This window comes from Superficieibacter sp., assembly GCF_032071645.1.
Classification (GTDB): Bacteria; Pseudomonadota; Gammaproteobacteria; order Enterobacterales; family Enterobacteriaceae; genus Superficieibacter.
This window is the reverse complement of the sequence record NZ_DAMAPU010000005.1, coordinates 205,357-263,027: the sequence shown is the minus strand read 5'-3', so window position 1 is coordinate 263,027 and position 57,671 is coordinate 205,357. Positions and strand designations below refer to the sequence as shown.

52 protein-coding genes (2 of these 52 only partly in view) are annotated in these 57,671 nt (G+C 55.9%); 39 read left to right on the top strand and 13 right to left on the bottom strand.

Annotation, left to right across the window (positions count from 1 at the left end):
• Positions 1-238, bottom strand: partial view of a LacI family DNA-binding transcriptional regulator gene (locus tag RT197_RS12390; protein WP_312951032.1) — the start only. Its footprint begins 782 nt before the window's first position; the window shows 238 of its 1,020 coding nt (coding positions 1-238); the start codon lies at positions 236-238; its stop codon lies off the left edge, out of view.
• A gap of 249 nt (positions 239-487) precedes the next feature.
• On the opposite strand from RT197_RS12390, the gene RT197_RS12385 reads away from it, so the two are divergent.
• The 5 genes from RT197_RS12385 to RT197_RS12365 all read left to right on the top strand — a co-directional run bounded on the left by RT197_RS12385 (position 488) and on the right by RT197_RS12365 (position 4,473).
• Complete coding sequence (locus tag RT197_RS12385; protein WP_312951030.1) at positions 488-931, top strand: PTS sugar transporter subunit IIA; 444 nt, start codon at positions 488-490, stop codon at positions 929-931.
• A gap of 79 nt (positions 932-1,010) precedes the next feature.
• Positions 1,011-1,283, top strand: a complete 273-nt coding sequence (locus RT197_RS12380; protein ID WP_312951027.1) for a PTS sugar transporter subunit IIB — start codon at positions 1,011-1,013, stop codon at positions 1,281-1,283.
• A 22-nt stretch (positions 1,284-1,305) separates the two neighbouring features.
• Positions 1,306-2,697 (top strand): PTS ascorbate transporter subunit IIC, encoded by a 1,392-nt coding sequence (locus tag RT197_RS12375; RefSeq protein ID WP_312951025.1) that lies wholly within the window; start codon positions 1,306-1,308, stop codon positions 2,695-2,697.
• A complete protein-coding gene (locus RT197_RS12370; RefSeq protein WP_312951022.1) occupies positions 2,694-3,527 on the top strand; it encodes a transketolase in 834 nt (277 codons plus the stop codon). The genes RT197_RS12375 and RT197_RS12370 overlap by 4 nt, the downstream gene beginning before the upstream one ends.
• Positions 3,520-4,473 (top strand): transketolase family protein, encoded by a 954-nt coding sequence (locus RT197_RS12365; RefSeq protein WP_312951020.1) that lies wholly within the window; start codon positions 3,520-3,522, stop codon positions 4,471-4,473. The genes RT197_RS12370 and RT197_RS12365 overlap by 8 nt, the downstream gene beginning before the upstream one ends.
• A 36-nt stretch (positions 4,474-4,509) precedes the next feature.
• Here the strand turns inward: RT197_RS12365 and yfcC are convergent, their stop codons facing one another.
• The 3 genes from yfcC to ackA all read right to left on the bottom strand — a co-directional run bounded on the left by yfcC (position 4,510) and on the right by ackA (position 9,702).
• Positions 4,510-5,988, bottom strand: a complete 1,479-nt coding sequence (gene yfcC, locus RT197_RS12360) for a putative basic amino acid antiporter YfcC (RefSeq protein ID WP_409529694.1) — start codon at positions 5,986-5,988, stop codon at positions 4,510-4,512.
• A 289-nt stretch (positions 5,989-6,277) separates the two neighbouring features.
• Positions 6,278-8,419 (bottom strand): phosphate acetyltransferase, encoded by a 2,142-nt coding sequence (gene pta, locus RT197_RS12355; RefSeq protein WP_312951015.1) that lies wholly within the window; start codon positions 8,417-8,419, stop codon positions 6,278-6,280.
• 80 nt (positions 8,420-8,499) lie between these two features.
• Positions 8,500-9,702, bottom strand: coding sequence for an acetate kinase (ackA, locus tag RT197_RS12350; protein WP_312951012.1), 1,203 nt, complete (start codon positions 9,700-9,702; stop codon positions 8,500-8,502).
• A gap of 337 nt (positions 9,703-10,039) precedes the next feature.
• Between ackA and yfbV the strand changes: the two genes are divergently transcribed.
• From yfbV to RT197_RS12330, 4 genes are all read left to right on the top strand, one after another.
• Positions 10,040-10,495, top strand: a complete 456-nt coding sequence (gene yfbV, locus RT197_RS12345) for a terminus macrodomain insulation protein YfbV (protein ID WP_312951009.1) — start codon at positions 10,040-10,042, stop codon at positions 10,493-10,495.
• Between the two features lie 85 nt (positions 10,496-10,580).
• Entirely contained in the window at positions 10,581-11,075 is a 495-nt protein-coding gene (locus RT197_RS12340; protein WP_312951007.1) for a YfbU family protein, read from the top strand.
• Positions 11,072-11,746: a sugar phosphatase gene (locus tag RT197_RS12335; RefSeq protein WP_312951235.1), complete on the top strand. Its 675-nt coding sequence runs from the start codon at positions 11,072-11,074 to the stop codon at positions 11,744-11,746. Before RT197_RS12340 ends, RT197_RS12335 begins: the two co-directional genes overlap by 4 nt.
• A 77-nt stretch (positions 11,747-11,823) precedes the next feature.
• Positions 11,824-13,656, top strand: coding sequence for an SLC13 family permease (locus tag RT197_RS12330; protein WP_312951005.1), 1,833 nt, complete (start codon positions 11,824-11,826; stop codon positions 13,654-13,656).
• A gap of 34 nt (positions 13,657-13,690) precedes the next feature.
• On the opposite strand, the gene yfbR is transcribed toward RT197_RS12330, so the two are convergent.
• Together yfbR and alaA are read right to left on the bottom strand one after the other, a co-directional pair.
• A complete protein-coding gene (gene yfbR / locus RT197_RS12325; protein ID WP_312951002.1) occupies positions 13,691-14,290 on the bottom strand; it encodes a 5'-deoxynucleotidase in 600 nt (199 codons plus the stop codon).
• A gap of 84 nt (positions 14,291-14,374) precedes the next feature.
• Positions 14,375-15,592: an alanine transaminase AlaA gene (gene alaA / locus RT197_RS12320; RefSeq protein ID WP_312951000.1), complete on the bottom strand. Its 1,218-nt coding sequence runs from the start codon at positions 15,590-15,592 to the stop codon at positions 14,375-14,377.
• A 947-nt stretch (positions 15,593-16,539) separates the two neighbouring features.
• Here alaA and RT197_RS12315 point away from each other — a divergent pair.
• From RT197_RS12315 to nuoN, 14 genes are all read left to right on the top strand, one after another.
• Entirely contained in the window at positions 16,540-17,475 is a 936-nt protein-coding gene (locus tag RT197_RS12315; RefSeq protein ID WP_312950997.1) for a LysR family transcriptional regulator, read from the top strand.
• A 629-nt stretch (positions 17,476-18,104) separates the two neighbouring features.
• A complete protein-coding gene (gene nuoA / locus RT197_RS12310) occupies positions 18,105-18,539 on the top strand; it encodes an NADH-quinone oxidoreductase subunit NuoA (RefSeq protein WP_312950995.1) in 435 nt (144 codons plus the stop codon).
• Positions 18,540-18,560: 21 nt separating this feature from the next.
• Positions 18,561-19,235, top strand: a complete 675-nt coding sequence (gene nuoB, locus RT197_RS12305; protein WP_297196061.1) for an NADH-quinone oxidoreductase subunit NuoB — start codon at positions 18,561-18,563, stop codon at positions 19,233-19,235.
• 83 nt (positions 19,236-19,318) lie between these two features.
• Positions 19,319-21,121: an NADH-quinone oxidoreductase subunit C/D gene (gene nuoC / locus RT197_RS12300; protein WP_312950988.1), complete on the top strand. Its 1,803-nt coding sequence runs from the start codon at positions 19,319-19,321 to the stop codon at positions 21,119-21,121.
• 2 nt (positions 21,122-21,123) lie between these two features.
• On the top strand, positions 21,124-21,624 hold the full coding sequence (gene nuoE, locus RT197_RS12295; RefSeq protein ID WP_312950986.1) for an NADH-quinone oxidoreductase subunit NuoE: 501 nt from the start codon (positions 21,124-21,126) through the stop codon (positions 21,622-21,624).
• The gene (gene nuoF / locus RT197_RS12290; RefSeq protein WP_312950984.1) at positions 21,621-22,958 is read left to right on the top strand and encodes an NADH-quinone oxidoreductase subunit NuoF; all 1,338 of its coding nucleotides are present in this window, start codon (positions 21,621-21,623) and stop codon (positions 22,956-22,958) included. Before nuoE ends, nuoF begins: the two co-directional genes overlap by 4 nt.
• Positions 22,959-23,098: 140 nt before the next feature.
• Complete coding sequence (gene nuoG / locus RT197_RS12285; protein WP_312950983.1) at positions 23,099-25,825, top strand: NADH-quinone oxidoreductase subunit NuoG; 2,727 nt, start codon at positions 23,099-23,101, stop codon at positions 25,823-25,825.
• Positions 25,822-26,799, top strand: coding sequence for an NADH-quinone oxidoreductase subunit NuoH (gene nuoH, locus RT197_RS12280; protein WP_312950982.1), 978 nt, complete (start codon positions 25,822-25,824; stop codon positions 26,797-26,799). The genes nuoG and nuoH overlap by 4 nt, the downstream gene beginning before the upstream one ends.
• Before the next feature lie 14 nt (positions 26,800-26,813).
• The gene (gene nuoI / locus RT197_RS12275) at positions 26,814-27,356 is read left to right on the top strand and encodes an NADH-quinone oxidoreductase subunit NuoI (protein WP_312950979.1); all 543 of its coding nucleotides are present in this window, start codon (positions 26,814-26,816) and stop codon (positions 27,354-27,356) included.
• Between the two features lie 11 nt (positions 27,357-27,367).
• Entirely contained in the window at positions 27,368-27,922 is a 555-nt protein-coding gene (nuoJ, locus tag RT197_RS12270) for an NADH-quinone oxidoreductase subunit J (protein WP_312950976.1), read from the top strand.
• The gene (nuoK, locus tag RT197_RS12265) at positions 27,919-28,221 is read left to right on the top strand and encodes an NADH-quinone oxidoreductase subunit NuoK (protein WP_312950973.1); all 303 of its coding nucleotides are present in this window, start codon (positions 27,919-27,921) and stop codon (positions 28,219-28,221) included. The genes nuoJ and nuoK overlap by 4 nt, the downstream gene beginning before the upstream one ends.
• Positions 28,218-30,059 (top strand): NADH-quinone oxidoreductase subunit L, encoded by a 1,842-nt coding sequence (nuoL, locus tag RT197_RS12260; protein WP_312950971.1) that lies wholly within the window; start codon positions 28,218-28,220, stop codon positions 30,057-30,059. The genes nuoK and nuoL overlap by 4 nt, the downstream gene beginning before the upstream one ends.
• 146 nt (positions 30,060-30,205) lie before the next feature.
• Positions 30,206-31,735, top strand: coding sequence for an NADH-quinone oxidoreductase subunit M (gene nuoM / locus RT197_RS12255; protein WP_312950968.1), 1,530 nt, complete (start codon positions 30,206-30,208; stop codon positions 31,733-31,735).
• Positions 31,736-31,741: 6 nt separating this feature from the next.
• Positions 31,742-33,199 (top strand): NADH-quinone oxidoreductase subunit NuoN, encoded by a 1,458-nt coding sequence (gene nuoN / locus RT197_RS12250; RefSeq protein WP_312950966.1) that lies wholly within the window; start codon positions 31,742-31,744, stop codon positions 33,197-33,199.
• An 88-nt stretch (positions 33,200-33,287) separates the two neighbouring features.
• Here nuoN and RT197_RS12245 read toward each other — a convergent pair whose 3' ends face one another.
• Both RT197_RS12245 and rnz read right to left on the bottom strand, forming a co-directional pair.
• Positions 33,288-34,292 (bottom strand): chemotaxis protein, encoded by a 1,005-nt coding sequence (locus RT197_RS12245; protein WP_312950963.1) that lies wholly within the window; start codon positions 34,290-34,292, stop codon positions 33,288-33,290.
• A gap of 81 nt (positions 34,293-34,373) precedes the next feature.
• Positions 34,374-35,291, bottom strand: coding sequence for a ribonuclease Z (rnz, locus tag RT197_RS12240; protein ID WP_312950961.1), 918 nt, complete (start codon positions 35,289-35,291; stop codon positions 34,374-34,376).
• 68 nt (positions 35,292-35,359) lie between these two features.
• On the opposite strand from rnz, the gene RT197_RS12235 reads away from it, so the two are divergent.
• From RT197_RS12235 to menE, 7 genes are all read left to right on the top strand, one after another.
• The gene (locus tag RT197_RS12235) at positions 35,360-35,821 is read left to right on the top strand and encodes a GNAT family N-acetyltransferase (RefSeq protein ID WP_312950959.1); all 462 of its coding nucleotides are present in this window, start codon (positions 35,360-35,362) and stop codon (positions 35,819-35,821) included.
• 57 nt (positions 35,822-35,878) lie between these two features.
• On the top strand, positions 35,879-36,181 hold the full coding sequence (elaB, locus tag RT197_RS12230) for a stress response protein ElaB (protein ID WP_312950957.1): 303 nt from the start codon (positions 35,879-35,881) through the stop codon (positions 36,179-36,181).
• Between the two features lie 246 nt (positions 36,182-36,427).
• Positions 36,428-38,098 carry a 2-succinyl-5-enolpyruvyl-6-hydroxy-3-cyclohexene-1-carboxylic-acid synthase gene (gene menD, locus RT197_RS12225; RefSeq protein WP_312950955.1) on the top strand — a complete coding sequence of 557 codons (1,671 nt, stop codon included), beginning with the start codon at positions 36,428-36,430 and terminating at the stop codon, positions 38,096-38,098.
• A complete protein-coding gene (gene menH, locus RT197_RS12220) occupies positions 38,095-38,856 on the top strand; it encodes a 2-succinyl-6-hydroxy-2,4-cyclohexadiene-1-carboxylate synthase (RefSeq protein WP_312950953.1) in 762 nt (253 codons plus the stop codon). Before menD ends, menH begins: the two co-directional genes overlap by 4 nt.
• Before the next feature lie 14 nt (positions 38,857-38,870).
• Positions 38,871-39,728, top strand: coding sequence for a 1,4-dihydroxy-2-naphthoyl-CoA synthase (gene menB, locus RT197_RS12215; protein ID WP_312951233.1), 858 nt, complete (start codon positions 38,871-38,873; stop codon positions 39,726-39,728).
• Complete coding sequence (menC, locus tag RT197_RS12210; protein WP_312950950.1) at positions 39,728-40,693, top strand: o-succinylbenzoate synthase; 966 nt, start codon at positions 39,728-39,730, stop codon at positions 40,691-40,693. The genes menB and menC overlap by 1 nt, the downstream gene beginning before the upstream one ends.
• Positions 40,690-42,054 carry an o-succinylbenzoate--CoA ligase gene (menE, locus tag RT197_RS12205; protein ID WP_312950948.1) on the top strand — a complete coding sequence of 455 codons (1,365 nt, stop codon included), beginning with the start codon at positions 40,690-40,692 and terminating at the stop codon, positions 42,052-42,054. Before menC ends, menE begins: the two co-directional genes overlap by 4 nt.
• Here menE and nudI read toward each other — a convergent pair.
• Positions 42,046-42,471, bottom strand: a complete 426-nt coding sequence (gene nudI, locus RT197_RS12200; protein WP_312950945.1) for a nucleoside triphosphatase NudI — start codon at positions 42,469-42,471, stop codon at positions 42,046-42,048. The two genes, menE and nudI, sit on opposite strands and share 9 nt — an antisense overlap.
• A gap of 157 nt (positions 42,472-42,628) precedes the next feature.
• Here nudI and RT197_RS12195 point away from each other — a divergent pair, with 157 nt between their 5' ends.
• Positions 42,629-43,585, top strand: a complete 957-nt coding sequence (locus RT197_RS12195; protein ID WP_312950943.1) for an Rpn family recombination-promoting nuclease/putative transposase — start codon at positions 42,629-42,631, stop codon at positions 43,583-43,585.
• Positions 43,586-43,624: 39 nt separating this feature from the next.
• On the opposite strand, the gene katA is transcribed toward RT197_RS12195, so the two are convergent.
• The gene (gene katA / locus RT197_RS12190) at positions 43,625-45,073 is read right to left on the bottom strand and encodes a catalase KatA (RefSeq protein ID WP_312950940.1); all 1,449 of its coding nucleotides are present in this window, start codon (positions 45,071-45,073) and stop codon (positions 43,625-43,627) included.
• Positions 45,074-45,337: 264 nt separating this feature from the next.
• Here katA and RT197_RS12185 point away from each other — a divergent pair, with 264 nt between their 5' ends.
• The 7 genes from RT197_RS12185 (at position 45,338) to RT197_RS12155 (ending at position 52,087) form a co-directional block, all read left to right on the top strand.
• Entirely contained in the window at positions 45,338-45,880 is a 543-nt protein-coding gene (locus RT197_RS12185; protein ID WP_312950937.1) for a YfaZ family outer membrane protein, read from the top strand.
• A gap of 83 nt (positions 45,881-45,963) precedes the next feature.
• Positions 45,964-47,172: a nicotinamide mononucleotide deamidase-related protein YfaY gene (locus RT197_RS12180; protein WP_312950935.1), complete on the top strand. Its 1,209-nt coding sequence runs from the start codon at positions 45,964-45,966 to the stop codon at positions 47,170-47,172.
• A gap of 113 nt (positions 47,173-47,285) precedes the next feature.
• Complete coding sequence (locus RT197_RS12175; RefSeq protein WP_312950932.1) at positions 47,286-48,158, top strand: AraC family transcriptional regulator; 873 nt, start codon at positions 47,286-47,288, stop codon at positions 48,156-48,158.
• Between the two features lie 56 nt (positions 48,159-48,214).
• Complete coding sequence (locus tag RT197_RS12170) at positions 48,215-49,321, top strand: Gfo/Idh/MocA family oxidoreductase (RefSeq protein ID WP_312950929.1); 1,107 nt, start codon at positions 48,215-48,217, stop codon at positions 49,319-49,321.
• A 1-nt stretch (position 49,322) separates the two neighbouring features.
• Positions 49,323-50,051: a ThuA domain-containing protein gene (locus RT197_RS12165; protein ID WP_312950926.1), complete on the top strand. Its 729-nt coding sequence runs from the start codon at positions 49,323-49,325 to the stop codon at positions 50,049-50,051.
• A complete protein-coding gene (locus RT197_RS12160; protein WP_312950923.1) occupies positions 50,048-51,016 on the top strand; it encodes a sugar phosphate isomerase/epimerase in 969 nt (322 codons plus the stop codon). Before RT197_RS12165 ends, RT197_RS12160 begins: the two co-directional genes overlap by 4 nt.
• 21 nt (positions 51,017-51,037) lie before the next feature.
• Complete coding sequence (locus RT197_RS12155) at positions 51,038-52,087, top strand: Gfo/Idh/MocA family oxidoreductase (protein ID WP_312950920.1); 1,050 nt, start codon at positions 51,038-51,040, stop codon at positions 52,085-52,087.
• Here RT197_RS12155 and glpC read toward each other — a convergent pair.
• Genes glpC through glpA form a run of 3 tightly spaced genes read right to left on the bottom strand, consistent with a single transcriptional unit; the run spans position 52,084 to position 56,148 of the window.
• Positions 52,084-53,274 (bottom strand): anaerobic glycerol-3-phosphate dehydrogenase subunit GlpC, encoded by a 1,191-nt coding sequence (gene glpC / locus RT197_RS12150; protein WP_312950919.1) that lies wholly within the window; start codon positions 53,272-53,274, stop codon positions 52,084-52,086. The two genes, RT197_RS12155 and glpC, sit on opposite strands and share 4 nt — an antisense overlap.
• Positions 53,271-54,530 (bottom strand): glycerol-3-phosphate dehydrogenase subunit GlpB, encoded by a 1,260-nt coding sequence (gene glpB, locus RT197_RS12145; protein WP_312950916.1) that lies wholly within the window; start codon positions 54,528-54,530, stop codon positions 53,271-53,273. The genes glpC and glpB overlap by 4 nt, the downstream gene beginning before the upstream one ends.
• Positions 54,520-56,148, bottom strand: coding sequence for an anaerobic glycerol-3-phosphate dehydrogenase subunit A (gene glpA, locus RT197_RS12140; RefSeq protein ID WP_312951230.1), 1,629 nt, complete (start codon positions 56,146-56,148; stop codon positions 54,520-54,522). The genes glpB and glpA overlap by 11 nt, the downstream gene beginning before the upstream one ends.
• A 255-nt stretch (positions 56,149-56,403) precedes the next feature.
• Between glpA and glpT the strand changes: the two genes are divergently transcribed.
• A protein-coding gene (glpT, locus tag RT197_RS12135; RefSeq protein ID WP_312950912.1) for a glycerol-3-phosphate transporter crosses the window boundary here: on the top strand, positions 56,404-57,671 show its 5' portion. It continues 85 nt past the right edge of the window; 1,268 of the gene's 1,353 nt are visible here — the first part of the coding sequence; it begins with the start codon at positions 56,404-56,406; its stop codon lies beyond the right edge, outside the window.

The window sequence follows — 57,671 nt, the reverse complement described above, 5'->3', positions numbered from 1 at the left end:
GATTCGGCACCACCATCGCGATGGTCCGTGACGACGCCGATGCCAGGGCGCTGGCCGCCAGATTCGGCAAATAGCCCAGCTCATGGACGGCGGCCTCAATTTTTTCACGTAATTTATCAGAAACCTGTTCTGGCGTGCGGAGCGCGCGCGATACGGTCATCGTACCCACTCCCGCGAGCTGCGCCACATCAGCCAGCGTGACCTTACCGGTATTGCGCCGTTTTCGGGTTATAGCCATTCTGTTTCCTGCGTAACCTCAATGATCTTATACGCTTTTTCGTTGTATTTGCGCGCGTTTACAGAACAACAGTATACGCCTGATACCCTTAACGTTGCTGGGATTTCCGTCAATGATCGTAATTTGATAGCGCTATCACACTTTTGGCACCTTCTTTTTGATAGCGCTATCTTTGTGACTATCATCACAGTTAACTCTATATTCCTCGCATAAAGTTTGTTCATCTTTTCCACAGGCGAGGAAAGCGAAATGCTCGAAAAATGGCTTACGGACCACACCATTCAACTGCATGACCGCGTCGATCGCTGGACGCAGGCGCTGGAGATCTGCGCGAAGCCCCTGCTGGAAGCGAAGATCATCACTCCTGATTACGTCACGGCGATTGTGCAGCAGCAGCAAAAGCTCGGACCTTACTACGTACTGGCTCCGGGGCTGGCCATGCCGCACGCCCGCCCGGAAGAGGGCGCGCGCGGGCTGGGATTATCATTACTGAAACTGCGGCACGGCGTCTCTTTCGCCGCCGAAGAATTCGATCCGGTGGATGTCATTATTATGCTGGCGGCACCTGACAAGCACAGCCACATTGAAATGATCGCCGCGCTGGCGGAATTATTCTCCAGCGAAGAAGAAATGGAAAAATTACACCAGGCGAATGACAAGGAGGAAATAAAAGCCATTATTCACGCATTCTGATTTTAACCCAGTGCCGATATGACGACATTACGCCAGGAAGCGTGATGCGTACGTACTCTACTCAAAAAAGGTGATAATAATGAAAATCATGGCGATTTGCGGCTCCGGTCTCGGCAGCAGCTTTATGGTCGAAATGAATATTAAAAAAGTGCTGAAAAAATTGAATATCGACGCAGAGGTCGAGCATTCAGATTTATCCTCCGCCACCCCAGGGGCCGCTGATTTATTTGTGATGGCGAAAGACATTGCCGCCAGCGCCAGCGTACCGGAAAACCAACTGGTGGTTATCAACAATATTATTGATATCAATGAACTGGAAGCGAAACTCAGCGCTTACTTTTCTCAACGGTAACTCCAGATAAGGCGAGGTGGATATGTTTATCCTTGAAACGCTAAATTTCGTTGTTGATATTCTTAAAGTTCCTTCCGTGCTGGTGGGGCTGATCGCGCTGATTGGTCTGGTCGCGCAGAAAAAATCTTTTTCCGATGTCGTGAAAGGCACGGTGAAAACGATCCTCGGTTTTATTGTGCTGGGCGGCGGGGCGACGGTATTAGTCGGCTCGTTAAATCCTTTGGGCGGTATGTTTGAACATGCTTTTAATATTCAGGGGATTATTCCAAACAATGAAGCGATTGTTTCCATTGCGCTGGAAAAATACGGTGCCTCAACCGCATTAATTATGGCGTTTGGGATGGTGGCGAATATTATTGTGGCGCGCTTTACTCGCCTCAAATACATATTCCTGACCGGGCACCATACGTTTTATATGGCCTGTATGATCGGCGTGATTCTTACCGTCGCCGGGTTTAACGGCGTGGCGCTGGTATTTACCGGTTCGCTGATCCTTGGGCTGGTGATGGCATTTTTCCCGGCGCTGGCGCAGCGTTATATGAAGCGCATCACCGGCAATGACGATATCGCCTTTGGTCATTTTGGTACGCTCGGATATGTCCTTTCCGGCTGGATCGGTAGCCTGTGTGGTAAAGGCTCACGTTCAACCGAAGAAATGAACCTGCCGAAAAACCTCAGCTTCCTGCGCGACAGCTCTATTTCTATCTCGCTGACCATGATGATCATTTATTTGATTATGGCAGTTTGTGCCGGGCGCGAATATGTGGAAAGCCAGTACAGCGGCGGTCAAAACTATCTGGTGTACGCCATTATCATGGCCATTACCTTCGCCGCCGGGGTCTTTATTATCCTCCAGGGCGTACGGCTAATCCTGGCAGAAATCGTCCCGGCGTTTACCGGCTTTTCTGAAAAGCTGGTGCCCAATGCCCGTCCGGCGCTGGATTGCCCGGTGGTCTACCCCTATGCGCCTAATGCGGTACTGATTGGCTTCCTGTTCAGCTTCCTCGGCGGACTGGTCGGGCTGTTTCTGCTGGGACAAATGAAACTGGTGCTGATCCTGCCGGGCGTGGTGCCGCACTTCTTTACCGGTGCGACGGCGGGCGTATTTGGTAACGCTACCGGAGGTCGCCGGGGCGCAATGTTCGGCGCATTTGCCAACGGTTTATTGATCACTTTCCTGCCGGTGCTGCTGCTGCCGGTTCTCGGCGCGCTGGGCTTTGCCAACACCACATTCTCTGATGCCGACTTTGGCGTGGTCGGGATTGTGCTGGGCAATCTGGCACGCTACCTGCCGCCGCTGGCGATCACCGGCATAGTGGTCGCACTGTTTGCAGCACTGGTGGCTTACAACCTTCTGGCGAAAAACCGGGCAGCGGTGGATCGTACCCATGAAAATAGCGGAGAGAAATTATGAGTCATATTCAGGAGGTATCGCAACTGGCGCGCGATATTCGTATCGCCACGCTGAAATCACTGACCACGCTGGGATTTGGTCACTACGGCGGCAGCATGTCGGTGGTGGAAACGCTGGCAGTTCTGTACGGCGAGGTGATGAAAATCGATCCTGCCGACCCGGACTGGCCGCAGCGCGATTACTTTGTGCTGTCGAAAGGCCATGCTGGTCCGGCGCTGTATAGCACGCTGGCAATCAAAGGCTATTTTCCGGTGGAAGAACTGCAAACGCTGAATCAGAACGGTACCCGGCTACCAAGCCACCCGGATCGTCTGAAAACGCGCGGCGTTGACGCCACCACCGGTTCGCTGGGGCAGGGCATTTCCATCGCGGGTGGTATGGCGCTGTCGCATAAACTGGCCGGGCGCGATAACCGCGTATTCTGCATCGTTGGCGACGGTGAACTGAACGAAGGCCAGTGCTGGGAGGCGTTTCAGTTTATCGCCCATCACCGGCTGAATAACCTGACCATTTTTATCGACTGGAACAAGCAGCAGCTTGACGGCGAACTGGATGAAATCATCTGCGCCTTTGATTTAGAAGCCAAGTTTACGGCGTTCGGCTATGACGTCTACAAGGTCAAAGGGGACGATATTGCCGGACTGCTGGAGGTGGTCAAACCGCTTCCGCAGGAGAATGCCCGTCCGCGCGTGGTGATCCTCGACAGCATTAAAGGGCAGGGCGTGCCGTATCTGGAGCAGCTCGGCAATTCCCACCACCTGCGCCTGACGGATGAAATGAAGCAGGAAATTACTCACACCATTGAACAACTGGAGGCCGCGCATGATTAAGGTTGCACCCACGGGCGAAAAAGACAGCATTGAGATGCGCAAGGTTTACGCCGGTTTCGTCAGCGAACAAATTGAGGCTGGTAGTGAAATCATCGCGCTTGAGGCGGATCTGATGAGTTCAATGGCGATGGACGGAGTGCATAAAAAGTATCCCCAGTCGGTGATTAACTGCGGGATCATGGAAGCCAACGTGATCGGTACCGCTGCCGGATTGTCGTTAACCGGACGCAAGCCTTTTGTTCACACCTTCACCGCTTTTGCCAGCCGCCGCTGCTTTGATCAGCTGTTTATGTCGCTGGATTATCAGCGCAACAATGTCAAGGTTATCGCCTCGGATTCCGGCGTGACCGCCTGTCACAACGGGGGCACGCACATGTCTTTTGAAGATATGGGGATCGTGCGCGGGCTGGCGAATTCCATTGTGCTGGAAGTGACCGACGCGGTGATGTTCGATGACATCCTGCATCAGCTTATGACGCTGGAGGGATTTTACTGGGTGCGGACCATCCGCAAGCAGGCAGCAAAAGTTTATGCTGAAGGCTCGGTGTTTACCATTGGCAAGGGCAACGTGCTGCGGGAGGGCAGCGACATTACGCTTATCGCTAACGGCATTATGGTGGCCGAAGCGCTGAAGGCGGCGCAAATCCTTGAGCAAGAAGGCGTCAGCGCGGCGGTGATCGACATGTTTACCCTCAAACCGATCGACCGGATGCTGGTGAAAAACTACGCCGAGAAAACCGGGAAAATTGTCACCTGCGAAAACCACAGTATTCACAACGGGCTGGGATCGGCGGTAGCTGAAGTGCTGGTTGAAAACTGCCCGGTGCCGATGCGCCGGGTCGGGGTTAAAGAGCGCTACGGTCAGGTCGGAACCCAGGAATTTTTGCAGCAGGAGTATGAACTGACGGCGGAAAATATTGTGAAAGCCGCGAAAGAGTTGCTGTAAGTCAAAAGGCCCGGCGCTGCCGGGCCAGTTTGCCACTTAATGATAGCCCATCAACTGCGCGCCAATCACCACCACGCTCGACATAATAAACAGCAACCCCAGCAGCGATGCGCCCACTTTCAGCCAGTTGCGGAAGTCCACCCGGCAGACGCCGAGGGTCGCCATCAGCGATGCGGAGGTCGGATAAATAATATGGCTGAAGCCGTCGCCAAACTGAAAGGCCAGCACCGTCACCTGACGGTTTACGCCGACCAGATCGCCGAGCGGTGCCAGCAGCGGCATGGTCAGCGCCGCTTGCCCGGAGCCGGAGGTGACAAAGAAATTGAATACCGACTGAAACAGCAGCATAAACCACGCCGCCACCGCATTATTCAACCCGCTGATCCCGTCTGCAATGGCGTGCAGCAGCGTATTGAGCACGCTGGCTTCCCCTGCTTCACCGCTGCCCATCAACAGCAGGATCCCTTTCGCAAAGCCCACCAGCAGCGCCGGGGCGATCATCATTCTTGCGCCGTCGGTAAATGAAGAGGCCATGATATTGACCGTCATACCGTTCAGACGGAAAACGACGGCGATAATGCCAATCACCAGGCCCATCGTGAAAAACTGGCTGGCGATTTCCGGGATAAACCAGGCGTTAACCACCACTCCCCAGATCACCCACACGATGACGGCGGTCAGCACCATCAGCACCAGCCAGTCGCCAAACGTGAAAGGCCGCTGGACGACATCATCTTGCTTGTCGCGGAAATAGCTGTCTGATGCATGCACCCGCGACAGTAGCGGATTTTTCTTCACCCGCGCGGCGTAGCCCAGCGTAAAGAGCAGGCCGATAAGCGTGGAGGCAAACCAGACAACGATGCGCAGCCCGGAGCCGGAGAGCACCGGCACGCCCGCAATCCCCTGCGCCACCACCACGCAAAACGGGTTCATCCACGAGCTGGCAAAGCCAATCTGGGTGGCAATATAAGTAACCAGCACGGTGGTAATACTGTCATAGCCCAGCCGTACCATCAGCGGGGCGATGATAATCGCAAACGCCACCGCCTCTTCCCCCATGCCAAACACCGCGCCGCCGAGCGAGAAAAGAATAAACAGCACAGGAATAAACAGCACCTCATTGCCGCGCGTGTGGCGGATAAGCGCCAGAATCCCGTTATCAATGGTCCCGGTGCGCATCACAATGCCAAACGCGCCGCCAATCACCAGCATAAACATAATAATGCCGACGGCGGTGCCGAATTTAGAGCCGGACGTTAAGCCCTCAAACGGGAAATTCATCAGCCCCGGACGCTCTTCGCCGGTGGCAAAAAGCTGAACGCGATGATATTGCTCCTCGCCAGCCTCGTTAGTCAGAATGCGAAACGAATGCGGATCGACCACTTTGCGGGTTTTGGTCTGCCCGTCGAGCTGATACTGCACTTCCTGACTGTCAAACAATCCTACCGGGACAATCCAGGTGGCGAGGCTGGTCAGAATGGCAACGAAAAAGATAATGACTAAAGTGTCGGGCATCGCCCATTTTCTGGCGGGCTGCGCATGGTGTGAAGCGGACATAGCTGACGATCCCTGTATAAAAGCAAGGGCATAAGTATGCGAATGACCGAATAATTATTCAATCGCGCGCTACGCGTCAGCAAAAAAATCGGAATTTATAAAGGTCGACGCCTTATTTAAGGAGGGCGCGAGGGGCATCGCCAGTGGCTACGCCGGGCGATCAATGACCGTTTGTACCGCGAGGCAAGCAGCGCTTCAGACAATAAAAAAGCAGCCTTGCGGCTGCTTTTATGCGCTTATCGCACTCTTACTTCTGCTGGGACGACTGGATCGCCGTCAGCGCGATGGTGTAGACGATATCGTCAACCAGTGCGCCACGGGACAGGTCGTTAACCGGCTTGCGCATACCCTGCAACATCGGCCCGATGGAGATCAGGTCGGCAGAACGCTGTACCGCTTTGTAAGTGGTGTTACCGGTGTTCAGATCCGGGAAGATGAACACGGTAGCGCGACCGGCAACCGGGGAGTTCGGCGCTTTGGATTTCGCTACGTCAGCCATGACGGCGGCGTCGTACTGCAACGGACCGTCGATCATCAGGTCAGGACGTTTTTCCTGCGCCAGACGAGTCGCTTCGCGGACTTTCTCTACGTCGCTGCCTGCACCAGAGGTGCCGGTGGAATAGGAGAGCATTGCTACACGCGGTTCAATGCCGAAAGCCGTTGCGGAATCCGCAGACTGAATCGCGATTTCTGCCAGCTGTTCTGCGGTCGGGTCCGGGTTGATCGCGCAGTCGCCGTAAACGTAAACCTGTTCCGGCAGCAGCATGAAGAAGACCGAAGACACCAGCGAGCTTCCCGGCGCGGTTTTGATCAGCTGTAGCGGCGGACGGATGGTGTTGGCAGTCGTGTGAACGGCACCGGACACCAGGCCGTCAACTTCGTCCTGCTCCAGCATCAGAGTGCCAAGCACGACGTTGTCTTCCAGCTGTTCGCGGGCAACCGCTTCGGTCATGCCCTTACTCTTACGCAGTTCAACCAGACGCGCAACATAGCTTTCGCGCACCACTTCCGGGTCCACGATTTCGATACCGGCACCCAGTTCTACGCCCTGAGCGGCAGCCACGCGGTTGATTTCATCCGGGTTACCCAGCAGCACGCAGGTCGCGATGCCGCGTTCGGCACAAATCGCCGCCGCTTTCACGGTACGCGGTTCGTCACCTTCCGGCAGCACGACACGTTTACCGGCTTTACGGGCCAGTTCGGTCAGCTGATAACGGAATGCAGGCGGAGACAGACGACGGCTGCGCTCGGAGGTCGCGGTCAGGGATTCGATCCAGTCTGCGTTGATGTAGCTGGCAACGTATTCCTGCACTTTCTCGATGCGCTCGTGGTCATCAACCGGCACTTCCAGGTTGAAGCTTTGCAGGCTCAGCGAGGTCTGCCAGGTGTTGGTTTTCACGATGAATACCGGCAGGCCGGTGGCAAATGCGCGTTCGCACAGTTTGCTGATGCGGGCGTCCATTTCATAGCCGCCGGTCAACAGGATGGCACCAATTTCAACGCCGTTCATTGCCGCGAGGCAGGCTGCAACCAGCACGTCAGGACGGTCTGCGGAAGTGACCAGCAGTGAACCCGGACGGAAGTGTTCCAGCATGTGCGGGATGCTGCGCGCGCAGAAAGTCACGGACTTCACGCGGCGGGTGTTGATGTCGCCTTCGTTAACGATGGTCGCGTTCAGGTGACGCGCCATGTCGATAGCGCGGGTCGCGATCAGGTCAAAGCTCCACGGCACCGCGCCCAGCACCGGCAGCGCGGTGGCGTTTTGCAGCTGGGCCGGATCGATTTTCACGATCTGCGCTTTGGTGGAATCATCAAAGATTTCTGACAGGTCAGGGCGAGTACGACCCTGATCGTCAACCGGTGCGTTCAGTTTGTTGACGATCACGCCGGTCACGTTCGCATTTTTCGCGCCGCCGAAGCTGCTGCGGGTCAGTTCGATACGTTCTTTCAGCTGTTCCGGGTTATCAGTACCCTGGGACATCACGAACACGATTTCCGCGTTCAGTGTTTTAGCGATTTCGTAGTTCAGAGATTGCGCAAACTGGTGTTTACGGGTCGGTACCAGGCCTTCAACCAGTACCACTTCCGCTTCTTTGCTGCTTTCGTGGTAGCGGGCGACGATCTCTTCCATCAGCACGTCTTTCTGATTGCTGGACAGCAGAGATTCAACGTAGCTCATTTTCAGCGGTTCAGCGGCAGGCAGACCAGAGTTAGTACGCACGATAGTCGTGGTCTGGTCAGGGGCGTCGCCACCGGCACGCGGCTGGGCAATCGGTTTGAAGACGCTCAGACGCACGCCTTTACGTTCCATTGCGCGGATCACGCCGAGGCTGACGCTGGTCAGGCCGACGCTGGTTCCGGTCGGGATCAGCATAATAATACGGGACACGATTTATCCTCTTTACGTTACCGCCCGGCCAGGGCGGAAGATAAAACAACACCGCCAGCATTGGCTGGCGGTGAGGTGAATCAGGCAGTCAGACGGCTGGCGTCTTGTGCAATAACCAGTTCTTCGTTAGTCGGGATCACCACAGCCGGGCGAGTGCCTTCCTTGTTGATGAAGCCGGATTTACCGAAGCGGGCAGCCAGGTTGCGTTCGTGATCAACTTCAAAGCCCAGTACGCCCAGACGACCCAGAGACAGTTCACGTACCATCGCGGCGTTTTCACCGATGCCGCCGGTGAAGACAACCGCGTCCAGACGACCGTCCATCAGCGCGGTGTAGGAGCCGATGTACTTCGCCAGACGGTGGCAGTAAACGTCCATTGCACGTTTTGCATCTTCTTTGCTGGCGTAGTTGTCTTCAACATAGCGGCAGTCGCTGGTGACTTCAGTCAGACCCAGCAGGCCAGACTCTTTGGTCAGCATTTTGTTGATCTGCTCAATGCTCATTCCGAGGGTGTCGTGCAGGTGGAAGATGATCGCCGGGTCGATATCACCGGAGCGAGTCCCCATCACCAGGCCTTCCAGCGGGGTCAGACCCATAGAGGTGTCAACGCATTTGCCGTTACGGATCGCCGATACGGAACCGCCGTTACCCAGGTGGCAGGTAATGATGTTCAGTTCGTCTACCGGTTTGTTCAGCAGTTTTGCGGCTTCCTGAGTCACGTAGAAGTGGCTGGTGCCGTGTGCGCCGTAACGACGTACGCCGTGTTCTTTGTACAGGCTGTACGGCAGGGCGTAGAGGTAAGACTCTTCCGGCATGGTCTGATGGAACGCGGTGTCGAACACGGCAACGTTCTTGTCTTTCAGCTGCGGGAAGGATTTCAGCGCTTCGGCGATACCGATCAGGTGAGCCGGGTTATGCAGCGGCGCAAAAGAGGCAGAATCTTTGATACCCTGGATCACGGACTCGTCGATGATCACAGAGCGGGTGTATTTTTCGCCGCCGTGTACGATACGGTGACCGATTGCGGTTAACTGCGCGGACAGTTCTGGTTTTTGTGCCAGAATAGTATTAACGATAAAGTTCAGCGCTTCGCTGTGAGCGGCACCTGCACCCAGAGCCGCTTCTTGTTTGCCGCCGTCTAATTTCCATTTAATACGTGCTTCAGGCAGGTGGAAACATTCGGCTAAACCAGAAATGTACTCGTCACCATTAGCTGCATCGATGATGGCAAATTTCAGTGAGGAGCTACCGCAGTTCAGAACCAGTACTAACTTACTCGACATGGAAGTACCTATTTATGATACGTGGCTAAAAAAACGTCAGTGAGTCCAGAGCGTAGCGCATCATGACGCTGACATTTATGATTAACATCATGCTCAACTCTTTTTTCAGGCATGATGGAAGGAATTCATTTGAGTCTAAGTCATTTTGCATAATTTTCAGCCAGTGGCAGATTATGCGATACTTTGACAAGCCAGAGATTTGCCGCTAAGGCCATCTTTGGCGGGCACAGGATACCCGATTGCGGGGGCCTGTGACAAAATGTTTTGAACGATGCCGCACGCAGTTGTTGTTTTGCACAAATTTTTTAATTTTTATATGTGAAGTTGAGGTAGAGCCATGTCGACACCTGAAAACAGCCAGCCTGGATTCTTCAGCCATTTTCGCCGGGGCCAGCATTATGCGAAGACGTGGCCGATGGAAAAACGCCTTGCACCGGTGTTTGTCGAAAATCGCGCCATCCGCGCGACGCGCTTCGGTATTCGCATTATGCCGCCGGTCGCTATCTTCACGCTCTGCTGGCAGATTGCGCTGGGCGGCCAGCTCGGCCCGGCGGTGGCGACCGCCGTTTTCGCCATCAGTCTGCCGATGCAGGGATTATGGTGGCTGGGTAAGCGTTCAGTGACGCCGCTGCCCCCCTCTATTTTAAACTGGTTTTATGAAGTGCGCGGTAAATTACAGGCGTCCGGCCTGGCTCTCGCGCCAGTAGAAGGAAAGCCTGATTACCAGGCACTGGCTGACACGCTTAAGCGCGCCTTCAAACAACTCGATAAAACTTTTCTTGATGATTTGTAATTGATCCCCCATTACGCATATAAAAGAAGGCACATAAAAAATGTGCCTCTTTTTTTAACGTCGTGAAGTGCTAAAGGAGTCCGAAATGGAAATGACCAACGCTCAACGTCTTATTTTGTCCAACCAGTACAAAATGATGACTATGCTCGACCCTGACAACGCCGAGCGCTATCGTCGTCTACAGACCATTATTGAGCGTGGCTACGGCCTGCAAATGCGTGAGCTGGATCGGGAATTCGGTCAGCTTAGCGAAGAAACCTGCCGCACCATCATTGACGTGATGGAGATGTACCATGCGCTGCGGGTGTCGTGGGAAAATCTGAAAGATCAAATTAATATCGATGAGCGCCGGGTGACTTTCCTCGGTTTTGACGCCGCCACCGAAGCGCGTTTTCTGGGTTATGTCCGCTTCATGGTGAACGTTGAAGGGCGCTACGCCCATTTCGATGCCGGTACTCACGGTTTCAATGCGCAAACGCCGATGTGGGAAAAATATCAGCGGATGTTAAACGTATGGCACTCCTGCCCGCGCCAGTACCATCTGAGCAGCAACGAAATTAATCAGATTATTAATTCCTGACGGAGGCTGGCGTGTTGTGTAAAGGATTTCTGTTTGATCTGGACGGGACGCTGGTGGACTCGCTGCCGGTGGTGGAGCGCTCGTGGTGCAGTTGGGCCGACCGTTTTGGCCTCAGCCATGATGAGGTGCTGAATTATATTCATGGTAAACAGGCTATCACCTCGCTGCGCCATTTTCTGGCCGGGAAGCCGGAAGAGGAAATTCTGGCAGAGTTTACGTTGCTGGAAAAAATTGAAGCCTCGGACACCGACGGCATCCGGGCGTTGCCCGGCGCGCTGGAACTGCTTCACAGCCTCAATGAGCAGCGCATCCCGTGGGCCATCGTCACCTCCGGGTCCATTCCGGTTGCCCATGCGCGTCACAACGCGGCGGGCCTGCCGATGCCGGAAGTGTTTGTCACTGCTGAACGCGTGAAGCGCGGTAAACCTGAGCCGGATGCTTATCTGCTGGGCGCTGAACTTCTGGGCCTTGCGCCGCAGGATTGCGTGGTGGTGGAGGATGCCGCCGCAGGCGTCCTTTCCGGGCTGGCGGCTGGCTGCCATGTTATCGCCGTCAACGTGCCGCAGGATACGCCGCGCCTCGGCGAGGTTGATTTCAATTTGACCACGCTTGCGGGTGTCACCGCGCAAAAACAGCCGGATGCCTCGGTCAGCGTCACCGTTAACGCCTGATCTCATGATTTAGCTCCACTTCCGTGGGGCTTTTTTATGGCACTATAAGAATTCCCCTGGGCTGACAAGGATATGTTGTGAACGGTGAATTAATCTGGGTTCTCTGTCTTCTGGCGGTGGCGGTGGTGTTATTCGCCACGGGTAAAGTGCGTATGGATGCGGTGGCGCTGCTGGTCATCGTTGCGTTCATTCTTAGCGGCACCCTGACCATCGCTGAAGCCTTCTCCGGCTTCAGCGATCCAAACGTTATTCTGATTGCCGCGTTGTTTATTATCGGCGACGGACTGGTGCGAACCGGCGTCGCAACCAGCATGGGCGCGTGGCTGGTTAAAGTTGCGGGCAGCAGCGAAACCAAAATGCTGATCTATCTGATGCTGACCGTGGCCGGGCTGGGTGCATTTATGAGCTCCACCGGCGTGGTTGCCATTTTTATTCCGGTAGTGCTCAGCGTCGCTGCCCGGATGCAAACCTCTCCCTCCCGTTTAATGATGCCGTTAAGTTTTGCTGGCCTTATCAGCGGCATGATGACCCTCGTCGCCACGCCACCCAATATGGTGGTCAACAGCGAACTGCTGCGTGCGGGCCTGACCGGTTTTGGCTTTTTCAGCGTCACGCCGGTAGGGCTGGTGGTGCTGGTGCTGGGCGTGATTTACATGCTGCTGATGCGTTTTATGCTGAAGAGTGACAGCCAGGACGCGCTGCGTGACGGCAGCAAACGCTCGACCTTTCGTGACCTCATCAAAGCCTATCACCTTAACGGACGGGCGCGACGGCTGGCGATTCGCCCCGGCTCGCCGATGATTGGGCAGCGGCTGGACGATCTTAAACTGCGTGAACGCTACGGGGCCAATGTCATCGGCGTGGAACGCTGGCGGCGTTTTCGCCGGGTGATCGTTAACGTTAATGGGGTATCGGAATTTCGCGCTCGCGACGTGTTGCTGATTGATATGTCAGCGGCGGATGTCGATCTGCGTCAGTTCTGCGGCGAGCAAATGCTGGAACCGATGATTTTGCGCGGGGAATATTTCTCCGAGCAGGCGCTGGACGTCGGCATGGCGGAAATCTCTCTCATCCCTGATTCAGAGCGGGTCGGCAAAACGGTGCGCGAAATGGAATTTCGCACCCGCTACGGACTGAACATCGTTGGCCTGAAGCGCGGCGGCGTGGCGATGGAAGGCGCGGTGGTTGATGAACCTTTGCAGACCGGCGACATCATGCTGGTGGTGGGAAACTGGAAGCAAATCAGCCAGCTGGCGCAAACCGGGCGTGATTTTGTCGTTCACAATATGCCGATTGAAGAGAGCGATGCCTCCCCGGCGCACAGCCAGGCTCCGCACGCGGTGTTTTGCCTGATGCTGATGGTGGCGCTGATGCTGACCGATGAAATCCCCAATCCGGTGGCCGCCATTATTGCCTGTCTGCTGATGGCTAAATTTCGCTGCATTGATGCCGAAAGCGCCTACAAAGCGATTCACTGGCCCAGTGTGATCCTGATTATCGGTATGATGCCTTTCGCGCTGGCGCTGCAAAAAACCGGCGGTATCGATCTGGTGGTCGAAGGGCTGATGGATATCGGCGGGGGCAGGGGACCGTACTTTATGCTGATCTGTCTGTTCGTGATGTGCGCGACCATCGGGCTGTTTATTTCCAATACGGCCACCGCCGTGCTGATGGCACCGATTGCGCTGGCCGCCGCGAAGTCGATGGGCGTTTCGCCTTATCCTTTCGCTATGATGGTCGCGATGGCCGCTTCCGCCGCCTTTATGACGCCGGTCTCCTCGCCGGTCAATACGCTGGTACTGGGGCCGGGAAAATACAGCTTTAGCGATTTCGTCAAAATAGGCGTGCCGTTTACCGTGCTGGTGATGGTGGTCTGCGTGGTCCTGATACCGGTATTATTTCCGTTCTAAAATCACTGCCGGATGAGCGCATCCGGCAGCATAATTACAGCGGCGAATCCTGGCTAATCTCGTCCAGCGAGAGCTGGAAACTGGGGACAAAAATCTGCATGAAGTAATCCATCTCCTCGCTGCGGCGGCTTTCCAGTGTTTTTTCCAGCCGTCCCTTGGCCAGGAAGAATTCATTATTGCCTGCCGAAAGCTCTTCCAGACATTTCAGATAGGCGCACAGCGCGTCGGCCTGCTTAACAATGGAGCGTTCTTCCTCGCTGTACTGGTGCTCATCAATCAGCGGGGCAAAAATATCGCGTAGCTCGTCCGGCACCATATCGACCAGTTTCTGCTGGGCGATTTTTTCGATCGCCTTATATTCCTGGGCAATCTGCGAGTTGAAATATTTTACCGGCGTCGGCAGATCACCGGTCAGCACTTCAGAGGCATCGTGGTACATCGCCAGCAGCGCAATGCGTTCGGCGTTAAGCGCGCCGTTGAATTTGCGGTTTTTAATCGCCGCCAGCGCATGGGCGACCATCGCGACCTGTAAACTGTGTTCAGAGACGTTTTCGGTGCGCACATTACGCATCAGTGGCCAGCGGTTGATTAGCTTCAGGCGGGAAAGGTGGGCGAAGAAATGGCTCTGGCTCATGGTGACCCTTATCGATAACAACATTGAAGGTCATTGTGCGCCGGGATGACCGCCGGATGCAAATCCGGCGGCGGGGCAGCGGAATTAAAGCTGATGATAGCCGGAAAGGAAGCGGGCAAATTTAGCGAGCGACATTTCCAGTTCGTCCACGCGCGGCAGGGTGACGATACGCACATGGTCCGGCCACGGCCAGTTAAAGGCGGAACCCTGTACCAGCAGCACTTTTTCCTGGAGCAGGAAGTCGAGCACCATTCGCTGGTCGTCATGAATATTAAACCGCTTCGCATCGATTTTCGGGAACATGTACAGCGCGCCCTTCGGTTTCACGCAGGAGACACCGGGGATATCGTTAATCAGCTCCCAGGCGCGGTTGCGCTGTTCATACAGCCGTCCGCCCGGCAGGATAAACTCACTGATGCTTTGATAACCGCCCAGCGCAGTCTGAATCGCGTGCTGCGCCGGGACGTTGGCGCACAGGCGCATGGAGGCCAGCATTTCCAGCCCTTCAATGTAGCCTTTCGCGTGTTTTTTCGGACCGTTCAGTACCATCCAGCCCTGACGGAATCCGGCCACGCGGTAGGTTTTCGACAAGCCATTAAAGGTAATGGTCAGCAGATCCGGGGCCAGCGGCGCGATGGAATGGTGCTCGGCGTCGTCATAGAGAATTTTGTCGTAAATCTCATCGGCGAAAATAATCAGGTTATGCTGACGCGCCAGTTCGACAATCTCCAGCAGCAGCTCTTTGGAATAGACGGCCCCGGTCGGGTTGTTGGGGTTAATGATGACGATCCCGCGCGTGCGTGGGGTGATTTTAGCGCGAATATCGTCAAGGTCCGGGAACCAGTCCGACGATTCATCACAAATGTAGTGCACCGCTTTGCCGCTGGAGAGCGCCACGGCGGCGGTCCACAGTGGGTAGTCCGGTGCCGGAACCAGCATCTCATCGCCGCTGTTCAGCAGCGCCTGCATCGACTGAACGATCAGTTCAGAAACGCCGTTGCCGATATAAATGTCTTCAACGGTCACATCGCGCATTCCACGAGCCTGATAGTGCTGCATAATTGCTTTGCGCGCGGAGTACAGACCCTTTGAGTCGCAGTAGCCCTGCGCCGTCGGCAGGTTGCGGATCACGTCAACCAGAATTTCATCGGGGGCGTCAAATCCGAAAGGAGCCGGATTGCCGATGTTGAGTTTCAGAACCTTATTTCCCTCTTCTTCAAGGCGTTTTGCCTCTTTCAGAACCGGGCCACGAATGTCATAACAGACGTTATCTAATTTGCTGGATTTTTCGATGGGAGACATGAACCTTGACCTTTTAGCGATTATTACCACTCCCTGCCGTGGAAGCTTTCGCCGAATAATGTACTCCCCAAAGGGGCGGTTTTGAAGGGTTGGCAGAAGAAGATTTTGTCAGGTTAGCCGTTTTTATGCATACAATCTTGCTGTTTTTTTATGAATTAACACTATTAAGATTTAGCGGAAGGGCATGAACAGAGATTTATGCCTGATAAAGCAGAGGGGGAGGTCTATTTTATGCTGAAAATTTTTGCCTCCGCGCGGCCTTCGCGCTGGCGTCAGGATAGCGCAGACTGACTGCCGCTATTTTATAGAGCAAAGGCAGGAGGAAACATATTTTTACTCCATGCAACACAATATCAATAATACTTTTAGTGTAAATCCCATGTTAAATATTGTTAATAAAATATCTGTAAAATAATTAAAAATGCTTATTATTTATTAGGCAGAACGCGTTAAATGTTAATCTAATAGGAGGATTTTATTGGCGCTAAAAGATCTTTGTAAGATTATTCGTAGACACCCTTATAACCAAAGTATTTTTACGTTAAGATGCATCGAAGAATGGGTTGCAGGTCTAACGCTTTGCGCCGGATGTTGCAGATAAACATTCTTTATTTTGTTGTTATTGCTTGTGTTTTGAGTTGCGCGAGAGTAGTGAATATTGGACTAAAGGATCGTAATAGGTATTGTCCCGACGTTGAAGCAGGCAATTTAAGGTGCTATGCATTCTCCGTTGTGCTGCACTAAATATTGCATTTACGCGCGTAATTCAAAATATAGCCAGGGAGTCTGCTGAAGGTTAGCAGGCATGTATTTGCAATAACGCTCGTTCAGACTCTTACTGCGCAGGAAAGCTACCCTGCCGTAAGAGATAAATGGAATTGCCTGATTTTTTGAGCACAGCATCAATCCAGGCAGGTCAGCTACGAGCAGCCTGTAAGTGAAAAAATATGATTAACGCACATCGTCCGATAATTAATCTCGACCTCGATCTGCTGAGAACCTTTGTTGCGGTCGCGGATCTCAATACCTTTGCGGCGGCAGCAACAGCCGTTTGTCGCACCCAGTCTGCGGTCAGTCAACAGATGCAGCGGCTTGAGCAACTGGTAGATAAAGAGCTTTTTGCACGGCATGGACGCAATAAACTGCTCACCGAACAAGGTGTTCAGCTTCTGGGCTATGCGCGCAAGATCCTTCGTTTCAACGATGAAGCCTGTACCTCACTGGTCTCTAACGATTTGCATGGAGAGCTGACCATCGGCGCTTCCAGCGAATCTGCTGATATCCTGTTACCCATTTTACTCAACCGCATAAGTACTGCTTATCCACGTCTGGTGCTGGATATCCGTATTAAACATGACGCGACAATCGTCGAGATGATGGCAAATCAGGAAATCGATTTGATGCTGACCACCCAGCACCCTGACGAGTTATCGTGCCAGACACTACGCAACTCACCGACCTTATGGTACTGCGCTGCGGAATTCGTATTACAGAAAGCAGAGCCGATCCCGCTGGTGATGCTGGATGAGCCGAGTCCGTTCCGCGACATGGCTATCGAGGCATTAAATGCTGCAAAAGTCCCGTGGCGGCTGGCGTACACCGCCTCGACGCTTTCAGCCGTCCGCGCGGCGGTAAAGGCCGGGCTGGGCGTTACGGCAAGACCGGTTGAAATGATGGGGCCGGAGTTGCGGGTGCTGGGTCAGGCGGATGGCCTGCCTGCGCTGCCTGACACGGAATATCAGCTGTGCTGTCACCCCGACAGTAGCAAACTGGCGCAGCTTATCTTCAGTGCGCTGGGCGAACAACAAAATCCGACGCATTACGCGGTTTGTACTCCACAAGAGGGAGACAACGTGCTGTCGATGGAACACGGTTTGCTCTGATCGCGTCACTAAAATGCAGTAACAAAATGTAAGCGTAAAAAACAGGTCGCAGAGGGTAAAAATAGCCTCTGTGGCCTATTTTTTGAACAAATAATGATGCTGCTTTCCGCTTCGTTTCCATATCCGGCCCAAAATCATGGGCTTAAGATAGTAAACGCGCGTGATATCCGTTAACCCGATTAATAATCAGGATTTCCTGCTAATGTTAAAAAAAACGGTAAATTTGTTGTCTTTTTTACAGTTGGATTAACAAAAGCGTGTCACAGATCAAGAAAATACTCCTCATTAGGGGGAGGCATTACGGCAAAATCCTGTCAAAATAAGAGGGTAATTGTTCTTTGCAATCCTGACGGACACGATTCACCAGCGTTAAAGGGGAAGCTTGCACCTGGTCTCTCTAAGGTTAAAAGGCATTTAATGTTAATGAAACGTATTCAATGTGAACTAATGTGAAGAAACTTTTGTTAAAGTTGACAAAAGGTTATAGAAAGGAGTAAAAAACCACATCATTTAGCGGTTTTAAATTTTCACGCAGTAAATGTATGGTTTTTTATTCCTCCCCATGAACAGACGTGGCACTCATCTGCCGTTAAGAGCAGAGGTTTTAGTGCTACTTTTTGAGCTAAGCAATGCGTATGTCAACATCCACTGAAGTCATCGCTCATCACTGGGCATTCGCTGTATTTCTCGTCGTTGCCATCGGCCTGTGCTGCTTAATGCTGGTGGGCGGCTGGTATCTTGGCGGCCGCGCTCGCGCCAGGCACAAAAACACGCCTTTTGAGTCGGGTATCGATTCCGTCGGCACCGCGCGCCTGCGCTTGTCCGCGAAGTTCTATCTGGTCGCTATGTTCTTCGTCATTTTCGACGTTGAAGCCCTTTATCTCTTTGCATGGTCAACATCAATCCGCGAAAGCGGTTGGGTCGGCTTTGCAGAAGCTGCAATTTTTATTTTAGTGCTGCTGGCTGGCCTGGTTTACCTCGTTCGCGTGCGTGCGCTGGACTGGACGCCTGTACGTTCACGTCGTGAAGTGATGAACCCGGAAACAGACCGCACTAATCGTTAACGCCAGAAGCGAGGCAATAAGATGGATTATACGCTCACCCGCATAGATCCTGACGGTGAGAACGACCGTTACCCCCTGCAAAAGCAGGAGATCGTCACCGATCCCCTGGAGCAGGAAGTCAACAAAAGCGTGTATATGGGCAAGCTTGAGCATGCTCTGCACGACATGGTTAACTGGGGCCGCAAAAACTCAATCTGGCCGTATAACTTCGGCCTGTCCTGCTGCTACGTTGAGATGGTGACGTCGTTTACCGCCGTGCATGACGTGGCGCGTTTCGGGGCTGAAGTTTTGCGTGCCTCGCCGCGCCAGGCTGACCTGATGGTCGTTGCGGGAACCTGCTTTACCAAAATGGCCCCGGTGATTCAGCGTTTGTACGATCAAATGCTGGAACCTAAGTGGGTGATTTCAATGGGGGCCTGCGCCAACTCCGGCGGCATGTACGACATCTATTCCGTCGTCCAGGGCGTCGATAAGTTTATTCCGGTGGATGTGTACATCCCAGGCTGCCCGCCGCGCCCGGAAGCGTACATGCAGGCGCTGATGCTGCTCCAGGAATCTATCGGTAAAGAGCGCCGTCCGCTTTCCTGGGTAGTTGGCGATCAGGGCGTTTACCGCGCCAATATGCAATCAGAGCGCGAGCGTAAACGCGGCGAACGTATCGCAGTGACTAACCTGCGTACACCGGACGAGATTTAATTTGCGCCTGTCGGCAGCGGTATTCACCTTCGCATATCAAAATAAATAGCGCGAAGCCTGTCGACACCACGGACCCATTTGCAATGGTGAACATTATGACCGATTTAACCGCGCATGAAGCCACATGGCAGACTCGGGATCATCTGGATGACCCGGTTATTGGCGAACTGCGCAACCGTTTTGGGCCGGATGCCTTTACCGTTCAGCCTACCCGCACCGGGGTTCCCGTTGTCTGGGTGAAGCGTGAACAATTGCTGGAAGTGGGCGATTTCCTGAAGAAATTGCCGAAACCTTACGTCATGCTGTTTGACTTACACGGCATGGACGAGCGCCTGCGCACCCACCGCGACGGTTTACCGGCCGCGGATTTTTCCGTTTTCTACCACCTGATTTCCATTGAACGCAATCGCGATATCATGCTCAAGGTGGCATTGTCTGAAAACGACCTGCGCGTACCGACGTTCACCAAACTTTTCCCTAACGCCAACTGGTACGAGCGTGAAACCTGGGAAATGTTCGGTATTGATATCGAAGGCCACCCGCACCTGACGCGCATCATGATGCCGAAGACCTGGACGGGTCATCCGCTGCGTAAAGATTATCCGGCACGCGCCACTGAATTCGATCCGTTTGAGCTGACCAAAGCCAAGCAAGATCTGGAAATGGAAGCGCTGACCTTTAAGCCGGAAGAGTGGGGGATGAAACGCGGCACCGAAAACGAGGACTTTATGTTCCTCAACCTCGGCCCGAACCACCCGTCTGCGCACGGGGCCTTCCGCATTATTCTTCAGCTTGATGGCGAAGAAATCGTCGACTGCGTGCCGGACATCGGTTACCACCACCGTGGCGCAGAAAAAATGGGCGAGCGTCAGTCGTGGCACAGCTACATTCCGTATACCGACCGTATCGAATATCTCGGCGGCTGCGTTAACGAGATGCCTTACGTGCTGGCCGTTGAGAAACTGGCGGGCATTGTAGTGCCGGAGCGCGTGGAAGTGATCCGCGTGATGCTCTCCGAACTGTTCCGCATCAACAGCCACCTGCTGTATATCTCGACCTTTATCCAGGACGTTGGCGCAATGACGCCGGTGTTCTTTGCCTTTACCGATCGCCAGAAGATTTACGATCTGGTGGAAGCGATTACCGGCTTCCGTATGCACCCGGCATGGTTCCGCATTGGCGGCGTCGCGCATGACCTGCCGCGCGGCTGGGAGCGCCTGCTGCGTGAATTCCTCGACTGGATGCCGAAGCGTCTGGCCTCGTATGAGAAAGCCGCGCTGCGCAACACCATTCTGAAAGGCCGTTCGCAGGGCGTTGCCGCATACGGCGCAAAAGAAGCGCTGGAGTGGGGCACCACCGGCGCGGGCCTGCGTGCGACCGGCATCGACTTCGATATTCGTAAAGCGCGTCCGTACTCTGGCTATCAAAACTTTGACTTTGAAGTACCGCTGGGCGGGGGCGTCTCCGACTGCTACACCCGCGTGATGCTGAAAGTGGAAGAGCTGCGCCAGAGCCTGCGCATTCTTGAGCAGTGCCTCAACAACATGCCGGAAGGCCCGTTCAAAGCGGATCACCCGCTGACCACGCCGCCGCCGAAAGAGCGCACGCTGCAACATATCGAGACCCTGATCACCCACTTCTTGCAGGTGTCGTGGGGGCCGGTGATGCCCGCCAACGAATCCTTCCAGATGATTGAGGCGACCAAGGGGATCAACAGTTACTACCTGACCAGCGACGGCAGCACCATGAGCTACCGCACCCGCGTGCGCACGCCAAGCTTTGCGCACCTGCAACAGATCCCTTCGGCGATCCGTGGCAGCCTGGTGTCGGACCTGATCGTCTATCTGGGCAGTATCGATTTTGTTATGTCAGACGTGGACCGCTAATTATGCACGAGAATCAACAACCACAAACCGGGGCTTTTGAGCTGAGTGCGGCAGAGCGTGAGGCAATCGAACACGAATTGCATCACTATGAAGATCCGCGTGCGGCGTCCATTGAAGCGCTGAAAATTGTTCAAAAGCAGCGTGGCTGGGTGCCGGACGGCGCAATCTATGCCATCGCTGAGGTCTTAAATATTCCCGCCAGTGACGTAGAAGGAGTGGCAACGTTTTACAGCCAGATCTTCCGTCAGCCGGTAGGCCGCCATGTGATCCGCTACTGCGACAGCGTCGTGTGTCACATCACTGGCTATCAGGGCATTCAGGCTGCGATTGAGAAAAAACTCAATATCAAGCCGGGGCAAACCACCTTTGACGGGCGTTTTACCCTGCTGCCGACCTGCTGCCTGGGCAACTGTGACAAAGGGCCGACCATGATGATTGATGAGGATACTCACAGCCATCTGACGCCGGAGGCGATCCCTGATTTGCTGGAGCAGTATAAATGAAAACCATTATACGCACTCCCGAAACGCATCCGCTGACCTGGCGTCTGCGCGATGACAAGCAGCCGGTCTGGCTGGATGAGTATCAGAGCAAAAACGGCTACGAAGGCGCGCGTAAAGCGCTTTCCGGCATGGCACCTGATGACATCGTCAACGCGGTAAAAGATTCCGGCCTGAAAGGGCGCGGCGGCGCGGGCTTCTCCACCGGTCTGAAGTGGAGCCTGATGCCGAAAGACGAATCCATGAACATCCGTTACCTGCTGTGTAACGCCGATGAAATGGAGCCGGGCACCTATAAAGACCGCCTGCTGATGGAGCAATTGCCGCATCTGCTGGTGGAGGGGATGCTGATTTCCGCATTCGCGCTGAAGGCATACCGTGGCTACATTTTCCTGCGCGGTGAATACATCGAAGCGGCGGAGAACCTGCGTCGCGCGATTGCCGAAGCCACCGAAGCGGGCTTCCTTGGCAAAAACATTCTCGGCACCGGTTTTGATTTCGAACTGTTCGTACATACCGGGGCAGGGCGCTACATCTGCGGTGAAGAAACGGCGCTGATCAACTCGCTGGAAGGTCGCCGCGCGAACCCGCGCTCCAAGCCACCGTTCCCGGCGAGCAGCGGCGTGTGGGGTAAACCGACCTGCGTTAACAACGTCGAAACCCTGTGCAACGTCCCGGCAATTCTCGCGAACGGCGTCGAATGGTATCAGGGCATTTCTGCCAGTAAAGACGCGGGCACCAAGCTGATGGGCTTCTCCGGCCGGGTGAAAAATCCGGGCGTCTGGGAGCTGCCGTTTGGTACTACCGCGCGTGAAATCCTTGAAGACTATGCTGGCGGTATGCGCGATGGCCTGAAGTTTAAAGCCTGGCAGCCGGGCGGTGCGGGCACCGACTTCCTGACCGAATCGCATCTCGACCTGCCGATGGAATTCGAAAGCATCGGTAAAGCGGGGAGCCGTCTCGGCACCGCGCTGGCGATGGCGGTTGACCATGAAATTGGCATGGTGCCGCTGGTGCGTAACCTCGAAGAATTCTTCGCCCGCGAATCCTGCGGCTGGTGTACGCCGTGCCGTGACGGGCTGCCGTGGAGCGTGAAAATTCTGCGTGCGCTGGAGCGCGGCGAAGGCCAGCCTGGGGATATCGAGACACTTGAGCAACTGTGTCGTTTCCTCGGTCCGGGTAAAACCTTCTGCGCCCATGCGCCAGGTGCGGTCGAACCGCTGCAAAGCGCGATTAAATATTTCCGCGAAGAATTTGAAGCAGGCATTAAACAACAGTTCAGCAATACCCATGCGATTCATGGTATTCAGCCGAACCTGCTGAAAGCGCGCTGGTGATAGCGGTATTTCGCTTGTGAGCGATACCAGAGAAAAATTTCGATTAATGCCTAAGAAATAACCGAGACCTTCGTGCTGTGGCAAGGCAGCCAGAGCGTAAAGGATGAAGGTTATTCAGGCCAACTGGAAGCATGCTGACTATGGCTACGATTCATGTAGACGGCAAAGAATACGAGGTCAATGGTGCGGACAACCTGCTACAGGCATGTCTGTCCCACGGCCTTGATATTCCGTACTTTTGCTGGCACCCGGCGCTGGGCAGCGTCGGTGCTTGCCGCCAGTGTGCGGTGAAGCAATATCAAAACGCGGAAGACACGCGTGGCCGCCTGGTGATGTCCTGTATGACACCGGCATCCGACGGTACTTTCATCTCTATTGATGACGAAGAAGCGAAACAGTTCCGGGAAAGCGTAGTGGAATGGCTGATGACCAACCACCCGCACGACTGCCCGGTTTGTGAAGAAGGCGGCAACTGCCACCTTCAGGATATGACCGTGATGACCGGTCACAGCTTCCGTCGCTACCGTTTTACCAAACGTACCCACCGCAATCAGGATCTGGGGCCGTTCATCTCGCACGAAATGAACCGCTGCATCGCCTGTTACCGCTGCGTGCGTTACTACAAAGATTACGCCGACGGCCAGGATCTGGGCGTTTACGGCGCGCACGATAACGTCTATTTCGGACGCCCGGAAGACGGCACGCTGGAAAGCGAATTTTCCGGTAACCTGGTCGAAATCTGTCCGACCGGGGTCTTTACCGATAAAACGCACTCCGAGCGCTATAACCGTAAATGGGACATGCAGTTTGCACCAAGCATCTGCCAGCAGTGTTCTCTTGGCTGTAACACCAGCCCGGGCGAGCGCTATGGCGAACTGCGTCGGATCGAAAACCGCTATAACGGCACCGTTAACCACTACTTCCTCTGCGACCGTGGTCGTTTTGGCTATGGCTACGTCAACCTGAAAGACCGTCCGCGTCAGCCGGTACAGCGCCGTGGCGACGATTTCATTACCCTCAACGCTGAACAGGCGATGCAGGGCGCGGCGGATATTCTGCGTCAGTCGAAGAAAGTGATCGGGATTGGCTCACCGCGCGCCAGCGTTGAGAGCAACTTTGCGCTGCGTGAACTGGTCGGCGCGGAAAACTTCTACACCGGTATTGCTCAGGGCGAGCAGGAACGTCTGCAACTGGTACTGAAAGTGCTGCGCGAAGGCGGGATCCGCACTCCGGCGCTGCGCGAAATTGAATCCTGTGATGCGGTACTGGTGCTCGGTGAAGACATCACCCAGACCGGTGCACGCGTCTCGCTGGCGGTGCGCCAGGCGGTGAAGGGCAAAGCGCGCGAAATGGCGGCGGCACAGAAAGTGGCTGACTGGCAGATTGCAGCAATCCTTAACATCGGCCAGCGCGCGAAACATCCGCTGTTTGTGACCAACGTTGATAACACTCGCCTTGATGATATCGCCGCGTGGACCTACCGCGCGCCGGTTGAAGATCAGGCGCGTTTTGGCTTTGCCATCGCGCACGCGCTGGACAACAGCGCCCCGGCCGTTGACGGTCTGGATCGCGATCTGCAAAACAAAATCGACGTCGTGGTGCAGGCGCTGGCAGGGGCGAAGAAGCCGCTGATTATCTCCGGCACCAACTCCGGCAGCACGGAAGTGATCCAGGCGGCGGCAAACGTGGCGAAAGCGCTGAAAGGGCGCGGTGCCGACGTGGGCATCACCATGATTGCCCGTGCGGTGAACAGTATTGGCCTCGGTATGATCGACGGCGGCTCGCTTGACGATGCCCTGAACGAGCTGGAATCCGGCGCGGCGGATGCCGTAGTGATTCTGGAAAACGATCTGCACCGTCATGCTTCTGCCGCACGCGTTGATGCCGCGCTGTCCAAAGCGCCGCTGGTGATGGTTATCGACCATCAGCGCACGGCGATTATGGATCATGCGCACCTGGTGCTGCCTGCGGCCAGCTTTGCGGAAAGCGACGGTACGGTCATCAACAACGAAGGCCGCGCCCAGCGCTTCTTCCAGGTTTACGATCCGGCTTACTACGACAGCAGCACCATTATGCTGGAAAGCTGGCGCTGGCTGCATTCGCTGCACAGCACCGTGCAGAGCCGTGAAGTGGACTGGACGCAGCTCGACCACGTTATCGATGCGGTAGTCGAAAAACTGCCTCATCTGGCTGGCATCAAAGAGGCTGCACCGGACGCTTCGTTCCGTATTCGCGGGCAGAAACTGGCGCGTGAGCCGCATCGCTACAGCGGTCGTACCGCCATGCGCGCGAACATCAGCGTCCATGAGCCGCGTCAGCCGCAGGATAAAGACACCATGTTCGCCTTCTCAATGGAAGGGAACAACCAGCCGACGGCAGCTCGTTCGCAAATTCCGTTTGCGTGGGCACCGGGCTGGAACTCCCCGCAGGCATGGAATAAATTCCAGGCGGAAGTGGGCGGTCATCTGCGTCATGGCGATCCGGGCGTGCGTCTGATTGAAGCCTCTGAAAGCGGCCTTGAATTCTTCGCCCAAATCCCGGCGAACTTCCAGGCGGAAGAAGGGAAATGGCGTATCGCGCCGTATTACCACCTGTTCGGCAGCGACGAAATGTCGCAGCGTTCACCGGTCTTCCAGCAGCGTATGCCGCAGCCGTATATCCGGCTTAATCCGGCTGATGCCGCGAAGCTGGGTGTCAACGCGGGCGCGCATGTTTCCTTCACCTACGAAGGCCAGACGGTCAGTCTGCCGGTCGTTATTGCCGAAGGGCTGACGGCAGGGCAGGTTGGCTTGCCGATGGGGATGCCGGGCATCGCGCCGGTGCTGGCGGGCGCGCGTCTTGAGGATCTGCGGGAGGCACAAGCATGAGCTGGTTAACACCGGAAGTTATTGATGTTCTGCTAACCATCCTGAAAGCGGTGGTTATTCTGCTGGTGGTCGTGACCTGCGGCGCGTTTATGAGCTTTGGTGAACGTCGCCTGCTCGGTCTGTTCCAGAACCGTTACGGACCTAACCGCGTCGGCTGGGGCGGCTCGCTCCAGCTGGTCGCCGACATGATCAAGATGTTCTTTAAAGAGGACTGGATCCCGAAATTTACGGATCGCGTCATCTTTACCCTGGCACCGATGATTGCCTTTACCTCGCTGCTGCTGTCCTTCGCCATTGTGCCGGTCAGCCCGAGCTGGGTGGTCGCGGATCTCAACATCGGGGTGCTGTTCTTCCTGATGATGGCAGGGCTGGCGGTTTACGCGGTGCTGTTTGCAGGCTGGTCGAGCAATAACAAATACTCGCTGCTGGGGGCAATGCGTGCGTCTGCGCAGACCCTGAGCTACGAAGTGTTTCTCGGCCTGTCGCTGATGGGCGTGGTGGCGCAGGCCGGTTCATTTAATATGACCGACATCGTCAACAACCAGGCGGGCCTGTGGAACATCGTGCCGCAGTTCTTTGGTTTTATCACCTTTGCCATTGCGGGCGTGGCGGTATGTCACCGCCATCCGTTTGACCAGCCGGAAGCCGAGCAGGAACTGGCCGATGGTTACCACATTGAATATTCCGGCATGAAATTCGGTCTGTTCTTCGTGGGGGAATACATCGGGATCGTCACCGTGTCGGCGATGATTGTCACCCTGTTCTTCGGGGGCTGGCAGGGTCCGTTCTTACCGCCATTCATCTGGTTCGCCATCAAAACCGCGTTCTTCATGATGATGTTCATTTTGATCCGCGCTGCATTACCGCGTCCGCGTTATGACCAGGTAATGTCCTTCGGCTGGAAAATTTGCCTGCCGCTGACGCTGATTAACTTGCTGGTAACGGCGGCTGTCATTCTCTGGCAGGCGCAATAAGGGGCGAAAAGACCATGACCTTAAAAGAATTATTAGTGGGCTTCGGCACCCAGGTTCGCAGTATCTGGATGATCGGCCTGCACGCCTTCGCCAAACGCGAAACGCGTATGTACCCGGAAGAGCCGGTCTATCTGCCGCCTCGCTACCGTGGACGCATTGTGCTGACGCGCGACCCGGACGGTTCCGAGCGTTGCGTTGCCTGTAACCTGTGTGCGGTAGCCTGTCCGGTAGGCTGTATCTCTCTGCAAAAAGCGGAGACCAAAGACGGCCGCTGGTACCCGGAGTTTTTCCGTATCAACTTCTCACGCTGCATTTTCTGCGGTCTGTGTGAAGAAGCCTGTCCGACCACGGCGATCCAGTTAACGCCGGACTTCGAACTGGGCGAGTATAAGCGTCAGGATCTGGTGTACGAAAAAGAGGATCTGCTGATTTCCGGTCCGGGCAAATACCCGGAATACAATTTCTACCGGATGGCAGGTATGGCAATCGACGGCAAAGATAAGGGCGAAGCGGAAAACGAAGCCAAGCCTGTCGACGTCAAGAGCCTGTTACCGTAAGGAGAGGGGCAATGGAGTTCGCTTTTTATATCTGTGGCCTTATCGCCATCCTGACTACCTTCAGGGTGATTACGCACACCAATCCGATCCACGCACTGCTGTATCTGATTGTGTCGCTGCTGGCGATTGCCGGGGTGTTTTTCTCGCTGGGCGCATACTTCGCCGGGGCGCTGGAAATCATCGTTTACGCAGGCGCAATCATGGTGCTGTTCGTGTTTGTGGTGATGATGCTCAACCTGGGCGGTTCGGAAATCGAACAGGAACGTCAATGGCTGAAGCCGCAAATCTGGCTGGGACCGGCGGTGGTTTCGGCGGTGCTGCTGGTGGTGGTGATTTACGCCACTCTTGGCGTTAACGATCAGGGCATTGAAGGTGCGGCTATCAGCGCGAAAGCCGTCGGGATCACGCTGTTTGGGCCGTATGTACTGGCGGTGGAGCTGGCATCCATGCTGCTGCTGGCAGGACTGGTCGTTGCCTTCCACGTTGGACGTGAAGATCGCGCCGGTGAAGTGCTGAGCAATCGTCCGAATGACAGCGCGAAAAGAAAAACGGAGGAGCACGCATGATCCCCTTACAACATGGACTGATCCTCGCAGCCATTCTGTTTGTCCTCGGTCTGACCGGGGTGGTGATCCGCCGCAATCTGCTGTTTATGCTGATTGGGCTTGAGATCATGATTAACGCCTCCGCGCTGGCCTTTGTGGTTGCCGGAAGCTACTGGGGCCAGACCGATGGTCAGGTGATGTACATTCTCGCTATCAGCCTTGCGGCTGCCGAGGCGAGTATCGGCCTGGCGCTGTTGCTACAGCTCCATCGTCGTCGCCAGAATCTGAACATCGATTCAGTAAGTGAGTTGCGTGGATGAACATGCTTGCCTTAACCATTATTCTGCCATTGATTGGCTTCTTATTACTGGCCTTCTCGCGCGGCCGCTGGTCGGAGAATCTTTCCGCTATCGTCGGCGTTGGCTCCATTGGACTTGCTGCACTGGTCACGGCGTTTGTTGGCGTTGAATTTCTCAACGGCGACCGCACGCCGTTCAGCCAGCCACTGTGGACGTGGATGTCGGTTGGTAATTTCAACATCGGCTTTAACCTGGTGCTGGATGGCCTGTCACTGACCATGCTGTCGGTAGTGACCGGCGTCGGTTTTCTGATCCACATGTTCGCCTCGTGGTATATGCGCGGTGAAGAGGGCTATTCCCGCTTCTTCGCCTATACCAACCTGTTTATCGCCAGCATGGTGATTCTGGTGCTCTCCGACAACCTGCTGCTGATGTATCTCGGCTGGGAAGGCGTGGGCCTGTGCTCCTATCTGCTGATTGGGTTCTACTACACCGATCCGAAGAATGGCGCAGCGGCGATGAAAGCGTTTGTGGTGACCCGCGTCGGCGACGTGTTTCTCGCCTTTGCACTGTTCATTCTTTATAACGAACTGGGCACCCTGAACTTCCGTGAGATGGTGGAGCTGGCTCCACAGCACTTTGCTACCGGCAGCACGACGCTGCAATGGGCAACCCTGATGCTGTTGGGCGGTGCGGTCGGTAAATCGGCGCAGCTACCGTTGCAGACCTGGCTTGCCGACGCAATGGCAGGTCCGACCCCGGTTTCCGCGCTGATCCACGCCGCGACCATGGTAACGGCAGGGGTTTACCTGATTGCCCGTACCCACGGCCTGTTCCTGATGACCCCGGAAATTCTGCATCTGGTTGGCATTGTGGGCGCGGTCACGCTGGTCATGGCTGGTTTTGCCGCGCTGGTGCAAACCGATATCAAACGCGTTCTCGCTTATTCCACCATGAGCCAGATTGGTTACATGTTCCTGGCGCTGGGCGTACAGGCGTGGGACGCAGCCATTTTTCACCTGATGACCCATGCGTTCTTTAAAGCGCTGCTGTTCCTGGCGTCCGGTTCGGTGATCCTGGCCTGCCACCATGAGCAAAACATCTTTAAAATGGGCGGCCTGCGCAAGTCGATTCCGCTGGTGTACGTAAGCTTCCTCATTGGCGGCGCGGCGCTGTCGGCGCTCCCGCTGGTGACCGCAGGCTTCTTCAGTAAGGATGAAATTCTGGCAGGCGCGATGGCTAACGGTCATCTTAACCTGATGATTGCCGGGCTGGTCGGGGCGTTTATGACGTCGCTCTACACGTTCCGCATGATTTTCATTGTCTTCCACGGCAAAGAGCAAATCCACGCTCACGCAGGGAAGGGCATCACGCATCACCTGCCGCTGATTGTGCTGATGATCCTCTCCACTTTTGTGGGCGCGCTGATCGTGCCGCCGTTGCAGAACGTGCTGCCAGCAACCCGCGAAATGGACCACGGTCATATCCTGACGCTGGAAATTACCTCTGGCGTGGTGGCGATTGCGGGCATCCTGATCGCCGCCTGGCTGTGGCTGGGTAAACGTACGCTTGTCACGTCCATTGCCAACAGCGCGCCGGGCCGTCTGCTGGGCACCTGGTGGTATAACGCCTGGGGCTTCGACTGGCTGTACGACAAAATCTTCGTCAAGCCGTTCCTCGGCGTGGCGTGGCTTATCCGCCGCGATCCGCTGAATGCGTTGATGAACATTCCGGCGATTCTGTCGCGCTTTGCGGGTAAAGGGCTGCTGTTCAGCGAAAACGGCTACCTGCGCTGGTACGTAGCGTCGATGAGCATTGGCGCGGTAGTGGTACTGGCTCTGCTGATGGTATTGCGTTGAGTCTCAGGCGTTCGTCAGGCGCAGTTCATGGCCGCGAACGCCAAAGTGCATTTTGTGAGAATTCGTTGAAAATCAGGTCCATACGGACAGGCGCTATCATAATTCAGATCGCCTGAGCCGGACTTAAACAAGGAACAAATATCGCCATGTTACTACCCTGGCTAATACTAATCCCCTTTATTGGCGGCTTCCTGTGCTGGCAGACCGAACGCTTCGGCGTGAAGATGCCGCGCTGGATCGCGCTGATCACCATGGGTCTGACGTTTTTGCTCTCTCTGCAACTCTGGTTGCAGGGCGGCTACTCTCTGACGCAGGCCGCCGGTTTGCCGCAGTGGCAGTCAGAATTCATGCTGCCGTGGATCCCACGTTTTGGGATCAGCATCCATCTGGCGATAGACGGCCTGTCGCTGCTGATGGTGACGCTTACCGGTCTGCTCGGCGTGCTGGCGGTGCTCTGCTCGTGGCGTGAAATCGAAAAATACCAGGGCTTCTTCCACCTCAACCTGATGTGGATCCTGGGCGGTGTCATCGGCGTGTTCCTTGCTATCGACATGTTCCTGTTCTTTTTCTTCTGGGAGATGATGCTGGTGCCGATGTACTTCCTGATTGCACTCTGGGGCCATAAAGCCTCGGACGGGAAGACACGTATTTCTGCGGCCACCAAATTCTTCATTTATACCCAGGCAAGCGGTCTGGTGATGCTGATTGCGATTCTGGCGCTGGTGTTTGTGCACTACAGCGCGACCGGCGTCTGGACCTTCAACTACGAAGCGCTGCTGAAAACGCCGATGTCGCACGGTGTGGAATACCTGCTGATGCTGGGCTTCTTCATCGCGTTTGCGGTGAAAATGCCGGTCGTTCCGCTACACGGCTGGCTGCCGGATGCGCACTCCCAGGCACCGACTGCGGGGTCCGTGGACCTTGCAGGGATTCTGCTGAAAACAGCGGCTTATGGCCTGCTGCGCTTCTCTCTGCCGCTGTTCCCGAACGCTTCCGCTGAATTCGCGCCCATCGCCATGTGGCTTGGGGTGATCGGCATTTTCTACGGCGCGTGGATGGCATTTGCCCAGACCGATATCAAACGTCTGATTGCTTACACCTCCGTGTCGCACATGGGTTTCGTACTGATCGCGATTTACACCGGTAGCCAGCTGGCTTACCAGGGCGCGGTGATCCAGATGATTGCCCACGGCCTCTCGGCGGCCGGGATGTTTATCATCTGCGGTCAGCTTTACGAACGTCTGCATACCCGCGATATGCGCATGATGGGTGGCCTGTGGAGCAAAATTAAATGGCTTCCGGCGATGTCGTTGTTCTTCGCTGTGGCTACGCTGGGGATGCCGGGCACCGGTAACTTCGTTGGCGAATTTATGATCCTGTTCGGCAGCTTCAAAGTGGTGCCGCTGATCACCGTGATTTCCACTTTTGGTCTGGTGTTTGCCTCCGTTTACTCGCTGGCAATGCTGCATCGCGCTTACTTCGGTAAAGCGAAAAGCGAAATCGCCGCCCAGGAGCTGCCGGGAATGTCGCTGCGCGAGCTGTTTATCATTCTGCTTCTGGTTGTGCTGCTGGTACTGCTGGGCTTCTGGCCTCAGCCGATTCTGGATACCTCGCATTCTGCGATGAGCAACATCCAGCAGTGGTTTGTTAATTCTGTTTCTACTACAAGGCCGTAAATCGCCATGACAATAACTCCACAACACCTGATTGCGCTGCTACCGCTGCTAATCGTCGGTCTGACGGTGGTGGTCGTGATGCTCTCCATTGCGTGGCGACGCAATCATTTTCTTAATGCCACGCTGTCGGTCATTGGGCTGAATGCCGCGTTAGTTTCGCTCTGGTTTGTTGGCCAGGCGGGTAGCATGGACGTCACGCCGCTGATGCGCGTTGATGGCTACGCGATGTTTTATACCGGACTGGTCCTGCTGGCGAGCCTCGCCACCTGTACGTTTGCCTATCCGTGGCTTGAGGGCTTAAACGATAACCAGGAAGAGTTCTACCTGCTGGTGCTGATTGCCGCGTTGGGTGGGATTCTGCTGGCCAACGCTAACCACATGGCCGCGCTGTTCCTCGGTATTGAGCTGATTTCCCTGCCGCTGTTTGGTCTGGTGGGCTATGCCTACCGGCAAAAACGCTCGCTGGAAGCCAGCATCAAATACACCATTCTGTCTGCCGCAGCTTCTTCATTCCTGCTGTTCGGTATGGCGCTGGTGTATGCGCAGACTGGCAACCTGTCATTCCTGGCGATCGGTAAGAGCCTGGGTGACGGGATGCTGCACGAACCGCTGCTGATGGCGGGGCTGGGGCTGATGATCGTGGGTCTTGGCTTCAAACTCTCACTGGTGCCGTTCCACCTGTGGACCCCGGATGTGTATCAGGGCGCGCCTGCGCCGGTTTCCACCTTCCTGGCCACCGCCAGCAAAATCGCCATCTTTGGCGTGGTGATGCGTCTGTTCCTCTACGCTCCGGTGGGTGATAGCGAAGCGGTGCGCGTAGTGCTGGGCATTATTGCTTTCGCCTCCATTATCTTCGGTAACCTCATGGCGCTGAGCCAGACCAATATCAAGCGTCTGCTCGGTTACTCGTCCATCTCACACCTCGGCTATCTGCTGGTGGCGCTGATTGCTCTGCAAAGCGGCGAAATGTCGATGGAAGCGGTGGGCGTTTATCTGGCAGGCTACCTGTTCAGCAGCCTCGGCGCGTTCGGCGTGGTCAGCCTGATGTCCAGCCCGTATCGTGGCCCGGATGCTGATTCGCTGTTCTCCTACCGTGGTCTGTTCTGGCATCGCCCGATCCTTGCTGCGGTGATGACGGTGATGATGCTGTCGCTGGCGGGTATTCCGATGACGCTGGGCTTTATCGGCAAATTCTACGTGCTGGCTGTCGGCGTCCAGGCCAATCTGTGGTGGCTGGTCGGCGCGGTGGTAGTGGGTTCCGCGATTGGTCTCTACTACTACCTGCGTGTTGCCGTGAGCCTGTACCTGAACGCTCCGCAGCAGCTTAACCGCGATGCCCCGTCTAACTGGGCCTACAGCGCGGGCGGGATTGTGGTACTGATCTCCGCCCTGCTGGTGCTGGTGCTCGGCGTCTGGCCGCAGCCGCTGATTAGCATCGTACAGCGCGCGTTGCCGCTGCTGTAATTGATATAAAAAGCCGCTGACTTGTCAGCGGCTTTTATCTTTCATTTCGCAAAAGTGGGACGCCTGACCCTCTGGCACCTCGTTCACCTCAGGCGCTTTGTCTGCGGCTAATCAGCGGTCCGCTGCCTTTCTGCGCTGCGCGATCCAGCACCTCCTGGATCACTGACGACAGCTCGTTAATTTCAAACTTGGCAACGTAGCCGTCCGCCTGCACTTTGCGGATATGGTCTTCGTTAGCATTTCCTGACAGCGACGAGTGGATCACCACCGGAATATGTTTTAACCGCTCGTCGGTTTTGATTTTGCGGGTGAGGGTGAATCCGTCCATCTCCGGCATCTCCAGGTCAGTCAGCACCATGGAGATTTTATCGGTGACCGGCACGCCTTCCGCGCGCGCTTCTTCCGCCAGCCGCTCGATTTTCTCCCACGCTTCTTTACCGGTGATATGCAGCTGCGCCGGGATTTCCATCGCCTGAAGCGCTTTTTCCAGCATCATGCGGGCCACTTTCGAATCCTCTGCCACAATCGCCGTCGAGCCGGGCTTGACCTTAAATTTCTGCGTTTGCAGATTGGTGGCGTGCAGATCGTGCTCCGCCGGAACAATGTCATACAGAATTTGTTCAACGTCGATGACCAGCGCGAGATTATTGCTGTTTTTATCTTCGTCCAGGCAGGCGATGCTGGTGATGTACTGCCCGTTAATGGCTTTTTCTGCGGTGTGGATCTGCGTCCAGTCGAGGCGAATAATATTTTCCACCGACTCCACGGCAAACGCCTGCACGCTGCGGGCATATTCGGTGATCAGCAGAATATTCAGCCCGGTTGCCGGTTTGCAGCCAGCGACGGCGGGAAGATCGATAACCGGGATAATTTGATCGCGAATATTTACCATCCCCAGCAGCGGCGGCTTGATCCCGGCCGGGCGGGTGAAGGTGGGCATGGGCACGATTTCGCGCAGCTTAAAGACGTTAATCCCGAACAGTTCGGATTTCTCGTCATGGGCAGACTCGCCGAGGCGAAACAGCAAAAGTTCAAAGCGGTTAGACAGGGTGAGATTCGCCCTGTCATCGATGTCTTTCTGAAAAGTGTCCATAAAGCCCTCAGGAGGTAAGGAAACGCGAAACCGTATTACAGGGTTATCGGCACCTTAACGAAAAAATAGAGGGCAGGACGCTTAAACCGCGATCGTCGCAAAATCCGCTGCCAGTTCGGTGGCGGCAAAATGGCGGCGGCACTCTTCCAGCAGCTGCGCGCAGCCTGCTTCATCGTAGCGGGAGCTGACGTGCGTCACAATGAGCCTGCCCACGCCCGCCTGCTTCGCCAGCTCCGCCGTCTGCACCGTTGAGGAGTGTCCACGGCTGTTGGCTTTCTCCGCCATCGCGTGCTCCAGGGTGGTTTCATGCACCATCACATCTACGCCGCGCGCCAGTTCCAGCGCGGCGGGGCAGGGGGCGGTATCGCCAAAAATCGCCAGTTTTTTACCCGGCGTTGCGGCGGCCAGGTAGTCGCTGCCATTGAGGGTACGGCCATCGTCCAGTTCGACGGTCAGCCCCTGTTTGAGTTTCTGGTAAAGTGGCCCTGCGGGGACGCCCGCTGCGGCAAGCGCGGCGGCGTTCAGCGCACCGGGTTTATCCTGCTCTTCAATGCGGTAGCCGTAACACTCCACCGGATGATTCAGCGGCCAGGCGGTAACGATATGATGTTGATCGCGGAAGACTTCGCCCGCGCTGATTTCCTTAATGGTGAGCGGGTAATCCGTCCACGAGCCGCTCAGCCGCAGCGCCACCTCGACAAATTCGCGCACCCCTTTTGGCCCATAAATCGTCAGCGGCTGGGGATTTCCCTGCATTGAGCGGCTGCACAGCAATCCCGGCAGACCAAAAAGATGATCGCCATGCAGATGGGTAATAAAGATTTTATCCAGCTTGCCCGGATGATAGCTGGTTTTAAGTAACTGGTGCTGCGTGCCTTCGCCGCAGTCAAAAAGCCAGCTTGCGGATAAGGTTGGCTGTTGCAAATTCAGTAAAATCGACGTCATATTACGCGTGCGGGTCGGCACACCCGCAGACGTTCCCAAAAACAGTAACTCCATACTTTCTTTTCCTCGCCGCGTATTAATGAGTATCAGTATACCCCGGCGTCATCATTCAGGAGCACCGCATGATTCAGTGGCAGGATCTTCATCATTCGCAGTTAACCGTTCACCAGCTCTATGCGTTGTTACAACTGCGCTGTGAAGTTTTTGTCGTCGAGCAAAAGTGCGCCTATCTGGATGTCGACGGAGACGACCTGCTGGGTGACAACCGTCACCTTCTCGGCTGGCGTGATAATACCCTCATGGCGTATGCGAGGATTCTGAAAAGTGATAGTGAATATGATCCGGTAGTCATAGGCAGAGTGATCGTCAGCGAGGCGGTGCGCGGCGAAAAACTGGGCTATCAGTTGCTCTCCCGCGCGGTCGCAAGCTGCGAGCAGCACTGGCCGCAGCACGCGCTGTACCTCAGCGCGCAGGCACATTTGCAAAACTTCTATGCGCAGTTTGGTTTCAGCCCGGTTACGGAGATTTATCTGGAGGATGATATCCCCCATATCGGCATGGCGCGCGAAGTTCGCCAGGCGTAACGCAAAGTCCTTGTCTATAGTTAGCTGACACGCCTTGTAAAACATGGAGAAAGCAAAATGTCTTATCACTCTTATGAATCACGTATCGACGACGATCTGACTCTTCTGAGCGAGACGCTGGAGGAAGTGCTGCGCTCCTCCGGGGATCCTGCCGATCAGAAATACATTGAGCTGAAAGCCCGTGCAGAGCAGTCTCTGGAAGACGTGAAAAACCGCGTAAGCCAGGCTTCTGATACCTATTACTACCGTGCAAAACAGGTAGCCTATCGCGCGGATGACTACGTGCGTGAAAAACCGTGGCAGGGTGTGGGCATCGGTGCCGCAGCCGGTCTGGTGCTTGGCCTGCTGCTACGCGGCTAATTTCCGGCTTCTCACTCCTCATGGGTACTGCTTTTTTTTGGCAGTACCCTTTATAATGCCAGGGCTTTGAGCGGGCGAGGGTGCCTTAAGATTTGCCTTTGATCGACCAATCCTTTCTTTTAACGCCTCTGCCGCTGGGTTTATTGCATCTTCAGACGCACTGACTCACGCATTCCCGACTCATATCAAAAACTCATCGCTATCTCTTATTTATACTGTGTCGCAATATTGATACCGGACAAATTTATGTCAGTAAGCGCATTTAACCGACGCTGGGCGACGGTGATCCTGGAAGCATTAACGCGTCACGGCGTGCGGCATGTTTGCATTGCGCCCGGCTCCCGCTCCACGCCGCTGACCCTGGCGGCGGCGGAAAACCGCGCGCTGGTTCTCCATACTCATTTTGACGAGCGCGGGCTGGGGCATCTGGCGCTGGGGCTGGCAAAAGTGAGCCGCGAGCCGGTGGCAGTGATTGTGACGTCCGGGACGGCGGCGGCGAATCTGTATCCGGCGCTGATTGAAGCCGGGCTGACCGGAGAAAAAATTGTTCTGCTGACCGCCGACCGTCCGCCGGAGCTGATCGACTGCGGCGCAAATCAGGCCATCCGCCAGCCGGGGATGTTTGCCACGCATCCGGCACAGTCCCTCTCGCTGCCGCGTCCCAGCCCGGACATTCCGGCCAGATGGCTGGTCTCCACGATTGATAACGCGCTCGGCAACCTGCACGCGGGCGGTGCCCATATCAACTGTCCGTTTGCCGAACCTTTATACGGCGAAATGGACGATACCGACGCCGCCTGGCAGCAGGCGCTCGGCGACTGGTGGCAGGATGAAAAACCCTGGCTGCGCAGCGCGCTTACCCTCAAAAGCGACATCCAGCGCGACTGGTTTTACTGGCGGCAAAAGCGCGGGGTCATTGTCGCCGGGCGGATGAGCGCGGCAGAGGGGAAACAGGTTGCTGAATGGGCGAAAACTCTCGGCTGGCCGCTGATTAGCGACGTGCTGTCGCAAACCGGACAGCCGCTGCCCTGTGCCGACTTGTGGCTCGGCAATGCGCAGGCGGTGAGCGAACTTAAGCAGGCGCAAATCGTGATCCAACTGGGCAGCAGCCTGACCGGAAAACGTCTCCTCCAGTGGCAGGTGAGCTGCGAGCCGGAAGAGTACTGGCTGGTGGATAATCTTAGCGGACGCCTGGACCCGGCGCAGCATCGTGGACGTCGGCTGGTGAGCGCGGTGGGCGACTGGCTGGCGCAGCATCCGGCGGAAAAACGTCAGCCGTGGTGCGTGGCTGTTCCTCGTCTGGCGGAGCAGGCCTGGCAGACGGTGCAGGCGAGTCGCGAAACCTTTGGTGAAGCGCAGCTGGCGCACCGCATCAGCCAGTATCTGCCGGAGCAGGGCCAGCTTTTTGTCGGCAACAGCCTGGTGGTGCGGCTGATTGATGCGCTTGGTCAGCTCCCGGTCGGCTATCCGGTGTACAGCAATCGCGGCGCCAGCGGTATTGATGGTCTGATTTCCACCGCTGCGGGCGTGCAGCGCGCCAGCGCGCGGCCAACGCTGGCTATCGTCGGCGATCTCTCCGCGCTGTACGATCTCAACAGCCTCGCGCTGCTGCGCCAGGTTCCGGCACCTTTTGTACTGATTGTGGTAAATAACAACGGCGGACAGATATTCTCGCTGCTGCCGACGCCGGTGAACGAGCGCGAACGCCTGTACTGTATGCCGCAAAACGTCCATTTCGATCGCGCTGCCGCAATGTTTGATCTGCACTACGCCCGCGCCTGCGGCTGGGAGGCGCTGGAACAGGCGCTGGCCGGGGCATGGAACACGCCCGCCGCGACGATTATCGAAGTGGTGGTGGACGGCGCAGACGGCGCGCAGACGCTTCAGCATCTGCTGGCTCAGGTGAGCCAGTTATGAAGCTGCATGCCGTAGCGGAGCGGGGGCTACCAACGCGGCCCTGGCTGGTGTTTTTGCACGGTTTCTCCGGCGATAACCGCGAGTGGCGCGAGGTCGGCGAGCAGTTTAGCGACGTTTCGCGGCTGTATGTCGATCTCCCCGGTCACGGTGGGTCGGTCAATCTCCCGGCAAGAGATTTCGACGACGTCTGTATCGCGCTCAATAATACCTTACTTAGTTACAACATACTTGAATACTGGTTGGTGGGGTACTCCCTCGGCGGCCGCATTGCGATGTATCAGGCTTGCCAGCAATCCATGCCCGGTTTGCTGGGCGTGATTGTTGAAGGCGGGCATCCGGGGTTGCAGAACGATCGCGACCGGGCGGAACGGCGGCTTTCGGACCAGCGCTGGGCCGCGCGTTTTCGCCAGCCGCCGCTTAATGACGTTTTTGAACTCTGGTATCAGCAGCCGGTTTTTGCCTCGCTCACGGTTTCTCAGCGTCAGGCGCTGGTCAGGTTGCGCCAGCATAATCAGGGGTCTGCGCTGGCGGAAATGCTGATGGCGACGTCGCTGGCGGTCCAGCCTGATTTACGTCCTGCGCTGCGTGCGCGGGATTTTCCCTTCTGGTATCTCTGTGGCGAACGTGACGCTAAATTCAGGGCCATCGCCGATGAACTCAACGCGTCCTGCCATATTATTTCTGCTGCCGGACATAATGCGCATCGGGAAAACCCGGTGGGCGTCGCTTCCACCCTGGCACAGCTTCTGTCTCTCTGATTTAAGGAAACATGATGATCTATCCTGATGAAAACATGCTGTATGCCGCCGTTGAATGGCAGGACTGTTCCGAAGGCTATACCGATATTCGTTATCAAAAGTCTGCCGACGGGATCGCTAAAATCACCATTAACCGCCCGCAGGTGCGCAACGCGTTTCGTCCGCTAACCGTGAAAGAGATGATTCAGGCGCTGGCGGATGCCCGCTACGATGACAACATCGGTGTCATTATCCTGACCGGGGAAGGTGAAAAAGCCTTCTGTGCCGGAGGCGATCAGAAAGTGCGCGGTGATTACGGCGGCTACCAGGACGACTCCGGCGTGCATCACCTGAACGTGCTGGATTTCCAGCGCCAGATCCGCACCTGTCCAAAACCGGTCGTGGCGATGGTCGCGGGCTACTCCATCGGCGGCGGGCACGTGCTGCATATGATGTGCGATCTGACCATCGCCGCTGAAAACGCCATTTTCGGCCAGACCGGTCCGAAAGTCGGCTCTTTCGACGGTGGCTGGGGGGCTGCGTACATGGCGCGTATCGTCGGGCAGAAAAAAGCGCGTGAAATCTGGTTCCTGTGCCGCCAGTACGATGCACAACAGGCGCTGGATATGGGGCTGGTGAATACCGTCGTACCGCTGGCAGAGCTGGAAAAAGAAACCGTGCGCTGGTGTCGTGAAATGCTGCAAAACAGCCCGATGGCACTGCGTTGCCTGAAAGCGGCGCTGAACGCCGACTGCGATGGTCAGGCCGGACTTCAGGAGCTGGCCGGGAATGCGACCATGCTGTTTTATATGACCGAAGAGGGTCAGGAAGGGCGCAACGCTTTCAATCAGAAGCGTCAGCCGGACTTCAGCAAATTTAAGCGGAACCCGTAATGCGTCGCGCGCAGGTATACCGCTGGCAGATCCCGATGGACGCGGGCGTAGTGCTGCGCGAGCGGCGGATAAAAACCCGCGACGGGCTGTTCGTCTGCCTGACCGACGGGAGCCGGGAAGGGTGGGGAGAGATCTCCCCACTGCCGGGCTTTAGCGAGGAATCGCTGGCGGAGGCCGAAGCGGCGCTGCTGCACTGGGCGGCGGGCTGGTCGCATAATCACGCCTGTGGCTTACCGGATCTGCCGTCCGTTGCCTTTGGCCTGAGCTGCGCGCTGGCCGAACTGGCTGATGAGCTGCCGCAGGCGGCGAATTATCGTGCCGCGCCGCTGTGTACCGGCGATCCCGACGCCCTTCTGCCGGTGCTCTCCGCGATGGAAGGAGAGAAGGTGGCGAAGGTCAAAGTCGGCCTGTACGAAGCCGTACGGGACGGGATGGTGGTCAATCTGCTGCTGGAGGCGATCCCGGATCTTCGGCTGCGTCTGGACGCCAACCGCGCGTGGACTCCGCTACGGGCGCAGCAGTTTGCCCGATACGTCAATCCGGCGTGGCGGCATCGCATTGCCTTCCTTGAGGAGCCGTGCAAAACGCGGGACGACTCTCGCGCCTTCGCCCGTGAAACGGGCATCACCATTGCCTGGGATGAGAGCCTGCGCGAGGCCGATTTTCAGTTCGCCGCCGAACCCGGCGTCGGGGCGGTGGTCATCAAGCCCACGTTGACCGGCAGCCTGCAAAAGGTTCGTGAGCAGGTGGAAGCCGCGCACGCGCTGGGCTTAACGGCGGTGATCAGCTCCTCAATTGAGTCCAGTCTCGGCTTAACGCAGCTGGCGCGGGTTGCCGCCTGGCTGACCCCGGATACGCTGCCGGGTCTGGATACGCTCAGCCTGATGCAGTCACAGCTGCTGCGCCGCTGGCCGGGCAGTGATTTACCGTGCCTGACCATCGATGCGCTGGAGCCACTGTTATGATCTTTAGCGACTGGCCGTGGCGCGAATGGCGGAAATTACGCCCGGACGCGCCTGCGCTGCGTCTTAATGACGACACTCTCACCTGGCAGACACTGTGCGCGCGTATCGACGCTCTGGCATCAGGCTTTGCCGCACAGGGCGTGCAGGAGGGGGAGGGCGTGATGCTGCGCGCCAGCAATCATCCGGCAGCGCTTCTGACGTGGCTGGCGCTTTTACAGTGCGGCGCGCGCGTGCTGCCGGTCAACCCGCAGTTGCCTGCGGCTTTGCTGGATCAACTGTTGCCCACGCTGACGTTGCAGCACGCGGTGGATCTGGAAAATGATGGTCATTTTCCCGGCCTGAATCGCCTGCATATGCGGGCGCTGAAAGGAGACGAAGCGGCGCAATGGCAACCGCAGCGGCTGGCGTCAATGACGCTGACCTCAGGCTCCACCGGCCTGCCGAAGGCGGCGGTGCATACTTTTGCGGCGCACCTTGCCAGCGCGCAGGGAGTGCTGGCGATGATCCCCTTCACCTCTGATGATGACTGGCTGCTTTCGTTGCCGATGTATCACGTTTCCGGGCAGGGAATTGTCTGGCGCTGGCTGTTCGCCGGTGCGCGGCTGACGGTACGGGTGAAACAGCCTCTGGCACAGGCGCTGGCGGGCTGTACCCACGCCTCGCTGGTGCCGACTCAGCTGTGGCGTTTACTGGAAAACGACGCGCCGGTGGCGCTGAAAGCCGTGCTGCTCGGCGGCGCGGCCATTCCCGTTGAACTGACTCAACGGGCAAGCGAGCGCGGCATCCGTAGCTGGTGCGGCTACGGCCTGACCGAATTTGCTTCCACGGTCTGTGCCAAAGAAGCCGATGGCCTGGCGGATGTGGGCACTCTGTTGCCCGGAAGAGAAATGCGGCTTGAAGACGGTGAAGTCTGGCTGCGCGCCTCCAGCATGGCGGAAGGCTACTGGCGAGACGGCAAACTGCATCCGCTGCTGAATGCGCATGGTTGGTTTGCCACCCGCGACCGTGGCGAACTGCGTGATGGCAGGCTGACCATTATCGGTCGGCTGGATAACCTTTTTTTCAGCGGTGGCGAAGGCATTCAGCCTGAAGAAGTAGAGCGGGTTATCGCCGCGCATCCGCAGGTACGGCAGGTTTTTATCGTTCCTGTTGCGGATCGCGAATTCGGCCAGCGCCCGGTGGCCGTGGTCGACAGCGACGTGCCGCCTGACGAACAGCAGTTGTCACGCTGGGTGCAGGATAAACTGGCCCGTTACCAGCAGCCGGTGCGCTGGGTGGCATTGCCTGGCGAACTCCACGCTGGCGGTATTAAAATCTCCCGCCGGGCCTTGCAGGAATGGGTGGCGCAGCGGTTACAGTAATCCTTTGAGCGTAAGCGTCTTACGGGTGGCGACGTTAAGATCGTAGTGGATGAGATCTTCTGCTTTCACCCATGCATAATCCTGAAACTCTTCATTAATGTGGATCTCCCGGTTGCCCGCCACGCAGTCAAAGATGAGGTAAATCATATAGATCTCTTCCTGGCTGCCGTCGGCGTACGTTTTTAACCGGATATCATCGCTGAAGGTCCAGGGCGTGATTTCGCGTAAAATAAGCTGCTCACCCAGCTCCTCGCGCACCTCCCGCCGTAGCGCCTCTGCAATACGTTCCCCCGGCTCCACGCCGCCGCCGGAAAGCGCCCACTGTCCGGGAAATACACCGCGATCGTCGGCCATTTTACACAGCAAATAGTGCCCGTCATGCTGGATCAGCGGGCAGACGATAGTCCTCTGGCGCATGTTAACTCCTTGCAAAATAAAAATCCGAGTTTACCAGAACCGGAAACGGGCAGGGGATCGCTTTGCGAGCCAGCTCGGGAAACTGTGACCTGAAACGGGTCCTGCCTTGCGGCTGTGATAAGGTTTTTGCCGGACGATTAACGGCAAGGAGAGCACCATGCCCCACACCCGCATTTACACGCCGCACGATGCGGTGTTTAAACATTTTTTGATGCATAAAGCCACCGCGCGCGATTTTATGGCGATCCATCTGCCAGAAAGGCTGCGCGAACTCTGCGATCTCCACACGCTCCAGCTCGAATCCGGCAGTTTTATTGAGGAGAATTTACGCGAGAAATGCACCGATATTCTTTATTCCGTGCAAACCCGCAATGGCGCTGGCTACATCTATCTGCTGATTGAACATCAAAGCTCGCCGGATAAAAACATGGCTTTCAGGCTGATGCGCTACGCGCTGTCGGCGATGAATCGCCATCTGGAAAAGGGAGAAGACGAACTGCCGCTGGTGATCCCGCTTCTTTTTTATCACGGTCTGACCAGTCCGTATCCATACTCCCGGCGCTGGCTGGATGGTTTCCGGGATGACGAACTTGCCCGGTCAATCTATAACGGCGAATTTCCCCTGATTGATATCACCGTTACGCCGGATGAAGAGATTATGCAGCATCGGCGGATGGCGACGCTGGAGTTTCTCCACAAGCACATTCGCCAGCGCGATATGCTTGATTTGGTAGAGCAACTGGTGAGCCTGTTGCAGTTGGGATACACTACCCAGACGCAGTTCAGGGCATTAACCAACTATATTATGCAGTCAGGAAGTTCGACCCAGCCGGTTATTTTTCTGCGCGAGCTGGCAGAAAAAACACCGCATCCACAGCAAAAGGAGAAGTTAATGAATATTGCAAAGTTTCTGGAACAGCAGGGTATGCAACAAGGAATGCAGCAGGGTCTTCAGCAGGGTATGCAGCAAGGGCTTGAAAAAGGCTTTCAGGAAGGGCGTCAGGAGGAAGCGCGACGTATTGCCCACGCGATGCTGGAAAACGGTCTGGAACCGAGCCTGATCGAAAAAATCACCGGCACTTCGACGCAGCAACTGCAGCAATCCGGTCACTAATCCCAAAAAACGGGAGCCTTTTCGGCTCCCGGGATCGACTTACTTATTCTGCTTCAACTCTGCCAGTGCGGCAGCCACGCCTGCACCGTATTCTGGATGAACTTCGCTGAACAAACCGATTTGCCGCTGCTGAATAAATTCCGGCACCTCTTTCATGTCTCCGGCAATGCGGGCAAACATCCGCTGATGCTCCTCATCGCTCAACAGTTCATACAGCTTACGCGGCTGGCTGAAGTAATCGGTATCTTCGCGGTGATTCCAGTGATCGGCCGCGCCCTCGACGCTCAATGGCGGCTCGCTGTAGTCCGGCTGCTCCTGAAAGACGCCGAAGCTATTCGGTTCATACGTCGGCCCGTTGCCGCTGTTACCGTCCACCCGCATCGCGCCGTCGCGATGATAATTGTGGAACGGGCAGCGCGGGGCATTTACCGGGATCTGGTGATGATTGACGCCCAGGCGGTAACGATGCGCATCGCCGTAGGAGAAGAGACGGCCCTGCAACATCCGGTCCGGCGAGAAACCAATTCCCGGCACCACGTTCGCGGGTGACATCGCGACCTGCTCTACTTCGGCAAAATAGTTATCCGGGTTGCGATTCAGTTCCAGTTCGCCCACTTCAATCAGCGGATAATCACCGTGTGGCCACACTTTGGTCAGGTCGAACGGGTTATATGGCACTTGTGAAGCCTCGGCTTCCGGCATGATTTGCACGTAAAACGTCCAGCGCGGGAAATCGCCTTTTTCGATGGAATCGAACAAATCGCGCTGGGAGCTTTCACGATCTTCCGCCACCAGCCGTTTGGCTTCATCATCCATCAGATTGGCAATACCCTGCCGGGATTTGAGGTGGAATTTAACCCAGAAACGTTCGTTGCTGGCATTAATAAAGCTGAAGGTATGGCTACCAAAACCGTGCATAGTGCGATACGAGAAGGGCAGGCCGCGATCGCTGAAATCAATGGTTAACTGGTGCAGCGCTTCCGGCAAATGCGAGAAGAAATCCCATTTATAAGTGGGGTTACGCAGGTTGGTGCGCGGATCGCGCTTGACGACGTGGTTCAGATCCGGGAATTTCAGCGGATCGCGCAGGTAGAACACCGGCGTGTTATTGCCGACTAAATCCCAGTTACCTTCTTCGGTATAAAACTTAATGGCAAAACCGCGGATATCGCGTTCAGCGTCCGCCGCGCCGCGCTCACCGGCGACGGTGGAGAAACGTAAAAACAGCTCGGTTTTTTTGCCGATCTCAGAAAAAATCTTTGCGCGTGTACAGGCGGTAATGTCCTGGGTCACGGTAAAAGTGCCATACGCGGCGGAGCCTTTGGCATGCATCCGACGTTCCGGGATCACTTCGCGATCAAAGTGTGCCAGCTTCTCAAGAAACCAGACATCCTGTAACAGCATGGGGCCACGAGGACCGGCAGTTGCCACATTATTATTATGCGCAACGGGCGCGCCAGCTGAGGTGGTGAGTCCTTTTTTCATCATCTTTATCTCCCGATAGATGTTTAAGAATTGTATAATTTCCGTTTATTTTCAGGAAATAATCTAAGATGTATTTGTAATTAAGATATTGATCCCGGGCAACTTGTCTCTCTCTATTGCATCCATACCTTTCGCCTTTTAAAGCCCTCAGCCATTCAGCTGACCCTGTCGCGGACTAATAGCGTTTTTGGTTCATTCCTTATTGTCTAATCAGTTGTACAATCACGTACTTTTGTGGCGTTCAGGCTTTTCTGTGGAAGCATTAAAATGAAAAAAACAGTTTTGGTAGCATTGTGTGGGCTGTTAGTTGTCCCGGCGGCGGCAAATGCGATTAGCGTCAGCGGTCAGGCAGGTGAGGATTACACCAATATCGGCGTCGGTTTCGGTACTGAATCAACCGGACTGGCGATGAGCGGTAACTGGGCGCATAACGATGATGACGGCGACATTGCCGGTCTCGGCCTGGGTCTGAACATTCCGTTGGGGCCATTTTTAGCCACCGCAGGCGGTAAAGGCGTTTATCTTAATCCTCAGCGGGGTGATGAAGGCTACGCGGCTGCCGTCGGTGGCGGGATCCAGTGGCAGCTTGGTGACCGCCTCCGCCTGTTTGGTGAATACTATTATTCCCCGGACTCGCTCTCCAGCGGGGTGAAAGATTATGAAGAAGCCAACGCCGGTGCGCGAATAAGCATTCTGCGTCCGCTGAGCGTGGAGGCGGGTTATCGCTATATCAATCTTTCCGGTAAAGAGGGCAATCGTGACAGCGCGGTCGCTGACGGCCCGTATGTTGGCGTTAACGCCAGCTTCTGATCTTCCGGCGCGGTTATACCGCGCCGCTTTTTTTCCCCTCCGCATGCGCTATAGTAAATCGTCCTCTTTTGCTGGAGAAAACGATGATAAATGTGGAGATGCTATCCACGGGTGACGAAGTTCTGCATGGGCAGATCGTCGATACCAACGCCGCCTGGCTTGCCGATTTCTTATTTACCCAGGGCTTTCCCCTCACGCGCCGCAATACCGTTGGCGACAATCTTGATGATTTAGTGGCGATCCTGCGCGAGCGCAGCGAACATGCCGACGTACTGATTGTCAACGGCGGGCTGGGCCCGACCAGCGATGATTTAAGCGCGCTGGCCGCCGCAACGGCAAAAGGTGAAAACCTGGTGCTGCATGAAGAATGGCTGACGCAAATGGAGCGTTTTTTTAGCGAGCGCGGGCGGATCATGGCCCCGAGCAACCGTAAGCAGGCGGAGATCCCCGCCAGCGCGGAGCTGGTCGACAACCCGGTCGGCACCGCCTGCGGTTTCGCCGTCGAGCTGAATCGCTGCCTGATGTTTTTCACGCCCGGCGTACCGTCTGAATTTAAAGTGATGGTCGAGCAGCAAATCCTGCCGCGCCTGCGCAAGCGTTATCAACTCGTCGAGCCGCCGCTGTGCCTGCGTCTGACCACTTTTGGCCGCTCGGAAAGCGATCTGGCCCAGAGCCTGGATCCGCTGGAATTGCCGCCTGGCGTCACCATGGGCTACCGCTCCTCAATGCCGATCATTGAACTCAAACTGACCGGTCCGGCGTCACAGCGCGAAGCGATGCTGGCGCTGTGGCCGCAGGTGCAGCGGGTCGCCGGAGAAAGCCTTATTTTTGAAGGCACGGAAGGGCTGCCCGCACAGCTTGCCCGACAGCTTCAGGAACGGCAGCTGAGCCTGACGCTAAGCGAACAGTTTACCGCGGGCCTGCTGGCGCTTCAGCTTGCCCGCGCCGGTGCGCCGCTGCTGGCCTCAGAAGTCATCCCCGCGCAACAGGAGACGCTGGCGCAGACCGCGCGCTGGGCGCAGGAGCGCCGGGGCAGCCACTTTGCCGGTCTGGCTCTGGCGGTGACGGGACTGGAAGACGATCATCTTAATTTTGCGCTGGCCACGCCGCAGGGCACCTGGGCGCTGCGGGCGAAGTTCAGCACCACCCGCCATTCGTTGCAGGTGCGTCAGGAAGTCTGCGCGATGATGGCGCTGAATATGCTGCGCCGCTGGCTGAATGGTAAGCCCCTCACCAGCGAACATGGCTGGATCAATATCGTCGAAACGCTGGACATTCCCGAACAGACTTAACGACTTACGCTCATGCGCTAACACCCTGATGCCCCGGACGCCACGCTAATCGTGTAACCGGGGCCGATAGCCTGAAGGATCACCACTATACAGCGGCAACGGAGATTATTGCCATGAGTCACTACCTTGAGCTATTTCACCTCGATCGGTCATTCCCGTTTCAGCGGTTTGTTCATGAAGGTGAAGTGCTCGTGTATCCCCACTGGCATAAAGTCGTCGAAGTTATTTATGTGACGCGGGGCGTGCTGCATCTGGGGATCAACGATGTCCCGATTGTCATGCAGGCGGGCGAGATCCAGTTCATTAATGCTGGGGATATTCACTACTTCCTCGCGTCACCCAACAGTGAGCGGATCGTCATTCAGTTTGATTTTTCCCTGTTTCATGAAGAAGAAACCGCAGGCGAACCCGGCCTGCGCCAGCTCTTCTCCTCAATGGAAAGCCATAGCCGCAGCTGGCCTGAGGAAACAACGGCTAAGATCCGGGAACTTTTAGCGGTCATTCATCGGGAAGATCACCATCAGGCTGCGGGTTACAAATACCTGATTAAAGCCGCGCTGATGGAGATGATTGCGCTCATCTATCGCCAGATCCCGCTGAGCCAGCAGCAGGCCAAACGCCCCTTAGGGGAAGCGGTGGCGAGTAAATCAGAAAAAACCTTAGTCCGGCTTGATAAAATCTTCTCTTATATTGAACATCATTATCATGAATATATTACTCTTGATGATGTTGCAAAATTTATGGGATTCAGCGCCTGCTATTTTGCCCGCTTTTTTAAAAAGAATACCGGCATGACATTTGTGCGCTTTCTGCATAATTATCGCCTGAATCAGGCGAAATGGTTATTGCTGAATGAAGAGATCTCCGTATCCGAAGTGGCAGAGCGTATTGGTTTTAACAGCGTAAAAACATTTCATCATGTATTTAAACAAAATACGGGCGTTGCGCCGCTGAAATATAGAAGGTCAATATCCGGGATAAAATAATAAAAAGCCAGGAACATTGGCCCTGACTTATTTTGTATTATAGCGCCAGTTATCATATGGAGTGGAGAACGCTGGTTATGGTCAAGATAGGTATTATAGGTTGCGGCGGTATTGCTAATGGAAAACATATGCCCGCCCTGATCCAGATCCCGGAAGTGGAACTGATAGCTTTCTGTGATATTAACGTTGAGCGGGCGGAGAAAGCGAAAGCGAAGTATGGCTCTGCTGACGCTAAAGTCTATACGGATCACCGCGAAATGCTGGCTGATGCCGGGATAGATATTATTCATGTATGCACCCCTAATATTTCACACGCAAGTATTTCAATTGCCGCTATGGAAGCGGGTAAGCATGTCATGTGCGAGAAGCCGATGGCAAAAACCTCGGCTGAAGCGCAGGCGATGGTCGATGCCGCGCGCCGCACCGGTAAGAAACTAACGATTGGTTATCAGAACCGATTCCGTAAGGATTCACATTATCTGCATCAGGTCTGTGAAAACGGCGATCTTGGAGAAATTTATTATGCAAAAGCCAAAGCGATCCGGCGGCGCGCGGTGCCGACGTGGGGTGTTTTTCTGGACGAAGAAGCGCAAGGAGGCGGCCCGTTAATTGACATTGGTACCCACGCGCTTGATTTAACCCTCTGGATGATGAAGAACTATCAGCCAAAATGTATTGTCGGCAATACCTATCATAAACTGGCGTCCACCCGGGATGCGGCAAACGCATGGGGACCCTGGGACCCGGAAAAATTCACCGTCGAAGATTCCGCATTTGGCTTCATCACCATGCAGGATGGTGCCACCATTATGCTGGAATCAAGCTGGGCGCTGAATACGCTCGACGTTGGCGAAGCCAGAACCGCGCTCTGCGGCACCAAAGGCGGTGCGGATATGAACAACGGCCTGCGCATTAACGGCGAAACCTACGGCGCGACCTGGGAAAAAGAAGTTCAGTTTGCCGTCGGTGGCGTCGATTTCTACGATGCCACCGGGGACGATCCGGCGTTGCTGGAAGCGCAGTCATGGATCGACGCGGTGATTAACGATAAAACGCCGGTGGTGAAACCTGAAGAAGCGCTGGTGGTCACGCAAATTCTGGAAGCCATTTACTCTTCAGCCAAAACAGGACAGCCGGTGTATTTTGTCCGTGAGGAGCAGTGAAATGATTCGTGTAACTGTCTGGAATGAATACCGGCATGAACAACAGGAGCCGCATATCGCGGCGGTTTATCCGCACGGCATCCATAGCCAAATTGCCCAATTTTTACAGGCTGCCGGATTCAGTACCCGCACCGCCACGCTGGATGAGCCGGAGCACGGTCTGACCGAAAGCGTCCTGAACGAAACGGATGTATTAATCTGGTGGGGGCACATTGCCCACAAAGAAGTTGACGATAAAATCGTTGAGCGCGTACAGCAGCGGGTATTACACGGGATGGGGCTTATCGTGCTGCATTCCGGGCATATGTCGAAAATCTTTATGAAGCTGATGGGCACCAGTTGCGATTTGAAATGGCGCGAGGCAGATGAAAAAGAGCGGCTGTTTGTCATCGACCCGGCTCATGATATTGCCAGAGGCATTCCCGAAAGTTTCGTGCTGGAAAAAGAAGAAATGTACGGGGAGCATTTTGATATTCCCGCCCCGGATGAAACCGTTTTTCTAAGCTGGTTTGAAGGCGGCAACGTTTTCCGCAGCGGTATTACCTATAAACGCGGCAACGGACGAATTTTTTATTTCCAGCCGGGCCATGAAAGCTATCCGACTTACTATAACGAGATCGTGCAGAAAATTATTTGCAACGGCGTGGAATATTGCTGCCCGCGTAATAACCATTATCCCGTTTACGGCAATGACAAAAATCTATTCCCGATACAAGGAGCAGTAAAATGAAACTTGGCGTTTTTACTCCTTTATTTGCCAGCCTGTCGCTGGATGAGATGCTGGATAAAGTCCAGGGCGCTGGTCTGGATGCGGTGGAAGTGGGCAGCGGCGGTAATCCCGGTAATCATCACTGTCCCACTGATGAGCTGTTAGCCAGCGCAGAGGCCCGGACAGCCTATTTAGAAAAATTCAGCTCGCGCGGTATTACCATTAGTGCGCTGAGCTGCCACGATAACCCTATTTCGCCGATCAAAGCGGAACGTGAAGCCGCCGACGCGATATTGCGTAAAACCATCAAACTGGCGGGCTTACTGGGCGTGCCGGTCGTCAATACCTTTTCCGGCACGGCGGGAAATGATGATCGGGCCACGGCACCCAACTGGCCGGTTGTCCCCTGGCCGACGGTTTACAGCGATATGAAAACCTGGCAATGGGAAAATAAACTGATCCCCTACTGGAAAGAGATTGGTCGCCTGGCGGAAGAGCATCAGGTCAAAATTGGCATTGAACTGCATGGCGGTTTTCTTTGCCACACCCCGTATACCCTGCTAAAACTGCGGGAAGAAACCTGCGACGCCATTGGTGCGAACCTTGATCCCAGCCATTTATGGTGGCAGGGTATTGACCCGGTTGCCGCTATTAAAATCCTCGGTGAAAAAGGTGCAATCCACCATTTTCACGCCAAAGATACCTATCTGGATCAGGACAATATCAATATGTACGGCTTAACGGATATGCAGCCCTACGGCAATATTCGTAGCCGCGCGTGGAATTTCCGCACCGTCGGTTATGGTCACAGCATTCAGCAATGGTCCGATATTATCAGCGCCCTGCGTACCTGGGGTTATGACTACGTGATCAGCATTGAGCACGAAGACGCTTTAATGTCGATAGACGAAGGCTTTATGCGTGCGGTCACCAACCTGCAATCGATATTAATTCGGCAACGCCCGTTGGACATGTGGTGGGCATAAAGCACAGACAAGGATAGCAAGATGCTTAAGATGGCAATTATTGGCTATGGCGGGATGGGGGCTTACCACGTAAAGCTGATGACCGCCAGCGAACGTGTCCGGGTTAAAGGCGCTTTTGATATTGACCCGGCGCGTTTACAGGTAGCGGAAACACAGGGACTCTTCCCTTATTCCTCGCTTGAGGATGTTCTTAACGATAGCGATATTACGGCGGTATTAATTGCAACGCCGAATGACGTGCATAAAGCGCTGGCGATACGCGCGCTTGAAGCCGGGAAGCACGTTATTTGTGAAAAACCAGTGGCGCTTTCGTCCGCCGAATTTGACGCTATTTTGCAGGCGGAGGAAAAAGCGCAGCGAATTTTTATGGTTCACCAGAATCGCCGCTGGGATGAGGATTTCCTGATTGTGCGGCGCATCCGTGAGGAAAAGTCGATCGGCGATATTTTCCATATTGAATCGCGGGTACAGGGGGCCAACGGTATTCCGGGCGACTGGCGGCATAAACTGGCGCAGGGCGGCGGGATGGTGCTGGACTGGGGCGTGCATCTGCTCGATCAGCTATTGTTGCTGGACGACAGCGCGATTAGCCAGATTTACACCTCATTAAGCTACGTGCTGGGTGACGAAGTTGACGATGGTTTCACCGTGCATATTCAGTTCCACAGCGGATTAACCGCCCATATTGAAGTGGGCACTACCAATTTTATCACGCTCCCCCGCTGGTATATCAAAGGAACCGCAGGCACGGCGCTTGTCGCCGACTGGGATTTAAGCGGCAAAATGGTGGTGGCGACCGGGCAGAAAGATGTTCCGGCCCCGATGCCTGTTCAGGCCGGGGCAGGGCTGACTAAAACCATGGCTCCGCCTGATGAAAACGCGGTGCTGGTAAAGGCACTCCCCGCGCCTTTATCTAACGCCAGTAGCTTCTACAATAATTTTGCCGATGTGGTTCTGGATGGCGCAGAGCCGATAGTCAAAAACCGGGAAGTGATGCGGGTGCTGAAGCTCATGGAAGCGATGTTTACCGCTTTCCGTGAGCAGCGCATCGTGGAAAATCCCGGCTTTTAATCCAGCGCCTGCGCCAGCAAAGTAATGGGATGTTCACAGCGTTTGCCTGTGGACATCTCAATCTGCCATTTACAGGTTTCACAGTCCGTGACCACTAAATCCGCGCCGCTTGCGGCAATCTGCTGAAACAATGGCGCGCCGATGGCCTGCGAAGTGGCATAGTTTTCTGATTTAAACCCGGACGTTCCGGCGATGCCGCAGCATTGTGACTCCAGCACCGTTAATTCCAGACCGGGGATCATGCGCAGCAGTTCAAGGGTATACAGCGTCCAGCCCATTTTTTCCATATGACACGGCGTATGATAAACCACTTTCAGCGGCCGTTTTTTTAGCGGCAGGGTCTGACCGGCATCCAGCCTGCGCCACAGCCAGCGGGTAGCCAGTTCCGTCTGCTCGCGAAGCCCGCTGTTATCCACGTCCAGCACTTCAGGATATTCATCGCGCAGGGCAAAGGTGCAGGTGGATGAGGTCGCAATCACCGGGATCTTTTTCACCTCAATCGCTTCCCGCAGCGAGGCCACGTTGCTGACCGCCTGCCTGCGTGCCTTATCAATAAAGCCGTTGGCGATCAGCGGCACCCCGCAGCATTTCTCCTTGCTCAGCAACTGGACGCCAGTTCCCATCGCGTTCAGCACCCTGACCAGATCTTTACCCAACTGGGGATGGTTATAGTTAACGAAGCAGCCGTGAAAATAGGCCACCTGATCCTGATACTGCGCCTGTTGTGCTGCAACGCTGCGATACCAGCGGCGGAAGGTACCAAAAGAATATTTCGGCAGCGTGCGGCGATGGTCGATTTTCAGCGCGTAATCAAGCAGCTGACGCACCGGCTTCAGGGCGGTGACGGTATTCACCACCGGCGCAAACGGCGTCGAGACGCTGCCCATCAAATCGGTATGGCTCAGGATCACGTTACGCAGCGACGGGCGGGTGGTGTCGTACTGCGCCCGCGCGCGCTGAATAATGTCGCCAATTTTGACGTCTGACGGACAGGCTACTTCGCAGCGTTTGCAGTTGATGCAGTATTTCAGCGCCTCATCATACAGCGCGCCATCCTTCAGCCGCAGCCTTTCGCCGTCCGGCCCCGCCTGTTTCGGGCCGGGATAGCGCGGGTCTACCCGGCTGACCGGGCAGACGGTGGTGCAGACCGTACATTTAATGCAGCTGGCAAAACGGGTATCGCTCACAGGGTGCCTCCGCTCATATCCAGAATTTGCTGCGCGACAAACAGGCCGGTCACGGCAGAAACGCCGCCGCCGCAGCCCTGCGCGATGGGATCGAATCCGCCGAGCACCGCGCCTGCCGCAAACAGATTGTTAACCCGTTCACCGTCAATATGCGGGCGCAGAGTGTCATCCACCTTAACGCCAGACTGCTGCCAGGGTTGCGGATCGAAAAAATCATTGCGGTACCATCCGGCACGATCCGGCGCTTGCTGTACCTCAAGCCCCAGGATCGGCTCACGGATGCCGTCGCGATCAGCCACCAGCCCGTTGCTGAAAAAGCTGCCGCTGGCCAGCACCGCGAAGCGCGGACGCAGCGGGATATCGGCGTGCTGGCGGGTCCAGATTTCACTGACGACGCCATCGTGCCGGGTCATATGTGTCACCTCATCGCCGGGCATCCAGGTGCCGCCTGTACGGATAAACTGACGCTGAAGCTGGCGGTGCATCCGCATTCCGGGTACCGATGGCGGGAGGGTAGGGAGCAGGCGCAGCGGGCAGGGCAGACGCGCGTTGAGCCAGGCAAACAGGCGATCGTCTTCCAGGCCGAAGCAGGCGGGCATCAGCAGGGCGTCGTAACCCTGGGTTAACGGCAGCAGGGCGTTGTACAGCAGCGGCCAGTTTTCTTCGGCATCGAGAAAGCGGGCAATATTGACCGCGCGAAACCCGGCGGCGCTGGCACGCAGCGTATCCAGTTCCGGCAATTCGATATCCACCGCCTGCGCGTCGGTCCCGCGCTGGCGTAACGAAGCGGCGGCGAGATGCGGCTGAAAATCCAGCAGGCCGCTAATGCCGACCACGCAAATCCGCCGGGCGGTCAGGGGGGAAACCGGCACTTCCTGCGGGCTGAGCCACGCGCGGCGCAGGGTGCCAAGCGGCGTCACCCGGTAATGATTATGCGCAGGATCGCCCTGCATCTGCGCGCCGCACTCAGTGAGCAATGCCTGCACCTGGTGTGCCAGCGTCAGAACGGTTTCCGTTCCCAGTTTTGCCCACGGATGTTCCGGCGTTTCCACACAGAGTCGGTCCAGCGCCGGGCGAAAATCGGTGACCGCATCGCCATTGGGAAGGGTGCTAAGCAGGTCGAGCGAGCCGGAAGAAAAGGTGAGGGCGCTTTGTCCCCGGCTGACAATCGCGCAGCGTAGACCGGCCTTTTGTAGCCGCAGGCCGCACAGCAGCCCGGCAAGGCCACCGCCAACAATCACCGTGTCAAATCTCATCGTTATTCTCCTTCTCCAGCCCGCACAGGCCCTGATAAACCCAGCGCGTGAACTCGCTTTCCCGCAGCGCGTCGCCCCAGGCAATGGGCTGAACGCCTTTCCAGCGCTCGTTAAGGAAGTCAGAAAGCTGAGTCAGCGACTGGCTGGCCGTGGTGATTTGATAGCGCTGAAGCAGTCCGGCAGCGCGGCATGCGCACAGTTCGCCCTGACAGGTGCCCATCCCCACGCGGGTGCGGCGGCGTAAATCCAGCAGGCTGTTGACCGCCAGATTTTCCACCGCGTACTGAATTTCTCCGGCGGTCACCGCTTCGCATTCACATACCACGCTGCGCTGTAGCCGCCCTTCGCCGAGCCATGACGGTGTGCGGTCGCCGTGACGATAAACCGCCGAACCGCGCAGCGGCGCAGGCAGTGAGATCGTCCGCTGGAGGGTGTTTTCCGCCGATTGCTGGGATCCGGGTAGCGGTTCGCTGGCGGTGGTGCAGGGCTGATTGTTACCCAGCTTGCGGCAAACGGCATCGGTAGCCCATTCCGCCATCAGCCGATAGGTCATCAGCTTGCCGCCGGTAATGGTGATAAATCCGTCCATGCCGTCGCGAATAGCATGATCGAAAAGAACGATGCCCCGGCTGACGTTGCGCCCGGTCGGGTCATCATCGCTGGCAACCAGCGGTCGCACCCCGGAGTAAGCGCGTAAAATGCGCGTTTTCGCCATCACCGGTGCCAGTTTCTCGCCTTCACGCAGCAGAATATCAACCTCTTCCGGCGTGACCCGATTCTGGTCAATATCCCGATAATCAATGTGCATTGAAGTCGTGCCAATCAGCGAAATCGTATCGCCGGGCACCAGAATATCGGCGTCGGCAGGTTTGCGGCAGCGATTGATGACGTGCTGATTAATGCGATGATCGAGGATCAGCAGCGAGCCTTTTGCCGGGAACATGCGAATGCCCAGCCCGGCGTATTCGGCAATACGCTGGCCCCAAATTCCGGCGGCATTCACCACTACCGCCGCGTACAGCGCCTGCTTTTCTCCGGTCAAATGATTGATAACGTTGACGCCACGCACGGTTGCGCCGTCGCGGATCAAACCGGTTACCTCATGCGCGGTAAAAATGGTCGCGCCATGCTCGCGGGCATCCAGCATATTGGCAGCGGTGAGGCGAAACGGATCGACCGTGCCATCCGGCACCCGTACCGCCCCAATGAGCTGCGGGTTTACTGAGGGTTCAATGCGCCGGGCCTCCTGCGGATCAAGCGCCTGCGCGCGGATCCCCGCCTGCTGACAGGCGCTGATAAAGGTGGACTGAAACGCCAGATCGTCTTCCGGCAGGGTGATAAACAGGCCGTCGGTGGGTTCGACGCAGTGGCGGGCGATGCGTCGGAGGATCCGGTTTTCGCTGATGCACTCGCGCGCGGATTCGCCGTCCGTCACGGCGTAGCGCGCGCCGCTGTGCAACAGGCCATGATTACGCCCCGTCGCACCGGTGGCAATATCGTGGCGCTCCAGCAGGATCACGCGCAGGCCGCGCAGTGCGCAGTCGCGGGCGATCCCCGCTCCCGTGGCTCCTCCACCAATGATAATGACATCGCTCTCCTGCGCTGCATGACTGCTCATCATCTTGCCCTCTGTGTTCGTTTCTCAACATTTAGCCATATAAAGAGTGGTTGATGTTTGATTTCGAGCACGTTCGCGCATTATTCGAAGATTAAATGTGACGCCGTGCGCCTTTCTGAACATTTGTCATAAAAGTGTAACAATATATGCTTTACTGAACAGGCAATGTGCCGTTTTTGTAACATTTGAACATTATGAAGGCCGGGTTACCTCGCGCCTTTTACCTCTGTAAACACAATGGCCACGGAGGCTATTATGCTCAGTATTTTTAAACCTGCCCCTCACCAGGCGCGTCTGCCCGCTGCGGAAATTGACCCGGTTTACCGCCGTCTGCGCTGGCAGATTTTCCTGGGGATTTTCTTTGGTTACGCTGCTTACTATCTGGTGCGCAAAAACTTTGCGCTGGCCATGCCGTATCTGGTCGAGCAGGGTTTTTCGCGTGGCGATTTGGGTTTTGCCCTGTCCGGCATCTCCATCGCCTACGGTTTCTCAAAATTCATTATGGGTTCGGTATCTGACCGGTCGAATCCACGCGTGTTTCTGCCTGCCGGTTTGATCCTGGCAGCAGCGGTGATGCTGTTTATGGGTTTTGTCCCGTGGGCAACGTCCAGCATCGCGATTATGTTTGTGCTGCTGTTTGTCTGCGGCTGGTTCCAGGGAATGGGCTGGCCGCCGTGCGGGCGCACAATGGTTCACTGGTGGTCGCAAAAAGAGCGTGGCGGCATTGTGTCGGTGTGGAACTGTGCACATAACGTTGGCGGCGGTATTCCTCCGCTGCTGTTCCTGCTGGGAATGGCGTGGTTTAACGACTGGAAAGCCGCGCTGTATATGCCCGCGTTTGCCGCCATTCTGGTCGCGATTATCGCTTTTGCGTTAATGCGCGATACTCCGCAATCCTGCGGTCTGCCGCCGATTGAAGAGTATAAAAACGACTACCCGGACGACTACAACGAACAGGCGGAGCAGGAACTGACGGCGAAGCAGATTTTCATGCAGTACGTGCTTCCCAATAAACTGCTGTGGTATATCGCCATTGCCAACGTGTTTGTGTATCTGCTGCGCTACGGCATCCTCGACTGGTCGCCAACCTATCTGAAGGAAGTGAAGCATTTTGCCATCGACAAGTCTTCATGGGCGTACTTCCTGTACGAATATGCGGGCATTCCCGGTACGCTGCTGTGCGGCTGGATGTCGGATAAAGTCTTCCGGGGCAATCGTGGCGCAACCGGGGTGTTCTTTATGACCCTGGTGACCATCGCGACGGTGGTTTACTGGCTGAATCCGCCGGGCAACCCGACGGTGGATATGGTCTGCATGATCGCCATCGGCTTTTTGATTTACGGCCCGGTCATGCTGATTGGCCTGCACGCGCTGGAGCTGGCACCGAAAAAAGCGGCGGGGACGGCGGCGGGTTTTACCGGCCTGTTCGGTTATCTCGGCGGTTCGGTAGCGGCCAGTGCCATCGTGGGCTACACCGTTGATTTCTTCGGCTGGGACGGTGGATTTATCGTGATGATTGGTGG

What these genes read in the sequence shown, in the direction of transcription:
- RT197_RS12385 (WP_312951030.1), top strand. Translation starts at nt 488, where the DNA reads ATGCTCGAAAAATGGCTTACGGACCACACCATTCAACTGCATGACCGC.
- RT197_RS12380 (WP_312951027.1), top strand. Translation starts at nt 1,011, where the DNA reads ATGAAAATCATGGCGATTTGCGGCTCCGGTCTCGGCAGCAGCTTTATG.
- RT197_RS12375 (WP_312951025.1), top strand. Translation starts at nt 1,306, where the DNA reads ATGTTTATCCTTGAAACGCTAAATTTCGTTGTTGATATTCTTAAAGTT.
- RT197_RS12370 (WP_312951022.1), top strand. Translation starts at nt 2,694, where the DNA reads ATGAGTCATATTCAGGAGGTATCGCAACTGGCGCGCGATATTCGTATC.
- RT197_RS12365 (WP_312951020.1), top strand. Translation starts at nt 3,520, where the DNA reads ATGATTAAGGTTGCACCCACGGGCGAAAAAGACAGCATTGAGATGCGC.
- yfcC (WP_409529694.1), bottom strand. Translation starts at nt 5,988, where the DNA reads ATGCCCGACACTTTAGTCATTATCTTTTTCGTTGCCATTCTGACCAGC.
- ackA (WP_312951012.1), bottom strand. Translation starts at nt 9,702, where the DNA reads ATGTCGAGTAAGTTAGTACTGGTTCTGAACTGCGGTAGCTCCTCACTG.
- yfbV (WP_312951009.1), top strand. Translation starts at nt 10,040, where the DNA reads ATGTCGACACCTGAAAACAGCCAGCCTGGATTCTTCAGCCATTTTCGC.
- RT197_RS12340 (WP_312951007.1), top strand. Translation starts at nt 10,581, where the DNA reads ATGGAAATGACCAACGCTCAACGTCTTATTTTGTCCAACCAGTACAAA.
- yfbR (WP_312951002.1), bottom strand. Translation starts at nt 14,290, where the DNA reads ATGAGCCAGAGCCATTTCTTCGCCCACCTTTCCCGCCTGAAGCTAATC.
- alaA (WP_312951000.1), bottom strand. Translation starts at nt 15,592, where the DNA reads ATGTCTCCCATCGAAAAATCCAGCAAATTAGATAACGTCTGTTATGAC.
- RT197_RS12315 (WP_312950997.1), top strand. Translation starts at nt 16,540, where the DNA reads ATGATTAACGCACATCGTCCGATAATTAATCTCGACCTCGATCTGCTG.
- nuoA (WP_312950995.1), top strand. Translation starts at nt 18,105, where the DNA reads ATGCGTATGTCAACATCCACTGAAGTCATCGCTCATCACTGGGCATTC.
- nuoB (WP_297196061.1), top strand. Translation starts at nt 18,561, where the DNA reads ATGGATTATACGCTCACCCGCATAGATCCTGACGGTGAGAACGACCGT.
- nuoC (WP_312950988.1), top strand. Translation starts at nt 19,319, where the DNA reads ATGGTGAACATTATGACCGATTTAACCGCGCATGAAGCCACATGGCAG.
- nuoE (WP_312950986.1), top strand. Translation starts at nt 21,124, where the DNA reads ATGCACGAGAATCAACAACCACAAACCGGGGCTTTTGAGCTGAGTGCG.
- nuoF (WP_312950984.1), top strand. Translation starts at nt 21,621, where the DNA reads ATGAAAACCATTATACGCACTCCCGAAACGCATCCGCTGACCTGGCGT.
- nuoG (WP_312950983.1), top strand. Translation starts at nt 23,099, where the DNA reads ATGGCTACGATTCATGTAGACGGCAAAGAATACGAGGTCAATGGTGCG.
- nuoH (WP_312950982.1), top strand. Translation starts at nt 25,822, where the DNA reads ATGAGCTGGTTAACACCGGAAGTTATTGATGTTCTGCTAACCATCCTG.
- nuoI (WP_312950979.1), top strand. Translation starts at nt 26,814, where the DNA reads ATGACCTTAAAAGAATTATTAGTGGGCTTCGGCACCCAGGTTCGCAGT.
- nuoJ (WP_312950976.1), top strand. Translation starts at nt 27,368, where the DNA reads ATGGAGTTCGCTTTTTATATCTGTGGCCTTATCGCCATCCTGACTACC.
- nuoK (WP_312950973.1), top strand. Translation starts at nt 27,919, where the DNA reads ATGATCCCCTTACAACATGGACTGATCCTCGCAGCCATTCTGTTTGTC.
- nuoL (WP_312950971.1), top strand. Translation starts at nt 28,218, where the DNA reads ATGAACATGCTTGCCTTAACCATTATTCTGCCATTGATTGGCTTCTTA.
- nuoM (WP_312950968.1), top strand. Translation starts at nt 30,206, where the DNA reads ATGTTACTACCCTGGCTAATACTAATCCCCTTTATTGGCGGCTTCCTG.
- nuoN (WP_312950966.1), top strand. Translation starts at nt 31,742, where the DNA reads ATGACAATAACTCCACAACACCTGATTGCGCTGCTACCGCTGCTAATC.
- RT197_RS12245 (WP_312950963.1), bottom strand. Translation starts at nt 34,292, where the DNA reads ATGGACACTTTTCAGAAAGACATCGATGACAGGGCGAATCTCACCCTG.
- rnz (WP_312950961.1), bottom strand. Translation starts at nt 35,291, where the DNA reads ATGGAGTTACTGTTTTTGGGAACGTCTGCGGGTGTGCCGACCCGCACG.
- RT197_RS12235 (WP_312950959.1), top strand. Translation starts at nt 35,360, where the DNA reads ATGATTCAGTGGCAGGATCTTCATCATTCGCAGTTAACCGTTCACCAG.
- elaB (WP_312950957.1), top strand. Translation starts at nt 35,879, where the DNA reads ATGTCTTATCACTCTTATGAATCACGTATCGACGACGATCTGACTCTT.
- menD (WP_312950955.1), top strand. Translation starts at nt 36,428, where the DNA reads ATGTCAGTAAGCGCATTTAACCGACGCTGGGCGACGGTGATCCTGGAA.
- menH (WP_312950953.1), top strand. Translation starts at nt 38,095, where the DNA reads ATGAAGCTGCATGCCGTAGCGGAGCGGGGGCTACCAACGCGGCCCTGG.
- menB (WP_312951233.1), top strand. Translation starts at nt 38,871, where the DNA reads ATGATCTATCCTGATGAAAACATGCTGTATGCCGCCGTTGAATGGCAG.
- menC (WP_312950950.1), top strand. Translation starts at nt 39,728, where the DNA reads ATGCGTCGCGCGCAGGTATACCGCTGGCAGATCCCGATGGACGCGGGC.
- menE (WP_312950948.1), top strand. Translation starts at nt 40,690, where the DNA reads ATGATCTTTAGCGACTGGCCGTGGCGCGAATGGCGGAAATTACGCCCG.
- nudI (WP_312950945.1), bottom strand. Translation starts at nt 42,471, where the DNA reads ATGCGCCAGAGGACTATCGTCTGCCCGCTGATCCAGCATGACGGGCAC.
- RT197_RS12195 (WP_312950943.1), top strand. Translation starts at nt 42,629, where the DNA reads ATGCCCCACACCCGCATTTACACGCCGCACGATGCGGTGTTTAAACAT.
- katA (WP_312950940.1), bottom strand. Translation starts at nt 45,073, where the DNA reads ATGATGAAAAAAGGACTCACCACCTCAGCTGGCGCGCCCGTTGCGCAT.
- RT197_RS12185 (WP_312950937.1), top strand. Translation starts at nt 45,338, where the DNA reads ATGAAAAAAACAGTTTTGGTAGCATTGTGTGGGCTGTTAGTTGTCCCG.
- RT197_RS12180 (WP_312950935.1), top strand. Translation starts at nt 45,964, where the DNA reads ATGATAAATGTGGAGATGCTATCCACGGGTGACGAAGTTCTGCATGGG.
- RT197_RS12175 (WP_312950932.1), top strand. Translation starts at nt 47,286, where the DNA reads ATGAGTCACTACCTTGAGCTATTTCACCTCGATCGGTCATTCCCGTTT.
- RT197_RS12170 (WP_312950929.1), top strand. Translation starts at nt 48,215, where the DNA reads ATGGAGTGGAGAACGCTGGTTATGGTCAAGATAGGTATTATAGGTTGC.
- RT197_RS12165 (WP_312950926.1), top strand. Translation starts at nt 49,323, where the DNA reads ATGATTCGTGTAACTGTCTGGAATGAATACCGGCATGAACAACAGGAG.
- RT197_RS12160 (WP_312950923.1), top strand. Translation starts at nt 50,048, where the DNA reads ATGAAACTTGGCGTTTTTACTCCTTTATTTGCCAGCCTGTCGCTGGAT.
- RT197_RS12155 (WP_312950920.1), top strand. Translation starts at nt 51,038, where the DNA reads ATGCTTAAGATGGCAATTATTGGCTATGGCGGGATGGGGGCTTACCAC.
- glpB (WP_312950916.1), bottom strand. Translation starts at nt 54,530, where the DNA reads ATGAGATTTGACACGGTGATTGTTGGCGGTGGCCTTGCCGGGCTGCTG.
- glpA (WP_312951230.1), bottom strand. Translation starts at nt 56,148, where the DNA reads ATGAGCAGTCATGCAGCGCAGGAGAGCGATGTCATTATCATTGGTGGA.